The 57,671-nt window shown below is 37.7% G+C and carries 59 protein-coding genes (2 of these 59 cut by a window edge); 20 read left to right on the top strand and 39 right to left on the bottom strand.

The features are described from left to right. The 3 genes from KI343_RS00585 to KI343_RS00575 all read right to left on the bottom strand — a co-directional run. Window positions 1-421: the 5' portion of an SIMPL domain-containing protein gene (locus tag KI343_RS00585; RefSeq protein WP_212924486.1), read on the bottom strand. The gene continues 248 nt to the left of window position 1, outside the view; 421 of the gene's 669 nt are visible here — the first part of the coding sequence; its start codon is at window positions 419-421; its stop codon lies beyond the left edge, outside the window. A 64-nt stretch (window positions 422-485) separates the two neighbouring features. Further along, window positions 486-1,040, bottom strand: coding sequence for an SLOG family protein (locus KI343_RS00580; protein WP_212924485.1), 555 nt, complete (start codon window positions 1,038-1,040; stop codon window positions 486-488). Between the two features lie 132 nt (window positions 1,041-1,172). Beyond that, window positions 1,173-1,490 (bottom strand): CotD family spore coat protein, encoded by a 318-nt coding sequence (locus tag KI343_RS00575; protein ID WP_212924484.1) that lies wholly within the window; start codon window positions 1,488-1,490, stop codon window positions 1,173-1,175. Window positions 1,491-1,848: 358 nt separating this feature from the next. Between KI343_RS00575 and KI343_RS00570 the strand changes: the two genes are divergently transcribed. Then, window positions 1,849-2,049, top strand: a complete 201-nt coding sequence (locus KI343_RS00570) for a cold-shock protein (protein ID WP_212924483.1) — start codon at window positions 1,849-1,851, stop codon at window positions 2,047-2,049. A gap of 207 nt (window positions 2,050-2,256) precedes the next feature. Here the strand turns inward: KI343_RS00570 and KI343_RS00565 are convergent, their stop codons facing one another. After that, the gene (locus tag KI343_RS00565; RefSeq protein ID WP_212924482.1) at window positions 2,257-3,180 is read right to left on the bottom strand and encodes a manganese-dependent inorganic pyrophosphatase; all 924 of its coding nucleotides are present in this window, start codon (window positions 3,178-3,180) and stop codon (window positions 2,257-2,259) included. 176 nt (window positions 3,181-3,356) lie between these two features. Here KI343_RS00565 and KI343_RS00560 point away from each other — a divergent pair, with 176 nt between their 5' ends. Together KI343_RS00560 and KI343_RS00555 are read left to right on the top strand one after the other, a co-directional pair. Continuing rightward, entirely contained in the window at window positions 3,357-3,821 is a 465-nt protein-coding gene (locus KI343_RS00560) for a DinB family protein (RefSeq protein ID WP_212924481.1), read from the top strand. Beyond that, window positions 3,814-4,941: an NAD(P)/FAD-dependent oxidoreductase gene (locus KI343_RS00555; RefSeq protein ID WP_212924480.1), complete on the top strand. Its 1,128-nt coding sequence runs from the start codon at window positions 3,814-3,816 to the stop codon at window positions 4,939-4,941. The genes KI343_RS00560 and KI343_RS00555 overlap by 8 nt, the downstream gene beginning before the upstream one ends. Window positions 4,942-5,189: 248 nt before the next feature. On the opposite strand, the gene pdxA is transcribed toward KI343_RS00555, so the two are convergent. The 8 genes from pdxA to KI343_RS00515 form a co-directional block, all read right to left on the bottom strand. Further along, entirely contained in the window at window positions 5,190-6,200 is a 1,011-nt protein-coding gene (pdxA, locus tag KI343_RS00550; protein ID WP_212924479.1) for a 4-hydroxythreonine-4-phosphate dehydrogenase PdxA, read from the bottom strand. Beyond that, on the bottom strand, window positions 6,193-7,488 hold the full coding sequence (locus KI343_RS00545; protein WP_212924478.1) for a four-carbon acid sugar kinase family protein: 1,296 nt from the start codon (window positions 7,486-7,488) through the stop codon (window positions 6,193-6,195). Before KI343_RS00545 ends, pdxA begins: the two co-directional genes overlap by 8 nt. A 25-nt stretch (window positions 7,489-7,513) precedes the next feature. Further along, the gene (locus KI343_RS00540) at window positions 7,514-8,506 is read right to left on the bottom strand and encodes a 2-keto-3-deoxygluconate permease (protein ID WP_212924477.1); all 993 of its coding nucleotides are present in this window, start codon (window positions 8,504-8,506) and stop codon (window positions 7,514-7,516) included. Between the two features lie 245 nt (window positions 8,507-8,751). Then, the gene (locus KI343_RS00535) at window positions 8,752-10,524 is read right to left on the bottom strand and encodes a sigma-54-dependent Fis family transcriptional regulator (RefSeq protein ID WP_212924476.1); all 1,773 of its coding nucleotides are present in this window, start codon (window positions 10,522-10,524) and stop codon (window positions 8,752-8,754) included. A 95-nt stretch (window positions 10,525-10,619) separates the two neighbouring features. Further along, on the bottom strand, window positions 10,620-11,264 hold the full coding sequence (locus KI343_RS00530) for a YczE/YyaS/YitT family protein (RefSeq protein WP_212924475.1): 645 nt from the start codon (window positions 11,262-11,264) through the stop codon (window positions 10,620-10,622). Window positions 11,265-11,483: 219 nt separating this feature from the next. Next, window positions 11,484-12,206 carry an amino acid ABC transporter ATP-binding protein gene (locus KI343_RS00525; RefSeq protein ID WP_212924474.1) on the bottom strand — a complete coding sequence of 241 codons (723 nt, stop codon included), beginning with the start codon at window positions 12,204-12,206 and terminating at the stop codon, window positions 11,484-11,486. Next, window positions 12,206-12,856 carry an amino acid ABC transporter permease gene (locus KI343_RS00520; RefSeq protein WP_212924473.1) on the bottom strand — a complete coding sequence of 217 codons (651 nt, stop codon included), beginning with the start codon at window positions 12,854-12,856 and terminating at the stop codon, window positions 12,206-12,208. The genes KI343_RS00525 and KI343_RS00520 overlap by 1 nt, the downstream gene beginning before the upstream one ends. A 184-nt stretch (window positions 12,857-13,040) precedes the next feature. Then, on the bottom strand, window positions 13,041-13,847 hold the full coding sequence (locus tag KI343_RS00515) for a transporter substrate-binding domain-containing protein (protein WP_212924472.1): 807 nt from the start codon (window positions 13,845-13,847) through the stop codon (window positions 13,041-13,043). Window positions 13,848-14,153: 306 nt separating this feature from the next. Between KI343_RS00515 and KI343_RS00510 the strand changes: the two genes are divergently transcribed. Beyond that, window positions 14,154-14,495, top strand: a complete 342-nt coding sequence (locus KI343_RS00510; RefSeq protein ID WP_212924471.1) for a hypothetical protein — start codon at window positions 14,154-14,156, stop codon at window positions 14,493-14,495. A gap of 46 nt (window positions 14,496-14,541) precedes the next feature. On the opposite strand, the gene KI343_RS00505 is transcribed toward KI343_RS00510, so the two are convergent. Together KI343_RS00505 and KI343_RS00500 are read right to left on the bottom strand one after the other, a co-directional pair. Further along, the gene (locus tag KI343_RS00505; protein WP_212924470.1) at window positions 14,542-15,489 is read right to left on the bottom strand and encodes a bile acid:sodium symporter family protein; all 948 of its coding nucleotides are present in this window, start codon (window positions 15,487-15,489) and stop codon (window positions 14,542-14,544) included. Window positions 15,490-16,072: 583 nt separating this feature from the next. Further along, the gene (locus KI343_RS00500; protein ID WP_212924469.1) at window positions 16,073-16,819 is read right to left on the bottom strand and encodes a sulfite exporter TauE/SafE family protein; all 747 of its coding nucleotides are present in this window, start codon (window positions 16,817-16,819) and stop codon (window positions 16,073-16,075) included. Between the two features lie 366 nt (window positions 16,820-17,185). Between KI343_RS00500 and KI343_RS00495 the strand changes: the two genes are divergently transcribed. The 5 genes from KI343_RS00495 (at window position 17,186) to KI343_RS00475 (ending at window position 22,993) form a co-directional block, all read left to right on the top strand. Continuing rightward, window positions 17,186-18,913 (top strand): ABC transporter substrate-binding protein, encoded by a 1,728-nt coding sequence (locus KI343_RS00495; protein ID WP_212924468.1) that lies wholly within the window; start codon window positions 17,186-17,188, stop codon window positions 18,911-18,913. 198 nt (window positions 18,914-19,111) lie between these two features. Further along, a complete protein-coding gene (locus tag KI343_RS00490) occupies window positions 19,112-20,068 on the top strand; it encodes an ABC transporter permease (RefSeq protein WP_212924467.1) in 957 nt (318 codons plus the stop codon). Between the two features lie 15 nt (window positions 20,069-20,083). Continuing rightward, a complete protein-coding gene (opp4C, locus tag KI343_RS00485; protein WP_212924466.1) occupies window positions 20,084-21,013 on the top strand; it encodes an oligopeptide ABC transporter permease in 930 nt (309 codons plus the stop codon). A gap of 4 nt (window positions 21,014-21,017) precedes the next feature. Continuing rightward, a complete protein-coding gene (locus KI343_RS00480; protein WP_212924465.1) occupies window positions 21,018-22,007 on the top strand; it encodes an ABC transporter ATP-binding protein in 990 nt (329 codons plus the stop codon). Beyond that, entirely contained in the window at window positions 22,004-22,993 is a 990-nt protein-coding gene (locus KI343_RS00475) for an ABC transporter ATP-binding protein (RefSeq protein ID WP_212924464.1), read from the top strand. The genes KI343_RS00480 and KI343_RS00475 overlap by 4 nt, the downstream gene beginning before the upstream one ends. Before the next feature lie 48 nt (window positions 22,994-23,041). Here the strand turns inward: KI343_RS00475 and solA are convergent, their stop codons facing one another. The 20 genes from solA to KI343_RS00375 all read right to left on the bottom strand — a co-directional run bounded on the left by solA (window position 23,042) and on the right by KI343_RS00375 (window position 42,287). Further along, window positions 23,042-24,172 (bottom strand): N-methyl-L-tryptophan oxidase, encoded by a 1,131-nt coding sequence (gene solA, locus KI343_RS00470; protein WP_212924463.1) that lies wholly within the window; start codon window positions 24,170-24,172, stop codon window positions 23,042-23,044. Window positions 24,173-24,205: 33 nt separating this feature from the next. After that, on the bottom strand, window positions 24,206-24,679 hold the full coding sequence (locus KI343_RS00465) for an acyl-CoA thioesterase (protein WP_212924462.1): 474 nt from the start codon (window positions 24,677-24,679) through the stop codon (window positions 24,206-24,208). Window positions 24,680-24,714: 35 nt separating this feature from the next. Further along, window positions 24,715-26,451, bottom strand: a complete 1,737-nt coding sequence (locus KI343_RS00460; protein ID WP_212924461.1) for a class I adenylate-forming enzyme family protein — start codon at window positions 26,449-26,451, stop codon at window positions 24,715-24,717. 205 nt (window positions 26,452-26,656) lie between these two features. After that, entirely contained in the window at window positions 26,657-27,505 is an 849-nt protein-coding gene (locus tag KI343_RS00455; RefSeq protein WP_212924460.1) for a metallophosphoesterase, read from the bottom strand. A gap of 46 nt (window positions 27,506-27,551) precedes the next feature. Then, window positions 27,552-28,841, bottom strand: a complete 1,290-nt coding sequence (locus KI343_RS00450; RefSeq protein ID WP_212924459.1) for a globin-coupled sensor protein — start codon at window positions 28,839-28,841, stop codon at window positions 27,552-27,554. A gap of 609 nt (window positions 28,842-29,450) precedes the next feature. Then, window positions 29,451-30,392: a sugar-binding transcriptional regulator gene (locus tag KI343_RS00445; protein WP_212924458.1), complete on the bottom strand. Its 942-nt coding sequence runs from the start codon at window positions 30,390-30,392 to the stop codon at window positions 29,451-29,453. 18 nt (window positions 30,393-30,410) lie between these two features. Further along, entirely contained in the window at window positions 30,411-30,767 is a 357-nt protein-coding gene (locus tag KI343_RS00440; RefSeq protein WP_212924457.1) for a PTS glucitol/sorbitol transporter subunit IIA, read from the bottom strand. An 89-nt stretch (window positions 30,768-30,856) separates the two neighbouring features. Further along, window positions 30,857-31,897 (bottom strand): PTS glucitol/sorbitol transporter subunit IIB, encoded by a 1,041-nt coding sequence (gene srlE, locus KI343_RS00435; RefSeq protein WP_212924456.1) that lies wholly within the window; start codon window positions 31,895-31,897, stop codon window positions 30,857-30,859. Window positions 31,898-31,902: 5 nt separating this feature from the next. After that, on the bottom strand, window positions 31,903-32,439 hold the full coding sequence (gene srlA, locus KI343_RS00430) for a PTS glucitol/sorbitol transporter subunit IIC (RefSeq protein ID WP_212924455.1): 537 nt from the start codon (window positions 32,437-32,439) through the stop codon (window positions 31,903-31,905). A gap of 61 nt (window positions 32,440-32,500) precedes the next feature. Continuing rightward, complete coding sequence (locus KI343_RS00425) at window positions 32,501-32,953, bottom strand: transcriptional regulator GutM (RefSeq protein ID WP_212924454.1); 453 nt, start codon at window positions 32,951-32,953, stop codon at window positions 32,501-32,503. 30 nt (window positions 32,954-32,983) lie between these two features. Further along, on the bottom strand, window positions 32,984-34,243 hold the full coding sequence (locus tag KI343_RS00420) for an NAD(P)H-dependent oxidoreductase (RefSeq protein WP_212924453.1): 1,260 nt from the start codon (window positions 34,241-34,243) through the stop codon (window positions 32,984-32,986). A 376-nt stretch (window positions 34,244-34,619) separates the two neighbouring features. After that, window positions 34,620-35,450 carry a mechanosensitive ion channel family protein gene (locus KI343_RS00415; RefSeq protein WP_212924452.1) on the bottom strand — a complete coding sequence of 277 codons (831 nt, stop codon included), beginning with the start codon at window positions 35,448-35,450 and terminating at the stop codon, window positions 34,620-34,622. Window positions 35,451-35,661: 211 nt separating this feature from the next. Continuing rightward, window positions 35,662-36,204: a hypothetical protein gene (locus KI343_RS00410; protein WP_212924451.1), complete on the bottom strand. Its 543-nt coding sequence runs from the start codon at window positions 36,202-36,204 to the stop codon at window positions 35,662-35,664. A gap of 294 nt (window positions 36,205-36,498) precedes the next feature. Further along, window positions 36,499-36,930: a hypothetical protein gene (locus KI343_RS00405; RefSeq protein ID WP_212924450.1), complete on the bottom strand. Its 432-nt coding sequence runs from the start codon at window positions 36,928-36,930 to the stop codon at window positions 36,499-36,501. Between the two features lie 58 nt (window positions 36,931-36,988). Continuing rightward, on the bottom strand, window positions 36,989-38,185 hold the full coding sequence (locus tag KI343_RS00400) for a M20 metallopeptidase family protein (RefSeq protein WP_212924449.1): 1,197 nt from the start codon (window positions 38,183-38,185) through the stop codon (window positions 36,989-36,991). 205 nt (window positions 38,186-38,390) lie between these two features. After that, the gene (locus KI343_RS00395) at window positions 38,391-39,464 is read right to left on the bottom strand and encodes a C45 family autoproteolytic acyltransferase/hydrolase (RefSeq protein ID WP_212924448.1); all 1,074 of its coding nucleotides are present in this window, start codon (window positions 39,462-39,464) and stop codon (window positions 38,391-38,393) included. Between the two features lie 386 nt (window positions 39,465-39,850). Further along, window positions 39,851-40,624 (bottom strand): undecaprenyl pyrophosphate synthase, encoded by a 774-nt coding sequence (locus tag KI343_RS00390; RefSeq protein ID WP_212924447.1) that lies wholly within the window; start codon window positions 40,622-40,624, stop codon window positions 39,851-39,853. Between the two features lie 60 nt (window positions 40,625-40,684). Beyond that, window positions 40,685-41,515 carry a DUF817 domain-containing protein gene (locus KI343_RS00385; protein WP_212924446.1) on the bottom strand — a complete coding sequence of 277 codons (831 nt, stop codon included), beginning with the start codon at window positions 41,513-41,515 and terminating at the stop codon, window positions 40,685-40,687. A 66-nt stretch (window positions 41,516-41,581) separates the two neighbouring features. Beyond that, window positions 41,582-41,800 (bottom strand): helix-turn-helix domain-containing protein, encoded by a 219-nt coding sequence (locus KI343_RS00380; RefSeq protein ID WP_212924445.1) that lies wholly within the window; start codon window positions 41,798-41,800, stop codon window positions 41,582-41,584. 10 nt (window positions 41,801-41,810) lie between these two features. Further along, entirely contained in the window at window positions 41,811-42,287 is a 477-nt protein-coding gene (locus KI343_RS00375) for a DUF2975 domain-containing protein (protein WP_212924444.1), read from the bottom strand. 233 nt (window positions 42,288-42,520) lie between these two features. Here KI343_RS00375 and KI343_RS00370 point away from each other — a divergent pair, with 233 nt between their 5' ends. Both KI343_RS00370 and KI343_RS00365 read left to right on the top strand, forming a co-directional pair. Beyond that, window positions 42,521-43,798 (top strand): glycosyltransferase family 2 protein, encoded by a 1,278-nt coding sequence (locus KI343_RS00370; protein WP_212924443.1) that lies wholly within the window; start codon window positions 42,521-42,523, stop codon window positions 43,796-43,798. A 332-nt stretch (window positions 43,799-44,130) separates the two neighbouring features. Further along, window positions 44,131-45,015: a CgeB family protein gene (locus KI343_RS00365; RefSeq protein WP_212924442.1), complete on the top strand. Its 885-nt coding sequence runs from the start codon at window positions 44,131-44,133 to the stop codon at window positions 45,013-45,015. An 864-nt stretch (window positions 45,016-45,879) separates the two neighbouring features. On the opposite strand, the gene KI343_RS00360 is transcribed toward KI343_RS00365, so the two are convergent. The 3 genes from KI343_RS00360 to KI343_RS00350 form a co-directional block, all read right to left on the bottom strand. Beyond that, window positions 45,880-46,938, bottom strand: a complete 1,059-nt coding sequence (locus KI343_RS00360; RefSeq protein WP_212924441.1) for a polysaccharide pyruvyl transferase family protein — start codon at window positions 46,936-46,938, stop codon at window positions 45,880-45,882. A gap of 117 nt (window positions 46,939-47,055) precedes the next feature. After that, complete coding sequence (locus KI343_RS00355; protein WP_212924440.1) at window positions 47,056-47,265, bottom strand: hypothetical protein; 210 nt, start codon at window positions 47,263-47,265, stop codon at window positions 47,056-47,058. Between the two features lie 20 nt (window positions 47,266-47,285). Beyond that, window positions 47,286-47,801: a DUF2642 domain-containing protein gene (locus KI343_RS00350; protein WP_244856629.1), complete on the bottom strand. Its 516-nt coding sequence runs from the start codon at window positions 47,799-47,801 to the stop codon at window positions 47,286-47,288. A gap of 1,046 nt (window positions 47,802-48,847) precedes the next feature. On the opposite strand from KI343_RS00350, the gene KI343_RS00345 reads away from it, so the two are divergent. The 5 genes from KI343_RS00345 (at window position 48,848) to KI343_RS00325 (ending at window position 53,039) form a co-directional block, all read left to right on the top strand. Next, window positions 48,848-50,530 carry an alpha-helical endospore appendage domain-containing protein gene (locus tag KI343_RS00345; protein WP_212924439.1) on the top strand — a complete coding sequence of 561 codons (1,683 nt, stop codon included), beginning with the start codon at window positions 48,848-48,850 and terminating at the stop codon, window positions 50,528-50,530. Window positions 50,531-50,680: 150 nt separating this feature from the next. Further along, on the top strand, window positions 50,681-50,980 hold the full coding sequence (locus tag KI343_RS00340; RefSeq protein ID WP_212924438.1) for an alpha-helical endospore appendage domain-containing protein: 300 nt from the start codon (window positions 50,681-50,683) through the stop codon (window positions 50,978-50,980). Between the two features lie 53 nt (window positions 50,981-51,033). Next, a complete protein-coding gene (locus tag KI343_RS00335) occupies window positions 51,034-51,465 on the top strand; it encodes an alpha-helical endospore appendage domain-containing protein (RefSeq protein ID WP_212924437.1) in 432 nt (143 codons plus the stop codon). 15 nt (window positions 51,466-51,480) lie between these two features. After that, on the top strand, window positions 51,481-51,960 hold the full coding sequence (locus KI343_RS00330; RefSeq protein WP_212924436.1) for a hypothetical protein: 480 nt from the start codon (window positions 51,481-51,483) through the stop codon (window positions 51,958-51,960). A gap of 44 nt (window positions 51,961-52,004) precedes the next feature. Next, entirely contained in the window at window positions 52,005-53,039 is a 1,035-nt protein-coding gene (locus KI343_RS00325; RefSeq protein WP_244856628.1) for a glycosyltransferase, read from the top strand. Window positions 53,040-53,216: 177 nt separating this feature from the next. Here the strand turns inward: KI343_RS00325 and KI343_RS00320 are convergent, their stop codons facing one another. After that, the gene (locus tag KI343_RS00320) at window positions 53,217-54,308 is read right to left on the bottom strand and encodes a glycosyltransferase (protein WP_212924435.1); all 1,092 of its coding nucleotides are present in this window, start codon (window positions 54,306-54,308) and stop codon (window positions 53,217-53,219) included. A 199-nt stretch (window positions 54,309-54,507) separates the two neighbouring features. Here KI343_RS00320 and KI343_RS00315 point away from each other — a divergent pair, with 199 nt between their 5' ends. Both KI343_RS00315 and KI343_RS00310 read left to right on the top strand, forming a co-directional pair. Continuing rightward, complete coding sequence (locus KI343_RS00315) at window positions 54,508-54,945, top strand: hypothetical protein (RefSeq protein ID WP_212924434.1); 438 nt, start codon at window positions 54,508-54,510, stop codon at window positions 54,943-54,945. 408 nt (window positions 54,946-55,353) lie between these two features. After that, window positions 55,354-56,700 (top strand): MFS transporter, encoded by a 1,347-nt coding sequence (locus KI343_RS00310; protein WP_212924433.1) that lies wholly within the window; start codon window positions 55,354-55,356, stop codon window positions 56,698-56,700. A gap of 135 nt (window positions 56,701-56,835) precedes the next feature. On the opposite strand, the gene KI343_RS00305 is transcribed toward KI343_RS00310, so the two are convergent. After that, a complete protein-coding gene (locus KI343_RS00305; RefSeq protein ID WP_212924432.1) occupies window positions 56,836-57,033 on the bottom strand; it encodes a hypothetical protein in 198 nt (65 codons plus the stop codon). Between the two features lie 264 nt (window positions 57,034-57,297). Between KI343_RS00305 and KI343_RS00300 the strand changes: the two genes are divergently transcribed. Together KI343_RS00300 and ymzB are read left to right on the top strand one after the other, a co-directional pair. Next, the gene (locus KI343_RS00300; protein ID WP_212924431.1) at window positions 57,298-57,468 is read left to right on the top strand and encodes a YfhD family protein; all 171 of its coding nucleotides are present in this window, start codon (window positions 57,298-57,300) and stop codon (window positions 57,466-57,468) included. 112 nt (window positions 57,469-57,580) lie between these two features. Then, a protein-coding gene (ymzB, locus tag KI343_RS00295) for a protein YmzB (protein WP_212924430.1) crosses the window boundary here: on the top strand, window positions 57,581-57,671 show its 5' portion. 260 nt of this gene lie beyond the right edge of the window; only the first 91 of its 351 coding nucleotides appear in the window; the start codon lies at window positions 57,581-57,583; the stop codon falls past the right edge of the window.

Genomic DNA, 57,671 nt, shown 5'->3' with positions numbered 1-57,671 from the left:
ATTCAATGGATACGACCTCGTTCGCCCCATTTTCTGTGGCACGATCAATGATTTCACCAATTTCATTTATATTTTCTGTAACTACCGTTATTTCATTTCGCACTTCATAGCCCTGTAGTGTCTGACTGCCATCTTGGTAATTATAAATCGGTCTTGCTGAAAAACTTGTGGTTTCGATTTGCTCCCTTGGGACACCAATTTGCTGTAGAACATCCAAGACTTGATTCATTCTCCTCGCATTTTCATCTTGCGCCGTTTGTAAAGAGTCATCCATTGTCGAAACAACTAATTGGATACGACCAATGCTTGGAGAAACAATCACCGTACCAACGCCAGTTACTGTGATAACACCTTGTTGTTGGTTATTTTGCCGATCTGGCATTCTATGTCCATAATTAGGCGGTACATAGGTATAATACATCGCCGACACCCCTCCTCTCATACCATCCTATGTGGTATAAGGCTGTACCATTCTATAATTTTCATTAATCCCAGTAGTTTGGATCTTGCATCTGTATCTCCTCCACGATATCCTCTAAATCCTGCGGGGTAATTGTAAAAATAGGATAATCTTTGGATGTTCGCTTCGTTGCATCATAAAAATATTTTACACTTCCCGGATATTCGTCATCCACAAGGAGCAATGCTGCATCACTTTTATCAATCAGCCATAAATCCTTTGCCCGAAATTGGTAGGCTCCTTGATATTCTCCTTTATAAAGAGGTTTAAAAAAATCTGCCGTCATCATGAGTTCTTCATATTTTTCTTTGATGGGATCCGGCCAACGCTGATCTTGATTTTCAAATGGCGGGAATACACCTATTTGGACATCGTATTCGTCTTTTAAATCCATCAGCACATCTGCTGTCCATAATTCAATTCCCATTTGACCGGAAATAATGACCCATTCTAATCCCTCTTCAATAAAAGTACGTAATCGTTTTTCTATGGCTGCTTTAATAAAAACAATCCTTGGGTCATTTTCTTTAAAGATACCTAATTCCGTTGGCTTATAACCTGTTACATGTAATATTTTCACTGCTATTTCCTTTCCAATTAAATTAAAACATTCCTTTTTCCTTAACTACATTTATTCTAACGCAGGAATACTTCTTTTAAAAGCTCGTCCTAATTTATAAAAATAAGGTAGCCTTTCACTACCCTATTTTATTCACCATGGTCGTGGTCTACCGAATGGATGTACCCTGGGATGGTTCCCCATTCTCCACGGCATCTGTTCTGGTGGAACGATTGGCGGGAAACGGAATTGCGGGTGTGAACCCATAGGCTGTCTTCCCCAAAACGGTTGCATGCCATGTGGTCTGGGATGCTGATTTTTTATCGAAGGATGATGGATATAAGTCGTGTGTACAGGATGGATATGATGAACAACAGATTCAGACGACGTATGGACATACTGATGCTTTGTCGGATGAACAATGGTCTGTTCATTACGATGCGGCTGGTTAAATCGTCCTCTACCTTGCATACATTCTTCCCCCTTTTTTACTTCTATCTTTCAATGTATGCTATAAACGTACAGGCGGATAAGGCAAAAACCCAATTTACACGTGGACTTTTTTGATGTTATAAAGCTTGATCTATTGGTTATATTGAAGTACTTTCTGATAAAGTAAGTTGATGAACTACATAAAAAATCATCATAATAAAACTTTTTTCAAAAAAGGCTGGCATTTTATTTTGAATATGTGTTATACTATAATTAATTATTTAGATTCGGTAGAAATACAGGATGGGAAACAATAAAGATTGATCTTTCGTCTTGAAATTTATCTTTGAACTAAATAGTAATAAACAGTGCAACAACTGCACGTGGAGGTAAAAGAATGAACACAGGTTCTGTAAAATGGTTTAACGCTGAAAAAGGCTTCGGTTTCATCGAAGTAGAAGGTGGAGACGATGTATTCGTACATTTCTCTGCAATCCAAGGTGAAGGTTTCAAAACTTTAGAAGAAGGTCAAACAGTTACTTTCGATATCGAAGAAGGAAACCGCGGACCTCAAGCTGCTAACGTTGTAAAAGGCTAATAAGCAGATAGTAAAAAGAGCTGATCAATTTTGATTGGCTCTTTTTTTATTTGGTTGAAATAGTTATCACAGCGATCATCATTACCGAAAAGATACTCCTTACCTAATAACTTCTATATTTATTTGATATATATACAGAAACCCTCCTGCTCATAATGCAGAAGGATTTCCCTTTACAGTATAAAATAGAATAAACGGTTTCCCTTATTAAAACTGTTCTGTCAAAGCCGTAACAATTTGTTTTTTACGGGACACAACGCCTCTTAATAACGCACGGTCATTTTCGTCTAAAGTGACATTAAATGCCGTTTCTACCTTGCCACTTTCTGCACCGACTGCCAAAACTTCCGAATCGTTATTTAAAATGTCTGTAGCAACAAATAGGAATAAATCTAATCCTTTTTCTTTGACGTTTTCCGAAATTTCACGAACTAATTCATCTTGAAGTTGATAGATCTCATCCACATCAACCGCATTTACTTGCGCAATTTCAACTTTTGCATCGCCCATCGCAAATTCCTTGGCATCCATTGTGATCAACTCTTTAACCGTTTTATCACTAATATCCGCACCAGCTTTTAGCATATCTAAACCATATTGCTCCAGGTTTACTCCTGCTTTTTCAGCTAATTCACGCGCTGCTTTGATATCTTCTTCTGTACAAGTTGGTGATTTTAATAATAAAGAATCAGAAATAATAGCAGATAATAATAAGCCTGCGATATTTTTATCTAGTTCTATATTATTCTCTTTGTACATTTTGTTTAAAATGGTTGCTGTACAGCCAACTGGCTCTGCACGGAAATAAAGCGGCTCTTTTGTTTGGAAATTAGAGACACGATGATGGTCAATTACTTCGCGAATAACAGCATTCTCAATATTGTCTGCACTCTGCTGAAATTCATTATGATCTACTAAAATAACCTCAGTGCCATCTTCTACACCTTGAATAAGTGCCGGAGCTTCAACTCCAAATTGGTCTAAAGCAAATTGGGTTTCACCATTCACTTCGCCTAAACGTGCAGGACTTACTTCTTCTCCTAGTTTTGTTTTTAAATCAGCATAAGCTAACGCGGAACAAATTGTATCCGTATCAGGATTTTTATGTCCGAAAATGAGTTTTTTTGGCATCTTGTTATTTCCTCCCTCGACAAACTTTCCTATATAGATTATCATATTTCGTGCTCAATCCTCTAGTCCTAATCTTGTATCTTCCAAAAATACTTAGAAATATTTTCATTCCTCATCGAATTACTGTGAAAATAATCATTATTAGATTATAATAAATCTTATTGGAGGGATTTGAAATGACAAGAAAACAATTTAACTTAACACGTACTGCTTTACTAACTTTCGCTTCCGACTTGGACGATAACATTATTGATGTACAAGCAGATTATTTTAATAATACAATTCGCTGGCACCTAGGCCACACACTCGTAACAATGGAAAAATTTTTATTCCGCTATCCTAAGAAATCAGAAAATATACCTGCGAACTATGCCGACTTCTTTGGATCTGGAACAAGTCCAAAAGATTGGAAAGAGGAACCACCAAGCCTCGAGGAACTTCTGGAAGCATTAGAACTGCAGCAACAGCGGATTAACGAATTTAATGATTTATTCTGGAAATCTAATGTGCAATTTAAGGTTCCTTTTGGCAGCATCGAAACACACGGTGATTTGTTAATTATGCTTTCCTTCCACGAAGCAGAGCATCTTGGCAAAGTAAAAGCGATGCATCAGGTTGTAGCAAAGGATAAAAATGAATAAACCCTATATTATTATTGGCGGTGGTATATTAGGAGCTAGCACCGCCTTTTACCTTTCGAAACAAGGAGCACAGGTTATTCTGATTGATCGACAGGATGATGGCCAAGCAACCGATGCTGCCGCTGGGATTATTTGTCCTTGGATTTCCCAACGCCGCAATAAGAAGTGGTACCACCTCGCAAAAAACGGCGCTGCAATATATCCATCGCTTATTGCAGAATTAGAGAAGCTTGGCGAGAAAGATACCGGTTATAAACAAGTGGGCGCACTCAGCCTGCATACAGACCCTAAAAAATTAGATGGAATGGAAGAAAGAGCCCACAAACGTCGAGCAGAAGCTCCCGAAATCGGTGATATTATTCGTCTTGATGCAGAAGAAACGCATAACCGTTTTCCAATTTTACAAAAGGACTATCAAGCTGTTTTCATCAGCGGAGCGGCACGTGTAGACGGAAGAAAATTATTACATTCCCTAAAAAAAGCAGCGAAGGCAAACGGAGCTATCCTTTTATCTGGAGACGCAAAATTACGTATAAATGAAAATACAGTAACAGGTGTAGAACTTAATAATGAAAGCCTCGATGCAAAAAAAATTATTTTAGCAAATGGTGCTTGGATGAAGGAAACGGTAGAGCCTTTAGGCATTCCGTTAGATATTTCTTTTCAACGCGCACAAATTATGCACTTACAAATTCCATCTTTAAAAACAGCCCATTGGCCAGTAGTTATGCCACCTGGAACAAAATATTTACTCTCACAGGATGACAACCGCTTTGTCATTGGGTCAACCCATGAGGATGAATTGAATTTCGATTATCGCGTGACCGCTGCTGGTGTGCATGAAATTTTAGACCAAGGACTTGCGATTGCCCCAGATTTAGCAAAAGCAACCATCCTTGAAACCCGAGTCGGTTTCCGTCCGTATACCCCTGGGTTTTTACCTATTATCGGAGAACTTCCAACGCATGAAAATGTCCTGCTTGCGAATGGACTCGGGTCCTCAGGATTAACGATGGGACCGTTTCTTGGACAACAGCTTGCAAAGCTTGCAACCAAACAACCTCTTGACATCTCACTGGAAGATTACGCTGTAACTACAGCTCTTGTAGCTGATGTCTAAGATATATTTGTGAACTTCCCAAAATTGAGGTGAACGCAGTTGAAGGGATCTCATATTGTAATAATTATTATTTTAGTTGTGGCTTTAACAGCCTTTTTTACATGGTTATGGCTTCAAGGTTTTAACGGGAACCAAGAAAGCTTTTTTCATCCTAAAGGAATTACTAAGTAATAAATACTACGAAAAGCCACAAACGTTGTTGTTCGTGGCTTTTCGTACTAATCTTTTATACGTTTTCCCTTTAAATTTTACCTGTCAGACGTTTCTTTAGGCGCTAATTCAATTGCTTGTCTTAATGCTTCCAACATACTTCCTTCATCCACAATTCCTTTTCCTGCAATATCAAAGGCCGTGCCATGATCCACGCTTGTACGGATAATCGGTAGACCTACTGTAATATTTACCCCAGCTTCCAAACCAAGTACTTTTATCGGTCCATGACCCTGATCGTGATACATAGCTACAACAATATCAAAATCTCCGCGTTGCGCTCGGAAAAATAGTGTATCTGCCGGCAGAGGCCCTTCAACATCAATCCCTTGTTCTACCGCCTGCTGAACTGCCGGAATAATTTTTTCTTCCTCTTCACCGTATCCGAACAATCCATTTTCCCCCGCATGTGGGTTAATTCCACAAACCCCTATCTTCGGCTGTTTGATCCCTGAATCTTTCAACGTTTTATCTGCAAGTTTTATGACTTTCCATACACGTTCTGGCTGGATCATCTTAATAGCATCAATCAATCCTATATGGGTTGTAACATGAATTACTTTTAGTTTGGGTGATGACAACATCATGGAAAAATCTTCGGTATTGGTTAAATCTGCTAAAATCTCTGTATGACCAGGATACATGTGTCCACCTTTTTGCAATGCTTCTTTATTCAAAGGAGCGGTACAAATTGCTTGAATTTTACTTTCATTTGCTAGCTCAATAGCAACTCGCAAATATTGAAAAGCTGCATTACCGGCTACTGGCGACACCTGACCGACAACTAAATCTTCCGGAATAAGGTCTAAGTCAACACAAGTAATCTCTCCAAGGACAGTTTGTTTAAAATCATCCTCTTTACTAATTTTCGTAATGGATGTGTCAATGTTTAAATCCTTTGCTGCACGCTCTAATATTTTCGAATCTCCAATAACTATCGGATGCGCATTTTGATAAATTTCTGCTTCCTGTAAACTTTTTACAATAACTTCCGGACCAACACCTGCAGCATCTCCCATTGTTATACCTATAATCGGTTTGTTACTCATAAACTTCTTCCCCTTTCATTTCCATCATAGCATGATAGATAGAATCTTTTTTTCCAAATGCACCAGCTTTTGTTATGACAAGACTTTCATTTTCCCCAATAAGAGAAACTAAAGGGATACCCGGTTCCACCTGTTTGATAAGATGCAGCCCAATTGCTCCTAATTTTTGCGTAATTGCTTTTGCTGTGTCGCCTCCAGTTAAAACAAAACGGTCCAGTTTTGGAAATTGACTTTTTATATCAACAACTAATTCAGCTATTCTGGCAGATATTGTTTCACCTATTTCATTATTGGAAAGCCCTAGTTTCATACCTGTTTCCTTTACTTGACTACGAATATCCTCGTTAGATGGAACATACAAAACAATATCTTTTTCTTCTGCAAGAATTTTCATACATGCTTTTTGATAAGTTGCTTTATGCTCCTCCCAGTCCTTCTGGAACATGTATAGCGGATTTAATTCAATCCCCTCCACACCTGGTTGATGTAGTGCATAATTCACTTGAACCTGTGTTTTTTCTGATAAACTGCCACATACTGTCATGGCAAAATTCGAGTACTCATAAGAAACACTTTGCTTTTCTTTCTCGATACCTAACATTTCTGGGAGAACTTCAGCTAACCCCGCAGATCCAGCCCATATAATCTGGTTAGTTTCTTTAATGAATTTCTTTGCTGCATTTTTTAAATCTTTTTCCGTTTCTGCATCACAACAGATTATTCTAATATTCCTCGCATGTATAATTTCCAATTTTTCCTGGAATTTCTTATCACTTTCTAAATCTTCTTTTGTAATCAATCCAACCTTCTCATCTATCTGTTTTTCAATTAGGCTGGGAATATGCGATTCTGTCACAGGATGCTTGGGATCTTTTGCAATTTCTGTTTCTGAAATTAATTTCCCATGAACATAATGATAACCATCCCTTGTTATGCGGCCCATTTCAGGAAAAGCCGGGATAACAACAATAAACCTCGCTTCTAAAACGTTGCCCATCGCCTGTAATTCATGACCAATATGTCCCCTGAGTGTAGAATCCATCTTCTTATATACATGCATATAATTGAGATTTTTAATAAACTTTGCCGATTCCGTTGTTACAGAAATTGCCTTTTCTCTCGATAAAGCTCTTGAATTCGTATCAATGACCACACCTTCACTAAGAAACTTAATTTTCTTAGGAATTTGAAATAATACAGATGTATTAATTCCTTTTTCCGTTAATTGGATTCCACTATCATTCGCTCCGGTTAAGTCATCTGCGATTATCGCAATTTGTTTCATCATCTTACACCTTCTTTACTATATAAAATTACCCCTGATTTTCTACCATATAATCGTCAGGCACTTTAATACCTTTTTTCTCTAACCGTTTCACGAGAAAACCTACATAAAACGGTAATAGCACTGCAGTTGTCACAACCGCAGCAGCGACTTGAACAGTAGCTAATTCTACATTCGCAGCAAAAGCGGGGCTTGCAGCAGCAATCGCCGCCGGAGTAGCTACAGCGTTTCCTGCAGTAGATCCTTCCGCAGCTCCGACAACCGGATTCCATTTCATCGCTTTAAAAATGAAATATCCTGCGGTACCAGATACAAACACAGTTAACAACCCTAAAACTATTCCCCCTAGTCCGCCATCTATGATACTGGAAAAATCGATTCCCATCCCAAGTGCAAATGCAAAAAATGGAATAAGTACGTTACTACCTGAATTAAAGAAATCTCTTAATTCTTCATCTAAGTTCCCTAAAACCATACCGATAATAATTGGAAGTAAAACGGATAAGAAGGAAACAAACGAGAACATCCCTTCAACAAATCCCATTACACCAAAAATGGATAATGCTACCATAGTTAGAAATGGACCATCATTTAATGCTAGCAATGAATATGCTGCCCGATCCGTTTTATCTCCGTATTGGCCCACCAGTGCTACATATAGACCGCCGTTACTATTGGTCATTGCAGCTATAATTGCAATTGGCGCTAGACCTAACCACAATCCGTTTTCTCCCATCATCAAGAAAGCCAACAGACCAACCAAGGCACCAACAACCCATTTAGTAAATAATAGTGCCGCACCTTTCCCAAGACTCACACCTACATTTCTCACATTAATTTGTGCACCGGTGAATAATAAAAACAATGCAATTAAAGTACTTGAACCATCCACGAATAATGCCTGCGTAAAGTTCCCTATACGTAATAATTCTGGAGCAACCGTATTTATCGTTGCAGCTAACAACAATGGTACTACCATCATCCCTCCGGGTATACGTTCTATTGTTGCCTTAATCTTCATTTCTTCTCCCCCATATACTCATTTTGTTTATTTTTGAAACAAACCTTTATATAAAGCGTTTGCATTTATATATAATAATACTAAATGAATAAAAAAGCAACAACTTTTTATAAAATTATAGCTATAATTAACTACATCTTTATAAATCGTTTCATTTTTAAACAATAAATCGATTCCTCACAAAAAAACCATACAAGCATTCTCATTTTCTGTGTAGAAAAGAGTTTTGCGTTGCATGGTTCTCTTTAAGGATTTTCTTGATTACTATTTAATTTTCTCCACAATGTAGTACGATTCATTCCAAGTCGCTTTGCAGTACGTGTCTGATTCCCTCTCTCTTCCTCAAATACTTTTTGAATAAGGACCTGTTCCATTTCTGCTAACGTTAGATGTGAAGGAACATAAAAACCATTTTCCTTTTTCGTCTCTCTGCTGTGGGTTTCTTCTTCGCTCAACAGGTCATTAACGTGCTTCTTTTCAATATAATAACCAGTAGAACGGAGGCTTAATTCCCTTACTTTCTTCTTCAATTCAACGAAATTCCCTGGCCATTTCAATTTTTTTAGTACTTCAAGCGCTTCTGGACGTATTCCTAACGTCTCATTACCGAATTCTGTATGGAAATCCGATAAATAATAAAATATAAAGGCTTTTAAGTCCTCTTTCCGCTTACGTAGAGGTTGTGTGCTAAAAGAAACGGAGCTAATCTTTTCAATCAAAGAAAGAAGTACGCCTTGATTTTCCAACAATGAAGGAATATTTTTTTCTGATAAAAATATCATCTGTATCGTTTCTTCCGTTGCTTTAATTAGCTTAATTAATCTTTTTTGATCAACAGATACTATATTTTCAATATGTTCGAAGATAACCGTTCCCTTTTGATAATCGCTCAACTTTTCTTCGAGTACTTGAAGATCATTTGCTGTCATGATTTCACAATTAACAACAAATAAAGGATGATTTTGGCCAAATTTATGAAAATGAATTGATTTTGCTATTGTCATTTTCCCCGTACCAAATTCACCTGATATAAACAGCCTTTTATTTGTTGCTGCCAATATATTTATTTGTCTTCTTAAATTTTTTGCATAGGTACTATCGCCGAGGACTGGCTTATGGATGATTTTTGTAATCATACGCACTGCATCTGACTCATTATGCTTTTTGATTGAACAAAGTTGAATTCCAACAAGTTTTTCCTCCGTATCAGAAACAGGAAAAATTTTCAGTTCTATCTGTACGCTGTCCACGTTTATAACTTTCCACTTCATCGTATTTGACAATAAAACATGGTGAAGCGCCTCGTCGATTTCTTTTTTTCTAATTATATTTTTTAATAGGGCTTGCTCCTTTAGGGATAAATTATTGAAAAATAAATTGTTATCTCGATCGACGACCGCCATACTTATCGGAATCGATTGAAGAATACTGAGATATCGTTTCGTCTTATTAGATGTTTTTTGATACAAAGCGTACTTTCTTCTTGCTTCATCAAACGCATCAAAGATTGCTTCTTTCCCAGATGTAATTAAAAATCCTCGCAAACCGATTTTTTGGGCCTCTTCCACAGTAACTACATCTCCTATAACAATTTCATATCTTTCATTTTTTAGTTCTTTTAGTAATAACCGGACCTCATCGCGCTGGTTGATAGTAAACATTTTAATATTGTAATCAAGAATACCATTCAGTGTTCTAGCCCCACGGCAAATATTTTCAAAGCCGATAAAAGCAACTGGATTCCGCGCATCTTGTATTAATGTAAAAACACGTAGCATATCGTACCCTGTAATATCAATATGTACAACAGGAATAGAAACAATCTCCTCAATTAAACCCGCTGTCCCTCCGCGGCTGATAATTATATCATATCCTTGACTCTCCGCTTCTTCGGCAAGACGAATCGCTTCTTCTAAATTTGCCAACTTCGTATCTAACTGAAAGTCTTCCGGAACTTTTAATTGCTTCACCGCTTCAATCATTCCTGTATATGGCGCTATCAATAAAGCTTTTATCATTTTCACACCTACTTCTGCTGCATTCTTAAACAAATCTATTATGTCATAAGTAAACATGGATGTCACACAACATAATGGTTACTTCCACTTCTATGTTAAGATACAGATTCCTTTCTCTTCTTAAGTCTCTGCTTATACTCTACTTCCATTACAAAAGCTCCAAGTTTTAGATAAGTTGCTTGAAATATTGGACTCTGGATAAAGGTGAATACAAATGTAAAAATAAACACAGGTCCACCAATAATCAGCCCTAAAATCAGCACGGTGCATTCCGTAACAATCCGTACACGGCCAATGGGTGCCCCTAATTTATCAGCCAAGGAAAGCATAAACCCATCACGGGGACCAGAACCGACACCAGCAGCATTATACATTCCTCCACCGAAACCCATGATACAGATCCCTAATAATATAAAAACAATATCCAGCCATGTATTAGAGGCTGTAGGAAGAATTCCTGTCCAGTGGTAGAAATCCACAAATGCCCCGATTAGAATTGCATTAAAAAAAGTCCCAACTTTTATGTATCTGCGGTCTAGAATCAAACAAATGCAAATTAATAAAAAAGAAATAATAATATTCCATGTTCCCACCGTAAACCCGACTTTATCAAACATGGCTACATTTAAAACATCCCATGGATGAATGCCTAAATGCTGCATATTAATGGTTAGAGCAATACCGCCACTGAAAACCAATAATCCGAGCAAAAAAAGGAACCATCGAAATGAGTTGTTCAATACCAACACCCTTCTTTCTAAAAGATTTAAATGCGTTTAGGATAATCGATTATAGATAGTATACGATTTTTCAAGATAAATAAAAAGGTCACATTTGACCAATTATCAGTTAATTCCACCATAATACATTTAAATTAGCCCCGGTAATTCTTATAATCCTTTTTCCTAAAAACAGGTTTATGGATTTCTTTTCAATCCATAAACCTTTCGATTTGCAACTTACAATACTTTATTCAAAAAATTTTTCGTCCGTTCAGATGCTGGATTGGTAAAAATAACGTCTGGTGTATTTTCCTCCATTATAATCCCTTCATCCATAAATAACACCCTATCAGCAACCTCTCTTGCAAAACCCATTTCATGCGTAACTACTACCATGGTCATTCCTTCTTTTGCTAGTTGCTTCATAACCTCCAATACTTCTCCGACAAGTTCTGGATCAAGGGCCGAAGTCGGCTCATCGAAAAGCATTAACTTCGGTTCCATAGCAAGTGCCCGAGCTATTGCTACGCGCTGCTGCTGTCCCCCTGATAGTTGTGCAGGATATTGATCTGCTTTTTCCGCGAGGCCGACCTTAACTAGTAACGCTTCACCGCGCTTTCTCGCCTCCTCTGCAGAAATCTTGCGAACTTTTCGCGGAGCGAGCATGACATTTTGAATAACGGTTTTATGAGGAAATAAATTAAATTGCTGGAATACCATGCCTACTTCCGTTCGAATCATATTAATATCTGTTGCTCTATCCCTTAAATTATACCCATCCACAATGACGTCTCCGCTCGTAATATCCTCTAATAAATTAAGACATCGCAAAAAAGTACTTTTGCCTGACCCGCTTGGCCCGATAACGCAAACTACTTCTTTTTCTTTAACTTCACAATTAATTCCTTTTAAGACTTGATTATCACCAAATTTTTTGTGTAAATCCTGTACTGTAATCATTAATAATTCAACCTTCTTTCTATATAGCGAAGCAATAAGGACAGACTAAAATTAATTACTAAGTAAAATAAAGCTACCGTGGTATAAATCTCCACTGCATTAAAATGGTTCGATGCAATATATCTGCCTTGAAACATTAATTCCGGAACTAAAATAACGGATAATAGCGAAGTATCTTTAATACTGATGATAAATTGGTTTCCCAGTGGCGGGATCATCCGTTTAAATGCCTGAGGCCAAATAATATAACGCATTGTTTGATGTTTATTTAACCCTAAAGAACGACCAGCCTCCATTTGCCCCTTATCAATCGAATCAACAGATCCGCGGACAATTTCTGCAATATACGCTCCAGAATTTATCGCAATAACGACAATACCTGCAGGAACTGAATCCATATTGTATTGCGTAATAATTGGTAAGGCAAAGAAAATCCAAATTGCTTGTACAAGGACTGGTGTGCCTCGAATAACTTCAACATAGATAGATGAAATAACAAAAAAGAACTTATTCTTTGAAATCCTACCTAAACCAAAAATAGCTCCTAATATAAATCCAATTAATAAACCAATAACGGAGATTAATAACGTATAATACAAACCTTTACCTAATTGTGGTAAAAAATCAATCACCTGGGCAAAATCAAACATTCCCTCACCTCTCTAGTCAATAAAAAAAGGAGCCGTGCATTGATTGCCAGCCCCCTATTCTATATCTGCAAAATAAACTGTACCAATGATTTTTGGTTCGTTAATATCTCTGCGGAGCAATTTAATTATCCTATTTTGACAACCAAATAAATCATTTCTTCATTTTAAAACGCTTTCATTACGGTTACTCTGAAGCGCCAAACCATTTATCATAAATCTCATCATAGGTTCCATTTTCTTTCAACGTAGCCAACGCATCATTTACCGCAGCTACTAAGTCTTCGTTCCCTTTCGAAATCGCAATCCCATAATCTTCCGCTTGGTATAGATCGCCAACTACTTTTAATCCATCCCCAGTTGTAGCAATATAATATTCTACGTTTGGCAGGTCGTACATCACTGCATCTGCACTCCCATTTTCAACAGCCATATAAACTTGATCTAACTGTTCATACGTATCAATTTTCTTATCTTCTAAGTTTTCTTCAAGAAATTTTGCACTTGTAGAGCCTAATCGCGTTGCAATCGTTTTCCCTTCTAAGTCTTCTAAATTATTAATATCTTCATTATCTTCTCGCACAGCAATAGCAAGACCAGATTCATAATAAGGATCACTGAAGTCCACTGTCCCTTTTCTGTCTTCCGTAATACTTATTCCAGCCACAGCAATTTCAAACTGCCCTGTCTGCAATCCTGGAATAATACCATCAAAATTCGTTGTCTGAATCTCACCATCAACCTCAAATCCAGCTTCTTCGGCAATGGCAGTTATTAACTCGATGTCAAAACCAACTAACTCCCCATCCTCCATAAATTCAAATGGCACAAATGAGTTATCGCTTACAACGGTATACGAGTCCTTTAAATCATAACTGCCATCGTCTGCCCCTCCCTCATCTGCTGAAGCGTCATCCCCATTTCCGCACGCAGCTAAAATAAGTAGTGAAAAAACTGCGAGCATGAACATCCAATTTCTTTGTTTACTTAACATCCAACATCCCCCCTAATATTTGTTTTCTTTTATGTGGATAAACTTAAGTATACCAAAAATACTTATTTATTAAAAATTCATTATTAAATCATATTTCAGAAAAAACAAGCAAATTTGGTGATTTTAAGTCTTTACCCATTGTTTATATTCATTAAACATGGAAATCATCTTAAATTCTTTCTTTTTCGTACAGATATGTTTAGAATAAGGTTTTAAAAGCAAGAATAAGCTGCATCTGTTAAACTATTTCATAGATTTAAGTTGTTTGTTGTAGATAATCAAATATGTAGGAGGAAATGTATCAGCATGCAAGATAATATCTCTATTTTGGAATGGAAAGCTTTTGTTGAAAAAAAACGCAAGAATAAAATATTAATGAAATTAATCTGGAATGATATCGATAAATTGACATTACTTATTACACCAAATATGAAAGTTAACTCGTTTATAATTGATGAGAAAGAAGGATATCTCTTTTATGATATAGAAGGAAAACCCATTACTAAACCTGTCCCGTCCATTATTCCAAGCAGCGCATTAAAAGATGGACAAATTCGTCTAAAAGCTATATCAGATGGCGAAGTGACACTTTATGGAGAACGTTTATCTAAACAGGAAATAAATGAATTAAATCACTCTCTGAGTTAAAAAGTCTCTAGCAGATAGTTTTTTCTATCTCTAGAGACTTTTTAACTTAGGTATGATTCTTTTTTGCATCATATTTTGACCAGAATGTTGCAAGAATCGGCCCAGAAATATTATGCCATACACTGAAGAGCGCACTTGGGACAGCGGCAATTGGATTAGCTGCGAAAAAGGTCAATGCTAATGTGGAAGCTAGTCCAGAATTCTGCATACCAACCTCAATGGCAATGGACTTCTGATCTGGAAAGTTTAGCTTGCATACTCTCGCTAAAATAAAACCAAGGAACAAGCCTAAGAGATTATGCAGGATAACAACGCCAAAAATGAGCAGTCCTGAGGATGCTATGGCATCTGTATTTACTGCCACAACTGCTGTAGCAACCGCAACAATACCAATTACAGAAATAAGCGGTAACACTCCTATACTTTTTTCCACTTGTTTACGGAAGAACAAACGAATAACAAAACCTAAAATAATTGGGATAAGTACAACTTTTATAATTGAAATAAACATATCCGTAAACGAAACTGCCATCCACTGATTGGCAAACAATAGTGTTAGGGCCGGCGTTAAAATTGGCGCTAATAAAGTAGATACAGTTGTTGCTGATACCGATAAAGCTGTATTCCCTTTTGCTAAGTATGCCATTACGTTTGATGCTGTTCCGCCGGGACAACACCCAACTAAAATAACGCCAACTGCAATCTCTGGCGGTAATTGGAAAGCAACAGCTAGTCCATATGCTAAGAGCGGCATAATCGTATATTGGGCAATCACAGCAATGAAAACACTCTTGGGAGCTTTTAATACATCTTTAAAATCCTTCGGTGTGAGCGTTAGCCCCATTCCAAACATAATGATTCCCAATAAAATACTTACGTGTGGCGCAATCCAAGCAAATCCGCTTGGAAACAAGAAACTGATTACTCCAAATATAATCACCCAAAGGGCAAATGTGTTTCCTGCAAAACTACTGATTCTTTCTAACGTTTTCACTGCGAAGTCCTCCTAAAAGATACTTTTGCTAACGGCTTCTTATTAGTGTGTGTTCAAAAAGGAGGATAAAAAGGACCAAGAAGTTCGAGGCGGCGTAGCTTTGAGTACCGGACTTCCACAGAATGTGGTGGCTTCTATGTTGCCCACATGACGTGAGCGGTTTTAATAGAAGTTCCTTAACGGTGAATACGTGAGGAACGGAAAAGCAAGCCAAAGAGTTTCCTCAGGATGAGGTGATTTCTACGTTGCTCACACGACGTGGGCGGTTTTAGTAGAAGTTCCTTTTCCCGAAGTGTCATTTTCACCGGACTTTTTGAACATCCTCTATTAGCAAAAATTCCAACAATTTAATCTAATATTCTAAAGGATAGAAATGACTGGGAAGCCTAAGAATTTCTATACTTAAAAGAAAATAAAAGATGTTCTATATTATACCAAAAGTCAGATAATTAAGTCCATACTAAATTGAGATATTCTTATAGTTAGTATTAATTGCTTAATCAATTAGATTGTTTACATAAAAATTCTAAAGGGGCCCCTCCCCCACTGATTAAGAGAATGATAGCAAGTTTATCTTCTCTACTTAATCAAAAACAAGATTTAATCCCCCAATTGTGGCCATAATTAAGACCAAGACTGTAAATACTTTTTGCGGAACATATTTTAAAAGCCTTATTCCGATAAGGGCTCCAACTATAATAATCGGCACCATCATCATGTTTAGCGAGAAAGTTTCCAATGTAATTATATTGAGATGCAGATAAAAAGGAGCTTTAATCAGATTTACCGTTAAAAAGAACCAGGCACCTGTTCCAATAAATTCTCTCTTTGGCAATCCTTTTACCAGTAAATAAATTGTCATAATTGCTCCGGCGGCATTTCCTACCATCGATGTAAAGCCACCAAGGGCACCCATTAAGATTATGAATAGAAGCGAGTTTGGAAGCATTTTATTAAAATTATCCCCAAATTTTTGCCGAGTCAGGTTTAGTGCAATCATCACTAAAATAATCACACCAATCAACGGCTTTAGAATTTCATCACGAATATTTTGAAGCACAAAAAAACCTGCCACAATTCCAATGGAAACCCAAGGAATAAGGCTGATTAAATACTTCCATACGACGTTCCTTCTATAAAATGTGACTGCAAACAGATCGCCAATCAGAAGCATAGGCAACAAGAAACCGACTGATTCTCTTGCTGGAAAAACAAACATAATTAATGTTACGACAAGAATAATCATGTTTGGCAAACCAGATTTTGAAAGACCGATCAGCAATGCACATAATCCTATCGTCATCCAATCTATTAATTCAAGTTCAGGCATATTTCTTCTCCTCTAATATCTATTATTCAGCTTAAATTCTATTTAATTATCGAATAAATATATACCAATCCTAGCTTACCATACAACAGCTTCCCTACCGGATATAATTTGACTAGGTATCAGTAACCAGCTACACTTCCTAATGACATGCACCACCTATACTAGATGCTATTACCTTCGAATACTTTACCCATAATTAATCTAGCCGAAACAAATTAAATAACTTACCTATAACAGAAAATCTTAGTTCTATTCTATCAAAATAATCTAGCATAATTATTTTATCCTAAATCCCCTGTTGACTTATCGGAATTATGTGGTTAAATTATAATTATCATTAAATACTTTATACAGGGAGGAAATTCAATGAAAGCTAGGAAGTACTATTTTATTTTATTTACTGCGCTAATTTTATTTTTAACAGCATGTAACACAGAAATGGGTGGCGGTGAAGAAAGTGCAGCAGCAGGCTCTGATGGAGAAGATACTCAAAGCGTCGATGTTGTAGAGGACACTAAAATAGAAGCAAGTGATCCTGCCAGCTCTCCAGAGTTAGCGCTTAATCGTGGAAACACAGTTGTTGTAGGTTTACAGGAGCCAGGGGGCGTATTTACACCGCATTTTAATACAAGCGGCTATGATGGCAACGTTCAATCTGTTATGTTCCCTCCACTGGTTGATATCGATGAATCCGGCGAACCTTATCCTCGATTAGCAGAAAGTTGGGAAATATCTGATGACGGATTAACCTATACATACCATTTAAGAGAGAATCTAAAGTTTGATGATGGTTCAGATCTTACGGCGCATGATGTAGCATTCACCATCACGCTTCTTCATGATCCTTCTTATCCGGGCTCTACCGATATTACAGAGGCAAATGTGGTCGGAGGCTTGGATTATAAGGAAGGTGACGCTGAAGAAATTGATGGGATTACGGTAATCGATGATCAAACTATTGAAATTCAAGTGGAAGAGCCTAACGCAAGATCATTAACCATGCTTGGCGGGGAGGTGCTAAGTGAATCATATTATGGTGCAGATTATTCAAAAGGTAACCTAGACTATATTAATGATCTTCATTTAAAACCGCTTGGAGCTGGCCCATTCAAATTTGAAGCCTATAATCCAGGCGAAGAAATTCGATTTATTTCTAATGAGTTCTACTATAATGGAGAACCAGAAGTAGATACATTTATTTATCGAACTTCGGAAGGTGATTCGCAGCAATTCTTCCAAACTGGTGAATTAGACTATAGCGCGTTTCCTGCAGACCAAGACAATTTTGAGTTATTACAATCTCTAGGTTATGCGAATATCGACCTTTATACATCATCAAATTATAGTTACGTAGCATTTAATCACGAATCTGAGATTTTCCAGGACCCGAATGTTCGTATTGCCTTCAATCTCGGTCTAGATCGCCAAGCTTATATTGATGCACGATTCCAAGGGTTTGCTGAATTAGCAAATGTCCCAGTTGCTCCTGTTTCTTGGGCATACACAGACGAAATTGAACCTTTCCCGTATGACCCAGAAGAAGCAAAACGTTTGCTTGAAGAAGCTGGCTGGAAAGAAGGCTCCGATGGTATTCGCGAAAAAGATGGTGAAAAATTAAGAGTTTACTTCTTTACAACAGATGGCAGCGGCGGAAATGATATTTTCGTTACATTAGCTCAAGAAAATTACCGTGAAATCGGCATTGATTTGCAAATTGAACAAATGGACTTCAACGCTTTATTATCTCGTGTTGATAACGGGGACCATGATCTTGTATCCTTTTCAACAACGATGCAGCCAGACCCCCATATCGGCGTAGAAGCCTTTCATTCGAAGCATACAAGCAATACATTTAGAGGGTATGAAAATCCAGAAGTTGATGAATTGATCGATGCTGCGGTGGCAGTGAGTGATATTAACGAACGCGCAGAAGCGTATCATGAATTATACGCCAAACTGCAAGAAGATCCACCAATGATTTTACTTAATTACAATAAAGTATTAGCAGGTACTAATGCACGGGTAGAAGGATTTGAACCAAACGGCATTCGCGGAATTTCTCCAAGTTTGGAAAACCTGCGCATCGTGGAGTAACCGTATCTGAGTAAAGCAACAATATAAATGGATACCAAATCCAAGTTCGAATTTCAGTATGCAGTTGATTCCTGTCTGATCTTAGATAGGAATCAACTGCCTTTTCGAACAAATAGGTTTTCTATATTACATATCATTTTTTAAACCTTGATGGGATATTATCCCAAAGACTTTGTTACATAGAAAGAAGGTATCGAAATGAACAACTATTTTGTAAAACGGTTTTTATATCTGATTCCAACACTCATTGGTGCATCCATCCTTATTTTCTTTTTATATTCGTTGATTCCAGGTAATTTTATTGATACTGATCCAAACTTAACAGCTGAAAGAAAAGCAGAACTATACGCATTATACGGGTTTGATCAACCAACGATTATTCGGTACTTTATTTGGATGGGGAATTTATTTCAAGGGGATCTAGGCTACTCCCTTCAATTTCAGCGACCCGTTACAGAAGTTCTAAATAATTATATTTGGAGTTCATTTATCGTTGCTTTTGCATCCCTATTTTTAACCTGGGGAATTGCAATGGTCATCGGCGTTATTTCTGCGACAAAGCAATATTCCTTTTTCGATTCCTTTATTACCATCCTTGTTTTCGGTGCCATGGCAATCCCCTCCTTCTTCCTTGGTCTGATTGCGATTAAATTCTTCGCGGTAGACTTAGGATGGTTTCCTGCTGGTGGTATGACTACCTCAGGGGCTGATTATACAGGTTGGGCTTATGTAAAAGATATTGCAGAACATATGGTCCTACCTGTTATTGTCTTAACCATGCTGGGGATTGGCGGTCTGACAAGGTATTTTCGTACAAATATGCTTGAAGTTGTCAAACAAGATTTTGTTCGTACTGCAAGGGCCAAGGGATTAAAGGAAAAGGTTGTTATTTATAAACATGCGTTAAGAAATGCCCTTCTTCCCGCTATTACCCTATTTGCTTTTGAGCTTCCAGCGCTATTCAGCGGAGCAATCATTACAGAGCAAATTTTCAACTGGCCCGGAATTGGCGCCATCTATATGCAGGCCTTCTCTGTAAGGGATTATCCTTTATTAATGGGCTTCACCATGTTTATCGCAGTATTAACCGTTATTAGCAACTTAATCGCAGATATACTATACGGAGTTGCTGATCCTCGCGTCAGAGTTAAATAATAGAGGGGGAGCATCATGTCTTATTCAAATAATGAAGTGATTCAAACTGATCATATAACAAAAACTGTCCAAAGATCTTCTTTATGGAAAGAAGTTATGAAGCGCTTTTTTAAAAGAAAAATGGCCATTGCCGGACTGATTATTCTATTACTTGTGTTTTTATTTAGTTTTATTGGTCCATTCTTCTCTCCTTATATGACTGCCGGCACAAACCCGCAGGAAATTCATCAAGCTCCCAGCCTATCTCATTGGCTCGGCACTGATCATCTAGGAAGGGATGTACTTACCAGATTGATGCTTGCTGGCAGAATTTCATTGACTGTCGGAATCGGCGCCATGCTGTTAGCTGTAACAATTGGCGGGATTCTGGGGATTCTTGCAGGGTATTACGGTGGCCTTATTGACCAAATTGTGATGCGGATTGCTGATATTTTAATGACTCTGCCCGGTCTGCCGCTTCTTTTTATCATGGCAGCAATTATGTCAGAATGGCAAGTACCAGCAGAGCAAAGATTATATATCGTTATGATTATGCTAAGTCTTGTAAACTGGCCAAGTCTTGCCCGTTTAATTCGCAGTCAGGTACTTAGTTTAAGAGAAAGAGAGTTTATGGTTGCAACAGAAGTATTAGGACTGCGCGACAAACGAAAGGTATTAAATCACCTGCTTCCAAACGTTGTTCCTTTATTGATTGTTACAGCTACATTAAGTGTTGGAGGAGCAATCTTAAGCGAATCCGTATTAAGCTTCTTTGGATTAGGTGTTGTTCCACCAACAGCTTCATGGGGGAATATGATTAATACAGCAAACACATTAATTGATTTTACCAATAGACCATGGCTTTGGATTCCACCTGGGGTGGCAATATTTGTTACAGTTATTGCTGTAAATCTATTAGGGGATGGATTACGCGATTCCATTGATCCAAACATGAAAGGAAGGTAACTACATGACACAACAAAAACCGCTTTTATCTGTAAATCATTTAAAAACATACTTTCAATCCGATGACGGACTGGTAAAAGCCGTGGATGGAATCAACTTTGACGTTTATCAAGGGGAAACCGTTTGTATTGTTGGAGAATCTGGATGCGGAAAAAGTGTAACAGCGATGTCGATTATGGGGTTACTTCCAGATTCCTCCACAATACAAGGGAGCATAAACTTAGACGGAGAAGAACTAACAAAGCTGTCAAAAGGAAATATGCGCAGAATCCGCGGAAATAAACTATCTATGATTTTTCAGGAACCAATGACCTCCTTAAATCCTGTTATGACCATAGGAGAGCAAATAACAGAAGTCCTGCTAGAACATCAGGTTATCTCCAAAAAGCAAGCAATCAAAAAATCACTCGAGCTAATTAAATTGGTTGGCATTGGCCGTGGGGAGCAGATTATAAAATCGTATCCACATCAATTAAGCGGTGGAATGCTCCAAAGAGTAATGATCGCTATTGCACTTGCCTGTGATCCGAAAATGCTTATTGCAGATGAACCAACAACAGCATTGGATGTAACTATTCAGGCACAGGTATTAAATTTATTACAAGATTTAAAAGAAGAAACCAATATGTCCATGCTTCTAATCACACATGATCTTGGAGTTGTAGCTGAAGTGGCGGACAGAGTGGTTGTGATGTATGCCGGCAAAGTAGTCGAGCAAGGTACGGTAGAAGAAATATTTACAGACCCGAAACACCCTTATACGAGAGGACTATTGCAAGCCAAGCCTGTCCTTGGTTCCCGTAAAAAAAGACTCTATACTATTCCTGGTCAGGTTCCAAAGCTGGTTGATCTAAAGCCTTCCTGCTACTTTGCGGACCGCTGTGAACATTGCATGGAAATTTGCACACAACAAACACCAGAACTAAAATGCAATGACAACAGTGAACATAAAGTTGCCTGCTGGCTTTATGAAAAAGAGGTGGTACATCAATGACACAGGAAGCCATTATCCAAGTCAATCAGCTTGAGAAAAAGTATAAAGCAAAAGAAAAAATGTTCCGTAAAAACACAGAATATATTAAAGCCGTAGATAACGTCAGCTTCCATATTGAACAAGGTGAAACATTTGGTCTGGTTGGAGAGTCCGGCAGCGGTAAAAGTACGATTGGCAAGTCGATTTTGCGCTTGCAAAGTATATCTAATGGAGAGATTATCTACAATGGGAAAAATGTTTTTCAATTAGATAAAAAAGAAATGCGTCATCTACGTACAAAAATGCAATTTGTTTTTCAAGATCCATTCAGTTCTCTAAATCCTCGATTAAGGATTGGTGATGCGCTTGCAGAGCCTTTATTAGACCATGGGTTAGCAACCAAAAAAAATGTAAAAGAAAAAGTAATGGAAACAATGGAGGTGTGCGGACTCCCAACGTACCATATTAATAAGTTTCCGCACGAGTTCAGCGGGGGGCAGCGCCAGCGAATTGGGATTGCTCGTGCTATGATTATGGATCCGGAATTTATTGTTGCCGATGAACCTGTTTCTGCTTTAGATGTATCCATTCAAGCACAGATTATTAATCTGTTTCAGGAATTACAAGAGGAAAGGAATTTATCCTATCTATTTATCTCACATGATTTGAGTGTAGTGGAACATTTATGTTCACGTATTGGTGTGCTGTATCTCGGGACCATGATGGAATTGGCCAGCAGAGACCAATTATACGAAAATCCGCTGCATCCCTATACAAAGGCTTTACTATCAGCGGTTCCCATCCCTGATCCTACAAAGCGGCGGGAACGAATTCTGTTGAAGGGTGATTTGCCAAACCCTGCTTCTCCCCCTTCTGGATGCAAATTCCATACACGCTGCCCATTCGCTATGGATATTTGTCGAAGAGTAACACCAGAATTTAAGGAAAGAGAACCAGGACATTTCGTTGCTTGCCATTTAGTAGATAAGGATGAAACAAATACTTAAATAGAAAAGGTGTATCCACTCAAATCATATGGATACACCTTTTCTATATTAATGGTCAAATCGATCTAAACGAAAGCTCTCTAAACTCACAGCGGGCTCTCTACCTGTTAATATTTTTGCTAAACTTTCTCCAATCCCGCTGCTGAATTTAAATCCGTGTCCTGAAAAGCCGCAAGCAACAAGTACATTGGCATATCCTGGTAAATAATCAATGATAAAATCTTCATCTGGCGTATTTGTATATGTACATACTCTGCCTTCTTTTAGCTGAATATCCTTAGAGAAATACTTATGCGCAAAAGCAAGCGTTTCCTCCTCATCTTCCGGATACGTTCCAAACGGCTCCAGCTTTTCGGGCTCCTCCAGTGGATGACCCTGGTCATGCCTGCCAATTTTTATGCCCGCTTCCTCCACGCTCGGAAAACCATAATAGGTGCTTTCCCCGTCGTCATATCCCCACCCAGGGAACATTCCTTCTTCATAATGCGTTTTTTCTGTCTTAAACCAAGAGAAAGTTTTACGAGTTGGGCTTAACGGCAACGTTCTTTGAAGCAGCTTAGCCACTTGATTGGTACCCTTTCCGGCTGTAATAAGTAATTTCTTTCCTTTTATCTCATTATCGTTCACTTTTACAGTCACTTCATCCGCAGTTGTTTCAATTGCATGTACTCTGGTATTTGTATATAAATCTGCACCGTTCTTCTCTGCCAATGTTCGATATGCCCGGATAGCATTTTCACTGAATAATACTCCTGAGTTTTTTTCGAAATAACCGATAAACTCAGATTCTAATTGGAATCCCGGCCAGCGTGTGTTAATTTCTTCCGCTGTCATCTCTTCTAAAGAAAGATTATGTTCCTGCGCCGATTTTTGAACGGTATCTAAAAATGCACTGTCTTTTGGCCCGAAGTTCAAGACACCTGTCTTTAAAAAGATTCGTTTCTCGCTTTTCCCCTCGAGCTCTTCCCATAACTCTTGGGAATGTAATGCTAATGGAACATAATTACCGCCTTCCCCATAAGCATGTCGTATCAGCCTCGTTTCTCCATGATGCGAGCCTTCTTCATGAGGAGGATCATAGGCATCAATAAGAGCTACCTTCTGACCTGCTTCTGTTAAATAATAACCAGCTGCCATGCCCATGGAGCCTGCTCCAATAATAATGACATCATACATCATTCTTTTCTCCCCCCTTGTTTCATCTGACCGCTTCTATTCCACGATGTTTTTTATTTGATCGTAAATCTCAGGGTGTGTCTTATGAAGTTTGACAGGTTTCCACGCTTCATTGACCCACATATGCGTTGTTTTTCCTGTTGTCAATAATTCACCATAAGGTTCATCTACCGTAGCGCTTGTTAATCCCTGTGACTTCCAATCTTCTTCTGTAATTCTTCGTGCTTCGTATTCAAAAACTAATCGAATTGGTGAGAATTGCTCAAGACGTGTAAATAAGACAACCAAATCATCAAACGTTGCCGAACGTTTGTAGGAAGCATTTACGTCTAGTACCGGTAAAAGCAGGCCTTGTTCTTCCATGGCATGATAAGACAATTCAAAATGCCTCATCCACTCTGTTCGAGCCACCTCAAACCAAGTAATATAGTTGCCATGATGGACAACTCCCATTTGATCTGTATCTTTGTATTGTACACGCATCAGATGCTGGTGCCACGCTTGTGTCATTCCAAGCTCCTCCTCTTTCTTTGTTATTAAATTTGTTATGATCGTTTCAGCTTCTCATTCGCAATATCCTGCAAGCGGAATTTTTGTATTTTCCCCGTACTTGTTAATGGCCAATCTGAAGCTTTCATTGTCCACACATATCTCGGAATTTTAAAGCGTGCTAATTTATCTGCACACCAATTAGCAATTTCTTTTCTCGATATGGATTCCCCTTCATGGACTTCGATAAAGGCTGCACCAATCTCTGTTGTCATTGTATCGGGAACGCCAATGACACTTACTTGAGCAACTGCTGGATGCTCGGAAATAGCTGTTTCTACTTCTCTTGGAGCAACCAGTTCTCCAGAAACCTTAAACATTTCTTTACTGCGTCCCAGAAGCTGAACATACCCGCGTTCATCCACTCTGCCTACATCTCCCGTACGCAGCCAGCCATCCTTATCAATCGCTGCTGCTGTCTCTTCTGGCTTCTTATAGTACCCTCTTGTTACGGAAGGTCCGCGAACAGCTAATTCACCGATAGTCCCTGCTTCTAAAGTTCGTCCATTTTCCGGGTCAACTGTTTTGTATTCTGTAGCATGCCCCTGGAACTCTGGTAACCCGCAGCTGCCAACTAATTTAGGACGTCCAACCCTTGTAGCAATCACTTCCAAATCATCGCCAATCTCTGTCGTCACCCCTGATGAACTGACCTCTGTTTGTCCATAACCAGTAATAATTTCCGTCAAACCAAGTGTATCCATTGCTTTCTTCCACACCGGTACTGGCGCCGGCGCGGCTCCACACCACATAGCAAATAAGGAAGACAAATCAAATTCAGATACCCGCGGATGATTCAATAAGGGAACAAGTGTGGAAGGTACACACAAATAATCATTTGCACGATATTTCTCCATTAATTCTAACGACTTTAATGGAGATGCTCCAAGCGCAGAAACGAACGAACCACCAACATAGGACATGGCAAGTATCGCTTCTACAATCGCAAAACAATGGTAGAATGGCAATGGAGCAAAAGTTACCCGCCCCTTTTCAATGGCACGGCTATAGCAGGTGCTAAATGCACAGCGAAGCAACATATCATGTGTGAGCATCACACCCTTAGGTCTTCCTGTGGAGCCAGAAGTATACATAATAATAGCAACTTCATCCGGATAAAGCGACTTTTCCCAGCATAACTTCCATTCCTCATCTGGAACTTCCTCTCCCGCACACAGGAAATCTTCCCATTTTATAAAAGAGTCTGGAATTTCTGTTTCTCCTTTTGTTTCTATGTATATTATTTTCTCTAATTGGGCAGTTTCCCGAAATTCCTCTGATTGCCATAATTCCGCTACTGTTTTCGCATGCTGTTTATCCCTTACTGTTTCATGTACAACAAGGAGATTGGTATCCGATTGCTTCAATATATATTTTAATTCTTCTTTGGAAAGCATGGAGTTCATTGGAATAAACACCGCACCTATCATGGAGGATGCAATCATAAGGGATGGATAGCTTGCATCATTATCCATTAATACAGCGATATGGTCTCTTCTTTTCACTCCGCTACGTATCAATGCTTTTGCCATTTTCACAGCACTATCCCATACATCCTGATATGTATATATTTCTCCATGAATATACATAAAATCCTGATTCCCAAATGCTTCTACGCTTTTTTGAAAATGAAGAGCAATGGTATCACGATTCCATACTGGGTATGCTTCTGTTAATTCTTTTCTTCTTTCATCTATACTTTTAGAAATCTTCGTCTGTTTAAGTTTAACCATGAAAAAATCCTCCCTAAACTATCATCATACTAGTTAACGCGTTTCTATTAAATTATAACACTAAGAATTCTGTATATTAACTGGAAGGATATATTTCCTTAAAGAAAACTTGGCAATCATGCGCTTATCATTTCCTTTTAATTTTTTTAAAGCGCAAATAAGCAATGCCCTGCTCTTATTTAAACAGGCATTGCTTATTTGTAGTCTAATTACTGGAACGAATGGTGATCAAGCTTATCTGGCTTTGGTTCAGAAATCGTACAGGCATTGCAGTAGTCCCCAAGCCGCTATCAATATATAAATAACGTTCGTCGCCTAATGGATATATCCCTTTTTGTAATTCTGGGAACAAACCATCATCTGGAGCAATAAGTGCGCCTATAAATGGCAGTCTAATTTGACCGCCATGCGTATGGCCGCTCAATACTAAATCCGCATCTACATCCGGATATTTCTGTACAACTAATGGAGCGTGCGAAAGCAAAATAGTGTATGCTTCTGTATCTTTATCAGAGAAGGCAGAAGACATATCTTCATGGCCAGTTGACACATCATCAATACCAACTATATTATAACGTTGACCATTTTTTTCGAATTGCGTATTTTCATTACTTAGAATGGTAACCCCTCTGTCTTCTAATCCAGCTAAAAATGCTTCTTTCTTTGGATTTTCTTGTTCGTGGTTACCAGTGACATAATACGTATCAGGATTGACTTGAACTAATTCTTCCACAAGATGAAAAGCATCCTCTAAATCATTCGTTTTACGATCAATTAAATCACCTGTCAGAACAATCATATCCGTATCCAGTTCCTTCACTTTTTGAATTACTTTTTCGTTTTCTGAACCAAAAACGCGGCTATGTACATCCGTTATTTGCACAATATTTAGCTCTGTACCTTCCTCCAGCTTTGCACTTTGGAAAATCTCTCTATTTATTTTGAATGTACTCGTATCAAAATAAATTTTAATAACCAATGATAGAATGATTAGCAGGATGATAAAAATAATCCATCTCCTTATGGTGCTTTTGGATTTTCTTTTTCTTTTCATCTATATTCAAACCTCTTTACTTGTATATTTCATCAATAATATCAAATTATTGCATTTCATTAAACTTCAATGCATAGTTTTCAATCTCGCCCATTGAAGTTTCAATTTCATGAATACTTTGCTGGTTCTCTTCTAAAGATTGCTGGATATGCGTACTGTTCTCAGAAATTCGATTCATCGATTCGGAAACTTGACTTAAAATAGCTTCTGTTTTTGCTGTTTGTTCACGAACTGCTTTTACTTCTTCCTTCGTTTCGTTAATGGCTTCCCGGCTATTCGCAACTTGTTCATTTGTTTCCAGGATTAAGTCGCTCACCTCCGCTACTGCTTCAGCTGACTGCACCGCTAACTTGCGCACTTCTTCGGCTACGACTGCAAATCCTTTCCCTTGTTCCCCCACTCTCGCTGCTTCAATCGATGCATTCAGCGCCAATAAATTGGTTTGCCCAGCGATGGATTCTACAATAGAAATAACAGATTTAATTTTCTCCGCACTGCTCGTCAACTGTTCTAACCTTTCTACAACAAGCACCATTTGGTTATCTAAATTCGTCATACCTGTATTGGTTGTCTTTGTCTGTTCCATTCCAAGCTGCGCAGATTCACTCGTTGATGCTGCAATCTCCTCCCCTTGTTTGGAAATTTGGTTAATTCGATTTGCTTGATTTACCATTTTCATAACAGATTGGTTCGTCTCCGTTAATACATAACTTAATCTTTCCGCCGTCTCTCTCATCGAGCTGATTAAATTTTGATTTTTTTCATCCATGATAGCTCTTTTCTCTTCAATATCTTTTTCATAAGCTTCTATCACAATCTGCTGTTCAAAGTTTAACAGTTTATTTGTTACCTGAACAGCATTCAAAAAATTCTCCTTATCCTGATATGTATCTGCCAATAATTTGGATATTTGAAAGAATATCTCTTGAAACGAGGCGATATACCATTTCGGCTTGAGGCCTATATGTACATGCACTTTAGCAATTTTACTCCGTTTATTAATGAAATCTTGATTTAACTCCCCTGAAAATATCTCAACGATATGTCTCATTAAAGTTTGTTTTAAACGCTCAAGAGAGCTATACGTTTCAATAATCCCCATTAACTCAGGTACGCGATACAAATTATCATAGAATGCATCAATAATTGTTTCAATATTTTCTCTGACCAATGGTTGCAGTAGTTTTGCAACCGCTAAATCCTGCTCGGTTATTTTTGATATTTGCAGTTGTAATGCTACATCTGTTTGCTGTAATCCTTCTAAAACTGCCTTCATTTCTTTGCTTTTTTCCAGTAAATTATCCTCTGTTACCTCTTTGCGAAAAATATTCTTCATCCAAACCACTCCCGGTTCTTATTTAGCAAATTAGCTATTTTACATGTGTCTAATCTTTTAAAGGTTCCATGTTGAACCGAAACAGTAATTTAACGTCTAATAGTAGTTATATAAAGACTCAAACAGATAGGTCTTATCACCTATTTCTAGCATCAATTACCGTTTCGTCCTATCATTTTCCTTACATTTGATTAACTCCCCACCTCTTTATCGGCTATTATTATACAGGATATAAGTACAAATATGCTTAACAATATCTAAAAATATGGCATTTCTAGCATCAAAGTAAGCCGAAAGACCGACATTTCCCATCTGATTATTCTCCGGTTTGTGGATAGAATAACAGTAAAATAGATACCTCAGCTAGAGCGAACTAGTTCGAAAGTCTATTACAACATAAAAATAGTGACTCCCCACTTTGAAAGGGAAGTCACTATTTCAGATTAAAATTTTTCGTTTTATTAATCTCGTTTAACCGTCTTCTAACGGTTTTTCAGCATACATTTTTTTCTGGATAAACTTCTTTCCAATCTCACGTCCAAAATAAAATATTATAATTGTTGCGCTAAATCTTAAAATAGTTAATCCAGTAAAAACCGTTCTAGTGAACTAATCATTAAGTAAGCGTTTCGCCGTAACTTCATCCGTTATTAATACATGAACCAGTTCTCCACGGAGAGCGGCTTTGATTGCTCTTACTTTCTCTTCCCCTGCAGCAACTGCAATTACCAATGGAATCTCTTTCAGCTTATTAATATCAGCAGAAATTGTTTTTTTATTCCATTCATTTTCTATCAATTTTCCTTCATCATTGATAAAGTTATAACAAATATCTCCGGCAATTTCTTCCTCATTTAGATCATCTACAATACTGTAGTCTTTATAAGATTTAACCATCGTTGAATGCTCTGGAGATCCTCCAATACCGACCAGAGCTATATCCGCTTTCATCCCTAGCTCAAAAATCTTCCTAATGGAAACCTGATTCATCATTATATCTCTTGCTTCTTCGGAGTCCATTAAGACAGGAGCATGTAAAAAATGATATTTTGCTTGTAACTTCTCAGCCAACTTAGCAATAATTGAATTTGAATGTATATCTACCTTTTCATCTCCCATTCCTCCGACTAAAGGAACAAAACATGTATCCGGAAAAAATTGAGTGGATGACATTGTATTAGCTACCTCATTTAGAGTTGTACCAGAAGTCACTCCTATTACTTGATGATTTCTAATCATTCTTAAAAGATATTCACTTGCCTTTGCTGCTAATGGACTTTTCGAGTTTTTACTATCGGGACTTTCAACACAAACCACTTCTCTTAATCCATATTTCTTTTCCAATTTTCTTTCAATAGTTGTAAAGGAACGGAGATCATTATCATGAATAATAATCTCTACAATTCCTTCTTTTCTAGCTCTAGTTAGATATTTAGAAATCAAAGAACGGCTGACCCCAATTTTTTTTGCAATTTCTGACTGTTTCACACCTTCTTCATAGTACATGTTTGCAATTTTCACTAACAATCTTCTATCATCAAGATATGACATTTCTAACACCCTATCGAATTATTGAAATTTTATTATACTTCCTTCCTTTACTTTCGGATAAACAGAAGGAGATACAAAAATTGCTCCAGGAAGTACCTCATCTGTCGGTTCTGAAAAATAAATGGAAATATGCCCTAATTCTTTCAGATTATCATTTGCAGCTGATCCCACTGCTTGAATACTGTATTCCTGTTCATCAATTACTAACTTTCCATTTTGTTGAATAGGTTCTGCCGCCTCTTTCGTTTTTGCATCGTGTATTAGGGAAACCTCCTTTAATTCCTCAGGAGCTCCCAGACCAAATAAAATAACTACCTTCTCTTCTTCAAATGCTAAAGCCATCGGTCCAATTTCTTTTACAATTGTTTCGTACATAATAATTTTCCCCTTTCTTTTCTATTTTATTTATTATTTTCTTTTACTCATTGTGATTGGATAAGGTGTCTAAAAATGTCTGACTTAGATTATGAGTACATACCAAAGCTCGCAAAGTAAGCGATCACAACAGCTAACACACCTGTAATTAACCGACTATACAGAACCGCCGGAACACCGTACTGTACCGTTTCCGGCTTCGCTTCTCCTAACGATAAACCAACTGGTACAAAGTCAGCACCAACTTGTCCGTTTATCGCAAACAACGCAGGTAAAGCAAATTCAGGTGGAATATGTCCTAAACCTATTTGAGTTCCAATTAGCACCCCGATTACTTGTGCAATAACAGCGCCCGGACCTAAAACAGGTGATAAAAATGGCAAGGTACAGACAAGTACAATTATAATCAATCCCCAAAGCGAGCTTGCTAATGGAGATAGTGTATTTGCAATGACATCTCCAATTCCCGTGTAAGTAATAATACCAATTAACATGCTTACAAACGCCATAAATGGTAGAATATTTTTAATTAGCATATCAATGGAATCTCTTCCCGCTTGATAGAATGTTCCAGTTATTTTACCGATTCCTTTTGAAAAACGCATTAGGAAATTATCCTTTTGTTCCAAACTTTCTTTATGCTCTTCTTTTACCTTTTGATACTCTTTTTGAAATTCTTCTTTATTCACTGTATTAACTTGCGCTTCACCTTTTTCTTCTTCATTATTACCTTGTTGATTTTGACTTGACTTTTTAGTTACATCAGCTAATTCAACTTCTTTTGGTGAAACACCTGAAACAAAAATGTCTGCCGTTATATGTTTAGCTAATGGACCTGACGGCGATGCATCCATTATATCAATAGTCGGTATTCCTTTCATTGGATATACTCCAATCCGGGCTGTACCTCCACAATCGATTATAACACACATCATTTCGTCTTCGGGAACGGAATTCTTAAACCCATCTACTGCTTCTGCCCCGCTTAATTCTGCAATCTTTTTAGCTACTGGGTGAATCCCCCCGCCAGTAACTGAAACTACTTTTGTTTTCTTTCCTTTAGGTTCTAAACTCAATCCTTTACCCCAACCGCCAGGGCCTTTATTTACAAAAATAGATTTATAAGACACGTTCGTCACCCCTTCAATGTAGAGCTTTCCATTCTTTTTCTTAGATATTTCGAAATCTGCTCTGTAATTATTCCACGAATTAATATAATTACAATTCCGACTAAGAAATATCGTACAGCCAGCTCTGACATGGAATACCCTGCTTGAGCTATGCCATTCGCAATACCAAGATAAACAAATAATTCACCGGCGTTCGCATATGGAAACAACGATGTAACCGGATGCAAAAACGAAACTAAAGAATCGTAAAAAGCTGGTTTATGCTCTTCTTTTACAAATCTCCCAAAAGTATATGCCATTGGGTTCGTTAGTAATAAAATTGATAAAATTGGCATTAATGTATATCTGAGGATTGTATACTTTGATGCAAACTGGATTCCCTTGGTAACTCGCTCATCACCAATGAATTTAATCATGGCATAAGTGAATGTAAGTAAAACTACTAAAGTAGGAACAATTGAAGTAAATAACCCCATGAACTGTTCTCCACCAGCATCAAATAAACCAATAAAATGCTCTCCAAACCATTCAATCCATTCCATGAAAACACCCCTTTATTTAAAACTTCATTTTTGGTTTTAACTTTAAATTACCATTCTTTATTCAGGAAGGAATTCTTTGTACTTTTACAGCAGTAGAAGCATTCTTTTTTGCTACAGTTAACAAAGCATTCTCCGCTGCTGTCATTAAGGCAACATTCATTGCAGGAATTTTACTCTTCTTTATTTTATTTCCATCATATTCTTCATGTAATTGAGCTAAAATATCTCCCGCGTGCATTCCTTTGTAAGTATCCAGTTCTCTAAAGCTTGACAGTATACTCACCCCTCGCATTACTTGACACTCTTTAACAATATAATCTTTATCTACAATCATCATTACGATTGAGCCAGATTTTAACGCTCTTCTAGACTGTCCTGAGAATAAATAATAGTCCTTGTTTCCTCTATATTTATTAATTAGATTTTCAGTTGATTTACGATAGTTTTTAATTTGAATAAATGTTAATCCATAGTTTGCAACAAGAATGAGACATGCAATAATGACTAAATTCATCCGAATTCCTCCCTGAATTACAATACAAAATTATTTACCAGAAAACATATGATCTTGTAAGGATCTTAATTTCCAAACAGTAGTTGAAGGATCAAGTTCAATCTCATCTAAAGTCAAGAATTGACCTTCTTTAATGTCTTTCTTCGCGACAACATTTCCACTAATTAAGCCAATTGGGATATGTCCGTTTTCTTCCATATCTTTATGTGTTTCTAATACACCCCTAACAGAATAACCGCCGATACCATCTAATTTTTCCCCTGCCTTAATATCTCTTTTAGCAACTGTTACCGTTTCTGAGATTGGAGCTCCCAGAGGATGAATAGAAGTATCATGCTGCAAAACTGCTTTTGCAATTGTAACAGGTGTTTCTAGACTTGCTAAATGATACGGGCGGTATAATGTATAGTGATTTCCATGGCTCTTATCTACCTTCAGTAAATAACGCAACTCTTCATCAACGGGCTCTAAGTCACTTTTTACAATAACGAAAACTCCTGGTGCTAAACCATTTACGTAGTCTACTATTCCTAAGTTATCTAAAACTCCGCCATTCTCTTTTAAGTCCAATTTTTTAGCGACATTGTCTAAATTGGCATCCACACCGTGCATTCCCACTTTATCTGGAACTAAGCCGATTGCATTACTTAACAAGTTCATTTCTGCCATTGTTTTTGTTCCGTCTTGGAATGCAGCAAGCATATGAGCACTCATATTTTTAGATTTTGCTTCAGCAGCTGCTGTATCCGGATTAGCTGTAGGTTTCAATGCATTATTTTTACCTTTACCTGCAACTACAACTTCCATTCCCATTGTCTTTGCAAATTCATATAATTCCACGATTGCTGCAGGCTCGTCTCCAGCTGAACCTGAATAAACAAGACCAGCAGAGTTAAATAATGAATTCATATACGATCCGATTGTAATATCAACTTCTACGTTCAATAGAACTAAATGCTTTCTTGAATTTAATGCTTCTAAAGAAATATTTGCTCCAACTTCAGGTACCCCAGTTGCATCTACTACTACCTCTACATTTGGAGATTGGATTACTTCTCTATAATCAGAAGATACTACTGTATTAACCATTAACTTTTCCTCAGACTTATAAAAATCCACAGCTTTTTGTGCCCTACCCTTATCAATATCAGATACTCCGCCAACTACCATTCCTGGAATTCGAGATATTTGAGAGATAAGACCAAATCCCATTTGACCTGCTCCAACAACACCTACTTTAATAGGATTGTTTTCTTTTTGTCTTACTTGTAGCTCTTGATAAATTGACATGGTAATTCCTCCTTAGATTTTTTAAGCGCATACATTACATATATAAAGATGAACCATCATTTAGTAACATATGTTAACAGTTATCAACTATGAGCAAAATAATTAACATATGTTACATTTAGTATCATATGTGATAATACGCTTTCATTATATGCTGTTATATTTTTATTGTCAACTAGTAATTTCATGTTTTTTATATCCCTAGAGCTTTTATATTAATGATGATATTTATATGCTGCTACAAGCTGGATTTCCCAGCAGCTCCCGGAGAAAAATAATAAAAGGGTTATCGAATTTAAGACCGATAACCCTTTTCAAATGTTGAAATCTTATTCAATTTTCCATTCACACGGCTAATATGGTTTACTTGTTCAAATTAACCGTCTTGTAGCGGCTTTTCAGCATACATTTCTTCAGATTCATTTTTTGCATCAAATGCTCTTTTAATGGCTTTACGTAATTCACGTTCTACCGCCCATTGCTCCATTGTTTCTGTTTTAGCAATAACTCGTAATGTTATTTCCGATGTGCCATATGTCTCTACTCCGAGCACGTCTGGCCCTTCCACAATTTTAGGATTTTTTTCTTTTAAATCATCACATACTGTTTGAATAATACCGACTGCTTCGTCGATATCATCACTATATGGAATGGCGATGTCTACTAAAGCTCGCATGTTGCCGCGAGAATGGTTACTTAGCGATCCGACTTCTCTATTTGGCACGTAGTTTAGAGTACCATCGAAGCTGCGAATATGCATCGTACGTAAACCAACTTCTTCTACAATACCATCATATCCAGCTGCAGTTATATAATCGCCGACATCAACTTGCTTCTCTAACAGCAGAAAAAATCCTGTAACGACATCACTGACTAATCCTTGCGCACCAAAGCCGATAGCCAATCCTACTACACCAGCTCCGGCGATTAAACCAGCAGCATTAATATTAAAAATTCCCAATACAACAACTAGCAAAATAAAAAATAAAATATAAGAAAACGTGCTAATTGCTAGGGATTGCAAGGTTTTTGTTCTGCCAACAGACATTTTCTTCTTCACTTGCGCTTTGGAAAAAGCATTTCGAATCAGCTTTCTTCCAATTGCTCGTGCAATAAAAAATACAATTAGTGTTGCAATGAGTTTTAATAAAACAAATCCAGTATCTACTAGAATTTGCTCCCAATTTATATTTTCTATCCAATCCATTCGTCCATCTCCTTTACTGCTCTCGATGATTGACGATTATAACAAAAGGCTAATCTAATGTAAAATAAGAAGGAATTACAGCGAATCTTGTCTATGGCACTTGATAGCTTTAATTAGATTGCTCAAAGTGCCTTAGACACCTTGATCTTATAAAGTTCGCTCACCTAAAAACTAAATATCTCTATGTAATATTTTTTCTTCTTTTGTTACTTTATCCTCTTTTAATTATACTAATTACTTTAGGTTTTTCATCCGTTACGATTACTTCTGAGCCAACCCAAATATCTATTAAGCTTTTCTTTCCTTTTGTATGCACGAGAATAATTACATTAACAATTAAATACGCTAGATAAGGATACAGAATGAACAACAAGTAATTGAAATCTATGTTGTGTGACAAAAAATAAAAATACAGAAAGAACGCTACCCCAAAAATCCCTGTTCGGATAAACCATCTAGTGAATAATCGTATTCTATTTATACCCTTCACTTTTAGTTGATAGGCTTTATAGCCTCGTGTTTGTTGAGATATTTTCATAAGGGTAAACATATAAATAATTGTACCTACCAATAAAATGATATCTCCAATCCGTAATAAAATTGTGTTTGCCGTGTCCGTATAAGTTAATACCCACGGTAAAAAAAGGAGCATAGAAACAGCCACAAACACCATAGGTAGATAAATTAAACAAGCACAAGTCACGGTTGTTAAAACCATATCCGTAATAAAAGCTGATAACCGTTTTTTAACCAAAGTTTTCGCCTCCAATTTATATACTAGTATTTGAACCTAGAGGCAAGCATTTTTGTCCTCTACTTCATCGCATATGAACCAGCTTGAAATGCTTGTTAAATCATCTAGCATGCAATTTTACTATATTTACGCGCGATTTAATAGTATTGATATTGGGTTACCTTTTCGTTGTGCGCCTACATTGTATCCATTAATGCTAATAGACACCTGCCACTCTACCTTAAAAGCATACAACAAAGCGCTATAAATCCGAACCATCTCGGTTTTATAGCGCTTTTTACATTCATATTATGATTAAAAATCTGTCTGTTCTTTCAATCTTACCGATATACCATGCTTATCTTTTATTATCTTCCAATTCGGTGATAAGATTTCTTTAACCTCACGCAGTACCGCTTCATCTGCTTGAAGACTTTGAATACCTGTTTCTGTTTTTTTATAATCTTTACCTGCTTCTTTTTGAAATTTTAATTTCAATAAATTTTCCAGTCCCCGAACTGTAACGAATTTAACAGTATAGCCATCCTTAAGAGCCTGCTCAAAAGCTGTAAAGTCCTTTTCTGCAAGTGTAATCAACTGCTCGAGGTCAAATTTATCATGAATCTGTTTCAAAGAAGATACGTTCTCTTCTTTTACTTTTTCAATTATTTCTTCATCGGTTATCCCGTTCGCACGTAGTGTTTCTATCATATATGCTTCCATTAATGAAATTTTTGGTCGGCTCATTATAGAGTTCCTTCCTAAACGTAGTCTTTTATCATACTGTCCCAATCCTTAACCTAACTCATTTAAGCAAATAATGCTTAATAATAGACGCAAAAGCTTTTTCGATATTTACTAACGCTCGTTCATCAATGTCAAATCGTGGATGATGATGCGGATAATGCGTTGCTTCATCATCATTTTGGGAACCGACCCGGAAGTAGGTTCCCGGTTTAGCTTCTAAAAAGTAAGAGAAATCCTCCGCTCCCATTGTCGGCAAAAATTCTACGACATTCTCTTCTTCAAAAGCTTCTTTAAATAAATCTCTAGCTAAATCTGTTTCTTTTTTATGGTTAAATAACGCAGGATATCCTCTTAAATAATCAAGTTCATAGGTAGCGTGAAATGCGCTGGTGATCCCATCCAAAATCGAGCGGATTTCTGTCTCTACTTTATCGCGAACTTCGGGATCAAAAGTACGGACAGTTCCTTCAATGCGTGCAGTATCTGGAATAACATTAAATGCATTTCCTGCTTGAAAGACGCCAATCGTCACAACTGCAGACTTTAGCGGGTCGATTTGACGGCTGACAATCTTTTGCAGTGCTTCTACAACACTTGTTCCTATCACCAGGGAGTCCGTTGTTTGATGCGGTCTTGCTCCATGACCGCCATGTCCTTTAATATCAATAGCGAATTTATCTACTGCAGCCATCTGATAGCCTTCTCCTACGCCAACTTTTCCAACTGGGATATCTGAAGCAAGATGCGCTCCGAAAACATAATCCACATCATCTAAAATGCCTTCTTCTATCATAAATTTTGCCCCGCCTGGTGGTGTTTCCTCAGCTGGCTGGAAGACGAAGACAATACTTCCCTTTAAATTTTCTTTATACTCACTGACTACTTTCGCAACACCTAGCAGGGCTGCTGTATGCCCATCATGCCCGCAAGCATGCATTATTCCTGGTTTTGTAGACTTATAGGGGGTTTCTTTCTCATCAAGTATCGGCAATGCATCAAAATCAGCCCGCAATGCAATTTTCTTTCCAGGCTCCTTGCCCTCTAACACACTAATCAATCCATGACCGCCGATATTTTTTTGAACCTCTAGACCAAAGCTTTTTAATTTTTCTTCTATATACGCTGCCGTATGTACCTCTTGAAAAGACAATTCGGGATGCTGGTGCATGTGTCTTCTCCAGCCTCTCACTTCCTCAAATGACTGATCAAATTTTGCAAAAATGGACTCCATTGTTTTTTCTTTTAAGTTACTCATCTTCCCATCCCCCATTTTCTATCTGTTTATTTTCACTTCATAAATAATCTGATTACTGAATTTTTATATTAGTTTAAACGCATTATTCCGAGTTGTCAACTAGGTTTAGAGAGATTATATGCAAAAAAGAAAAAGCTGCGCCTAAAATGGATGTAAGACGCAGCTTTTTCTTTTACTTTATATTTGGTTCTGTGTAGATTTAAATTTATTTTTTCGTCCTAAACCAATCTGCTTTCTCCATATGTACAAACGGTATTTCCGTATCAATTGTTCCGGTTACTTTTGACGCAGAAAAATCATCGCCGTTTAACCATGAAGCAAAGTCAAATTTCACAGGCTGCTGATCTCCGCCTAAAGCAAGCCATGCTTCTAACTTTTGCGGAAAATATGCAGCAGTATGTATTGTTCCAGCCCATTGTCCGTATAATTTGGAAAACACACCATTTTCGGTTCCGTTTAGCAGTTGAAAAGCTTCATCCCCGTTTAATGGAGAGGTTAATTGATCTTTTTCCATAATTTCTAAACGTCGCTTCGAATCTTTCAGATAATGGCGATTTTCTTCTTTCATTATTTGAAAATGGTTCGTACAAGCTGCTCCATTTCTCACCTCGATATTTCTCGGTGAAGCTTCGACAATGGTTGCTTCAGCCTGATTCTTATCCTTTAATACATAACTGAATGATCCTCGATGCGGAAGACGCTTCAATAAAGAAACAGCCTCCTCTATATTTGCGCATGTTTCTAAAATAAGTCTCCCAATCATATTACAGACAAATCCATCTTTCGGGCGCTTACGATGCATAAACGTATACCCCATTGCTAAACCTTTTTCGTTCATTCCGTCACATCTTCCCGTTACTTTCTGTGTAACGCCGATGATGGCATGCCCCGTATCGGTTGGCTGGTACACGGAATAAAAACCATCATATGTTTTGGGATGATAATCGTAATTTCGGATTAGATAATCCGTTCCCGTTAAAATTGAACAACCAGACCGATTCAATTTAACACGGTATCCGCCAAATTCTAGCAGTACACGCTCCATCGGCCATTCAAGCGCTTCACCAATACCAATTAATTCCTCCCAAATCGCTGGAGCTATTTCGTTAAAGACCTGTTTTGTTTCTTCCTTATCAATAGAAAAAAGAGGTTTTCTAACTTTCCATTGATTTTCTCGATTTTTTAATAAGATGTGATCCTTTACCAGCATCCCTTGATGGTAGCCATATTCATAATGGGTTCCTCGAAATTGAATAACATTTGCACTGACTTTTTTCATAAGACGACCACTCCTCCATGCTCGAAAACCTCTAAAATCCCTTATAAGGAATCTCCGTGGTTATACTGTTAGCATATGATTATTAGTAAAAAATAATATAAATTCGCTTCCTATCTTATAATAACAAATTAAAACCTGGTTAAGAAAGAACCGGGAGAAGGGAGATATAATATTTTTAGTTTTCACAAAACAAAAACGCCTTTTAGTGCTTCAACAAAACGAAAACGAAGAGCTTGCTTTTGAGAAACAGCACCTCTAAAGCAAGCTCTTTGTTTTATACTATATAAACAACATTATGGGAGTTTTTGTATAAGGGGATACTATTCCTAGTAGAGGTAGAAAGAAGATTATATCTGTTTTTGCTGCCTCTTTTTCCATTCACCATATCAGATCCCGCCATACCTTCTCCTTCTTTGTCGGAATTCTTCAAGTGCATAAAGAAATTCCTTCTCGGAGAAATCCGGCCATAGCACGTCGGTAAACCAAAACTCGGTGTAGGCCGACTGCCAAAGCAGGAAATTGCTTAAGCGTTTTTCTCCGCCGGTTCGAATAAGTAAGTCAGGGTCTGGGATACCGGCTGTATACAGGTACCGTGAAAACCGCTGTTCATCCACATCATCTAGTGACAATCCCGCATCGTTTATATCCGTAAGCATTTCTTTCATGGCATTCAAAATTTCATGCCTGCTTCCATAGTTGATCGCAAAATTCAGCTGCAAACCGTCATTATCCTGAGTATGATCGATTGCATACTGTATTGCTTCACGCGTAGTTGCTGGCAGATTTTCCATATCACCGATTGTCTCTATACGTACATTATTGGAGATAAGGTCAGGCAGATACATATGAAGAAACCCCTTAGGAAGCCTCAAAATAAATTCTATCTCAGGCTTTGGCCGTTTCCAGTTTTCCGTGGAGAACGTATAAAGCGTCAGCACTTTCACCTTGCATTTTACTGCCGCTTTGACAATTTTGACGACAGAGGATACCCCTTCTTTATGCCCGGCAACTCGGGGCATGCCTCGCTTTTTGGCCCACCTTCCGTTTCCGTCCATAATTATGGCTACATGGTCAGGTGTATTATCTTCCGTATACCTTTCCGTATTATGAATCGATGCTTTCGATTGCTTATTATTGAAAAAAGGAATTTTCTTTAACATTGTCTCTCCCCTCAAACTGTTCTTGTTCATTCACCAATTATCCTTCTGCTGTTAAATAGCCTAGTAGTCATTCTCTTGATATCGCCCCTTCACCTGCTTCAAGGTCGCCACAATCAGAAAGCTGACAATCACTAGCAAGACCCATGAACTCACCTTCCCTAAATGAACAAGACTCCATGCATCAGCTTGGTTCGGATATTCCCATGCTCCAAAGAACGTGGCGATGTTTTCTGCTATCCATATGAAAAATCCAATCAGCAGAAACGATAGAGCAATTGGCATATGATAACGGGTCCCACCAACCTCGTATGTAACCGATGATCGTAAAAAGACAATGAAAACAAGCCCCGCTAAGACCCAACGAATATCAATCCAATAGTGATGGGTGAAAAAATTTAAATAAATCGCAGCCGCCAGGGGTACTACCACCAAAAACGGGGGCCAGTTTACCAGATTAACGTTTAATCTTCTCCACGCCTGGCACAGATAACTCGCTACACTTGCATACATGAACCCGCTATACAAAGGTACTCCAAAGATTTTAAAAATACCTTCCTCTGGATACGACCAGGATCCCATTTGCACTTTGAAGATTTCAAGAGCCAATCCTATAAGATGGAATAATGTAATAACCTTAAGCTCATCCTTTGTTTCAAGTCCTGAACGGAGCATCACCCACTGCATTAAAAGAAAGATGATGAGCAGCCAGTCATAGCGCGGCAAGAAAGGAAGCGGTATGACCTGCGTAATTGCCAAAGAGGCAAAAATAACGACCGGAAACAGACAGGATAAGGACTGCTCCCAACCAAAGCGGACAAGTTGTTTGAATGCTCTAGAGCTTTGTGCTCTAAAAGTTTTTCTCTGTGAATTAGTTTGAATGGTTACATTCATGGGCGATCTCCCTTTTTAGAATTTAATACATTAGACGAATGGATACGAGTTTTTTATCTATCAAAGTCATTCCTTTTCTTCCTCACTTTTGTATTCTAAAATATCCCCTGGTTGACAATCCAAGGCCTTACAAATTGCATCTAAAGTAGTTACTCGGATTGCTTTTGCTTTTCCGTTTTTTAATATAGAAAGGTTAGCCATTGTTATTCCAACTCTCTCTGATAATTCTGTAACGCTCATTTTTCTTTTTGCCAACATCACATCAATATTAATTATAATAGCCATGTTTTTCACCTCAGACCGTTAAATCATTTTCAGATTTGATATCAATTGCTTCTTTTAATAGTTTTTGAAGAACCGCAGCGAATACAGCGATAATCAGGGAAGCAAATATCGGGAGCATTCCGATGAGAATCAGGCCAGGCGCATCGTCTATCTCTGCGATGACATAAACAAATGGCAGAATCACCACATACAATCCGCTAATTGTTAATGCGCAAAATTTAATATTCTTTAAAGCCTTCACAGACCATTCCGAAAAGGCCCGGTTGTTGTCAATAAAGCTTAAAAGTTTAAACGCCTGATACAAGGCAATGAAATATGGTATTAACGTTGCATACATACCTACTAAAATAGGGTACAGAATATGACCATAATTCGGGTTTGCTGGATTGTCAGCTAACCAAATCGCCCCAAAAATCCCCAAGGCAAGTACTGGTAATCCAAGTAAAAAAACAGCTATCTTTAGAAACAGTGTGGAAACTTGTTTCATTAAAAACACCTCACTTCATTATTTTCAAAATTTATTTTAACACCAAATTTATCGTTTTACAATAAATATTTGTTCTTTTTGCATCTGTTTTTATTGAAATGCATTGTATAAAGTTTTTTGCTTTTCTGTTTCTGGATAACTTTATGGGATCTTTATTGCTTGTTCAAATGGGATAAATATAGGAGCAACACATATACATAAGAATGAAAAACGGAAAAGAACGGGGGATTTTTTTGAAAGATATAACTGTAATTCTGGCCCATTATTCTAATCTAGCAGCAATCCGTAAAGCTTTAGCGTCTTTAAAAAATATTGACTCTAGATTAGATTCTATTATTATTCTCCATGAACAGGCGATGTCTTTAAATACGATTCAGAATGATAGTAATGTTAAGCAAATTCAATCTATTCCCTTGCAAGAGAATGACCTTGGGAAAACATTGAATAATTTGATTCATAAAATCCACAGTTCTTATGTATTGTTTCTGCAGCATACGGATTACCTTTCCCCTGCTGTTCAACCTGAATCCCTGCATCTTTCCCAAACAGATCCCTTTTTAAAGACCCTCTACCGTAACCGAAATATTGCTGTCGAACACCCACTGTTGGTGTCTACTGCTTTTCTTAAAAGGCAACAATTTTTAACAAACTTCCAGTTGCCGTTTAAGGAGGCTCTTTTTCCAGCCTGGCTTTTCGATAAACCAAGTCCAGAGAAGTCATACAGAGACAATTTTGTCCTACAGTCAAGAAAGAACAGTTCTGCTAATAACATGGAAAAGCAAAAATTTATGCAGAAGTACCAGTTAAATAAAAATAAAACAGCAAATCCAAGTCTATCCGTCTTGATTTCTAATTATAATATGGAAAAATATGTGGAAACCGCAGTAGCTTCCTGCCTGCTGCAAAATGAACAGCCGGAACAGGTACTAATCATGGATGACGGTTCTACAGATAACTCCTACCATCGGCTCCAGCAATGGAATGATGGAAAGCTCGTAAAAGTGTTTTCCAAGAAAAATGAGGGCAAAGCAATTGCTTTTAACCATTTATTGCCCCATGTAACGTCGGAATTCATATTGGAGCTTGATGCGGATGATTGGCTGGACCCGGATGCCATTTTTGTTATTAAAAGCCATTTGGCAAATCTCTCGGAAGAAGTAGCCGTTTTATATGGCAACCTTCGAAAATGGAAACAATCAGCAGAAGATGTGCTCTTTAAAGGGGTAAAGAAGGGGAAAATTATCAACGGAAGAACGGACTTGCTCTCCTATCACTTTCCGCTCGGGCCAAGAATCTACCGAACTTTAAATTTAAAAAGAATCGGAGGTTTTCCAGTAATTTCATATAAAGATGGAAGGCTTTACGAAGATGTCAGTGTCTTAAACGAATTAATCAAGAAAGATCGATTCCAATACCGTGATTTCACAGTATATAATGTGCGGGAACATAAGGAAAGCATCACCCAAACGAATCTCCCCAACTGGAATGAATATCTTAAATCACTGAAATAAAAGAAAGAGAAACGGATATCTGCAGGCTTTTTAAGTTTTCTATATCCCATGGTATTTCTTTAATCCAAGAAATTTTTTTTAAAATATCTTTTAACAAAGCCAGCTACTTAAAATATATGAATTCTGCAGTTCATATCAATCATTATTTTTTCTTTAAGTTATTTGCCCTTCAATTTTAAGTATTTTTTCATACAATATAATAACAATTTTATCTAGAAGAAATTAACTATAAATAATAAATAGTAAATTTTTCTTATCTCATCAAAAATGTATAGGAACAAAAATAAACCCATTAAAAAATTTATTCTATTCAGAAAGAAGGAACCTATATTATGAAACCAAATGAGAAGATTATTTTGTGTTATGGTAAAACGAGTTTTACTCCTGGGCGTTATTTAGAGGATGGATTAAAATCAATCGGCGTAAAGGTCGATGTATACGAAAAAGAAATTGATTTTAGTAAAATTAATATTTCTGAATATTTAGCGGTTTTATTTGTAGAAAGCCCATCAAAGCCACCTGTTATTGTTAAAAATATAAATTTAGTTAAAATACCTAAAATTCTTTGGATACATCATGGGGAAAATCGACTACACACCAATTTAAAATTGGAGAGTTTTTACAAACCTGATTTGATTTTGATGGCACATTCACTCCATTTATCTGATAAATTTTCTGCTCCCGTAAAATTTTTTCCTTTTGCTATGGCTAATGATATTTTTAACTGCTCAGTAGATTTAAAGAAAAGAAAATATGATGTTTCCTTTGTAGGAGGAAAAAATCCCAGATACTATCAAGAAAGAAAAAAAGCTTTACACATTATTAAAAGGCAGTTAGCAAGTAAATATAACTTGTCCCTTGATTCTAATGTTTATTTAAATCAATTGGCTGAACACTATGGTAATTCTAAAATTGTGATTAACCACACTGCAGACCATATTAAAAGCTTGAATATGAGGATCTTTGAAGGAATGGGATGCGGTTCTTTAGTACTTACTGATTATGTCGCTGGTCAAGAACAGTTATTTGTCGATAAGCAACATTATGTAATCTATAAAGATCATAAAGAATTAGTTGAATTAATTGACTATTATTTGAAGCATCTTGATGAAGCACAAAAAATCGCTAGTAATGGTTATCGCTATCTTTTAGGGAATCATACGTATGCTCATAGGGCGCGAGAACTTATCGAAATTATTAAGAAAATGTCAAAATAATAAAAGGATAATTTTTTCACCCAGCTACCAGATTATAATTAAAATTAATTTCATAATTACTTCTCTAAAAAACTGAAAACATTCGGTATTTTAATGTTCTGTTATTAAAACTACTTTACAGGCTATTTTCAATTTATTAAATGACAAGAAGTAAATAGACTCGTGTTTGGTTTCCCGCTTCTCCCTTCACCCTATTTTCATACACTTTGCCTCTTGAAAAGGAAAACAGCTTTTCTTGCATGCGTAATTAAACCAAGAATGCTTTCCTTACCGACAGGAGTTAAGTCGACCCAACCTTTAAGACCATATTTGGTACCTTTTGGACACATGCTCACACAAGCATGTGTTCCTATCTTGCTAGATACCGATTCGATTTTCTTCAAGATTTAATGCATTATAAACTAACCTCTGCGGAGTAATTATGATGGCCGAGAATTCAAGATGGATAATACCTTCTATGAGGAGTGCAAATTTAATTTCTCCTCAAAAAGGAATGCTATCATGCGTTTTATAGGATGTGAATAAAGTAAATACAATTATCTCAAACCATAAAAAAACAGATGAAACCGCGCCCAGAATGGTTTAAATAGTTATAACACCTAAACTCGCTAAACCGTGGGGGGTTCATCTGTATACTATTATCCAACAAATGAATTTATTTTCACGCGCATCTTTTCGTTAATTAGGAAATTGAGAACGACTGTCCTTGGTAATCGAATGTTTGACGAATGAGCATTTGATGTGTTTATTAGAACAACAAGAGGAAAAAATAATTATACCGTTATGGTGTCTCAAGACGATACCTTCTATTTAATGGTTTAAGATTCTTGAGAGCCAAGGGCTTAATTTAAGAAATTAACTTAATTATATATACAGGTTATTAAGAAATGGTGTTACTATTAAAGGGTGATAAACCTTTTGTACCCTTTCATATTTATTAATAATGGCCTCACTGTTTCGCTCAATTAATCTTACCTTTTTTAATACTTCATTCTCTAAATCGGACGAATTAGTGGATAAAACGTAATTCTCAAGATTCAAAGATTGAGAAAGATCAAAAGCCTTAAAACGATACCCTAGAGCAATATATGGAACATTAGCAGCTAATGATAATAAGTTGGGATGAAGCTTAAAGTTTATAGTCAAAGTGCATGTTGATAAAAGTGAAATAAGTTCTTGTTCTGTATATAATGTTGTATCAAGAGTAACGTTTTTTCCATCATTAATCTTATTAAACAATCTTTTACAGGCAGGTATGTCTCCTTTCCATACGGTATAAATTAAAATTTTATACCCCCGATTTTTAAGTCTCTCACATATATTAATAAGTTTCTTCTCTAATATCGGTTCATTTCCATACAAATTATTTTTTGCCGTTCCCCAATTAATCCCGATTATTTTTTCCTTTTTCTCTTTCTCTATATTAATATCTGATTTTAATAACACACCTGGATCTCCAATTATTTGAATATCCTTTTCATTTACACCTAATAATTCGAGAGCTTTTTTAGTTAATGGTCCTCTAACTCCCCCAAAAGAAGCACCCGAAAAGACTTCTCTTAATAATAGCGCATCTTCATAACTGAAAATTTCATTTAAGGCAGGGGATTCCCCCTCCATCATCATATTCAATTTTTGTTCTTTAATCCTATCAATTCCACTTCCCCAAATGATAACTTTTTTGTTCATCGTAAGAGCTTTGTGAAGTATTCCAACATAATATGGAGTTAATAATGAACCTCCACCTAAAACAACTAAGTCATATTCTTCTATATTATTAATATCTACGCTTGGAAAAGAAGGAATAATAGTCATTTCACTTTCTTTAAGGTGTTTCTTACTAAGATTTTCAAATATATTCCATAATAAATCATCACCTAAGTTTTTGAATCCAATCCAACCAATATAAAGTACTTTCTTCATAACACAGTTTCTCCCTTTTAAGCTTTATTCCGACATAAACAGGATACCCTGGTTATCAAACCAGGGTACTTTTATCCCTCTATTCTCCCAAATTGGTAAGCTCATCTGGTTTTTATTCTATGCTGCTGCAGGGAAACGAATGAAATTGATCGAATTTAAAGGAATAATTAATCTGATATCAATTCCATAGCTTGAAATACTAATAATAAAAATCAAACCTCCGATTACCAGTGAAAGCGTACCTTCAATCAAATTGTTATCGGTAGCGATTTCAACTCCCGCTCCGATTCGAATAGGAAGTTGATCAATAAGTCTATCTTGAAACATCTAAACTCCTCCTTTACATTTTATTGACCAACAAATTCAATTTTGTCAAGTGCAACAAGTACTTGTGAACCAGTTTCTTCGATTATCACAATATAGTCCTCAAGAACACCGAGTAGAGTTCCGGATATTGTGTCAAAAGGAGTAGTAACTTGCACTGGCTTATTTACTAAACCTTGCAAGATTTCTCTCATTTTTGTTGGGTTACCAGGATTCCCCGGTGTCCCTCCTCCACCGTTGCCGATACCCAAATCCAGATTAAAATCTGCGGCAAGTCTAAGCAGTCCAAGTAAATCAAGTGAAAAACTATTACTTAGCGAGCTATCAAGATTTAAGTTGCTGGGGTTAAGGATATTTGCGATATTAGCGGTGTTAGCATCATTAGTGGTAGTGTTATTAGTGGTATTAGTGTTGTTAGCATCATTCGTGTTATTCGTATTGTTTGTGTCGTTTGTGCCGAGAGCGTTGTTAACTGCGTTTTGGGACAAGAGATTTAGCAACCTTATTAATTTTTTTTGTCGTTCTGTTAAATTAACCAAGCTTATTCATTCCTTTCCATGATGTTTTTGGGACGCCTGTCTTATTAATAAGGAAACCCGCCATAATAGGGAATTTTCTTTTCCTTACAGACAGCTCACATCCCCTTACTATGCATTTCTTTAAAACACTTCTTTACGTTGTTCTTTAAATACGTCCATACCAATAAATTACGAGGAGAAAGGGGATGCAGGAACCATTCATTGGATATTTCCGCTTATTATCGATTAGTAGTGATTTCACATACTGACTGGCGTTATTGAATTTTGTATTACTTTTATATTTGCATTGACCCCCTGCATTTATCACAATGTTTGTCCTAGTATAAAGCTGCATTTACTATCACAGTGTTACTTTTGTGGCATTTCTCAATTCGAAGTCAGTATTCATAAAGGTTTTTCCCCTTTAAATTAAGCTACTTATAGGAAAAGACTTTATCAGAACAACGTCCCTATGACTTTCCAGTTAACCCTCCTTTCTTTTAGTTATTAAATAATTTATGTTATTTTAATCCGTAAGATTGTACACATTAACTAGAATAGTGTTTTTCCAAGAATAAAGGGCTGGGAAAATACCAAGAAAACCTAATTAATAGCGAATTCCCACTTGTCGCTCTTTTCTACTTCAAAAAGTTGAGATGAGAAATATCCCCTTCCTATTTGACGGTTACTGAATCAAACAAGCCAATAAGACTGCTTATCTACTATTAAAAGAGTTGCATTTATTCTCATTTAAAAATCTAAGCTTGCCAATTCCAAGTCTTCTTCTTTAGCTTAGGGCACTCATGAGTTGGCACTAAAATTGGCGCTTGGAGCTGGACGTAGATATTTTTTCTATAAATAGTTCCCCACACGCAAACAATTTTATAATTTCCTAACCAATTAAAAATTTCTACCCATTTTTGTTGAATACAGAAATCATAGTAAAACGTCCATACCGGTTCCCTAATAAAGAATATATTGAATAGCATACAGTATTAGTGGATTTTTAATCTTACAAATAATGTTTTTGTTTTCGTATATTTATTTTAAAAGAAAGGAGAATCACAATGTCCCAACCAAATCTCCCAAACTTCACGCCCAATATATCTTTAACAAGAGATGATGCAATCAATCTGCTATTAGCCTCCATCGCGATGGAAGAATTAGGGCTTTCTCATATACTCAATGCGGAGGGTGAAAAGATCCAGTATGCATTAGGAACCATCCCGGGACTCACTACACCAGCAACACTCCCAGAAATACTTGAAGTAAACGAAGCCGTTCAGGATATGCTGGCTGCCGCTATGAAAAAAGAATTATTGCTAGATAATAAGTTGAAACAAGTAACTAGTATTATTCCTGATGGAGGAACTGGAACTACGGGACCTACTGGGCCTACAGGACCTACCGGCGCTACTGGTGCTACGGGACCTATTGGGCCTACTGGCGTTGCGGGGCCTGCTGGCGCTACTGGGCCTACGGGACCTACCGGCGCTGACGGACTTCCTGGACCGACTGGTGCTACTGGACCTATTGGGCCTACCGGCGCTGACGGACTTCCTGGACCGACTGGTGCTACCGGACCTATCGGGCCTACCGGCGTTGCGGGGCCTGCTGGCGCTACTGGGCCTACGGGACCTACCGGCGCTGACGGACCTATCGGGCCTACCGGCGTTGCGGGGCCGGCTGGTGCTACGGGACCTACCGGCGCTGACGGACTTCCTGGATCGACTGGTGCTACCGGACCTACGGGACCTACTGGCGCTGACGGACTTCCTGGACCGACTGGTGCTACCGGACCTACAGGACCTAACGGCGCTGACGGACTTCCTGGACCGACTGGTGCTACTGGACCTATTGGGCCTACCGGCGTTGCGGGACCGACTGGTGCTACCGGACCTACTGGCGCTGACGGACTTCCTGGACCGACTGGTGCTACTGGACCTATCGGGCCTACCGGCGTTGCGGGGCCGGCTGGCGCTACGGGGCCTACCGGACCTAACGGCGCTGACGGACTTCCTGGATCGACTGGTGCTACTGGACCTATTGGGCCTACCGGCGTTGCGGGGCCGGCTGGCGCTACTGGTGCTACTGGTGCTACGGGACCTACCGGGCCTACCGGCGCTGACGGACTTCCTGGATCGACTGGTGCTACTGGACCTATCGGGCCTACCGGCGTTGCAGGACCGGCTGGCGCTACAGGGCCTACCGGCGTTGCGGGGCCTGCTGGTGCTACCGGACCTACGGGGCCAACTGGACCAAATGTGGCCGGGAACGGCTTCTCTGCATTGAGACCAGCATTGACTGTATCAAGTTCTCAACAAATAGCTGGGCCCTGGACCACAACAGCGCCTTATTATAGTAATCCTAACTTTAATCCAACTACCGGTATTTTCACAGCAACTGTAACCGGCCGTTATGCCATCACGGCAACACTAAATTATCAAACAACCGCCGCGTTGACAGCCAGTCTGGGAGCAGGCGTAAACCCATCACTCTCTATTCAGCGTATTACACCGGCACCTACAAATTTAATTTCCGGATTATTTCCTGTTCTGAACGTTAACGTTGCCTTACTTCTTACTCTAAGAGCAGTCTTAGGTAACGGAACGGTAACCTTATCAGGGGAAGTCGAATTAAATGCAGGTGACCAGATTGGGTTATTCTATGTAGCAAATGGGTTAACAATCGGATTAAACCTCGGTGGCGGCGGAACAGGTATTGTCTGGTCTGTTCACCAAATTTTATAATTTCTTTAGGCTGGAGTGTTTTTGTACACCTCCAGCTTTTTTCTTCTTTATTATTAGACAGTCACCCAATTATGGAACGGCATAACGAGGTTAGCCATACGATAATGGTACGGCAGTAGTTATATGTCTACCAAATAAGGGGGAAGCGATTTGTCACAATCAAATATCCCAAATATCACACCAGAAATCACTATCAATCGAGCGGATGTCATTAATTTATTATTAGCTTCGATTGCTTTTGAAGACCTTGGTTTGGCTCATATCATTAACGCAGAAGGAGAAAAAATCCAATATACATTAGGTACTTTGATAGATTCTCCTGAAACGTTTCCAGAATTAAATGACTTACTTGATATAAATGAAAGTGTCCAATCTACGTTGGAAATGATAATAAAAAAAGAAATAATACTGCATACAAAACTTAAAAATATAACGGAAATAATTGATTAAAAGATAAAATACTTTCATTTAGACTTACTTGCAAAATACTGGGAGGAAATATTATGTCAATGCCAAATATCCCAAATATCACTCCTGTTATCTCACTAAAACATTGTGAAACAATAGATTTACTATTGTCTTCCATTGCTTTAGAAGAAATAGGATTGTCTCATATTTTAAATGCAGAAGGAGAAAAGCTTCAGGCGTTCCTAAAAAATCCACACCACTGCTTAAATGATTATCTTAAAATGAACGACAGCATCAATAAAACGTTACGGACAATTGTTAAATCACAGATGCTCCTTCAATTTAAACTGGAAGATGTCGCTGCTTTAGATGAGTCATGCGAACGTAATTGTAAGTGTAATGATAAAAAGTCAAAATCCAAAGAGCGGGGGTGCAGTAATAATTTCTATGAAGAAATGGGTTACCATTCTTCATCAGATTGTCATTGTAAAAAATGCCGCGAACACAAACCATGCTCCGATGAATAAAGGGGGAAGGAGAAAATGATGTGCAGTGATTCAGCCATAGAAGAGAAATTACATGTATGCGAATTGAATTATAACGCTTTCACACACATTTTCTTGTCTTTCCTCACAGATTATTATTATTTGTTCTATGAAAACAGGAGGAAAATATCCGATTCAGAAAAAGAAAAATTTGAAAGAAAGCTGCTTTTTTCCCTCTCCTTACTTGAAAAAATACATTACCATTTTTTTCAACAAACAGACTCGTTTGAAAATATTTCTTATTATGCCAGTACTATTGATGCACCTGATGATTCCCAAGAATACATGAAAAATAAAATCCGGAAGCAGATTCTTGACCTTAAAGTACAACTCCAACAGCACCCATTTTCTTTCGAATCACATAAAAGACGATGTCTAGATACTTTATATCTGCTGTCAAGCTATTATCCCAAAGTTACCATTATTAGGGATACTCCGCCCCTTCGTCCTTGGCTATCTATCCCGCCAAATAAGTAAAGCATTTTTATAAAATCAACTTCCCAGACCAGGAGGAAAATGAAGTGAAAACAATACCAATGATTACACTATGTATGATTGTCAAAAATGAAGGAGCCTTCCTTGAAAAATGTTTATCCAGCGTACAGGATTTTGCAGAAGAAATTATTATAGTCGATACAGGTTCTACTGATAACACCATCGACATTGCAAAGAAATTCCATTCAAAAATTTTTCATTATCCATGGGATCAACATTTTGCAAATGCAAGAAATGAAGGGTTAGCTAAAGCAACGGGAGAATGGATATTATGGCTGGATGCAGATGAATGTTTAGATATACAGAATCCGGAATTCTACAAGGAAATATTAAAAAACAAGCAAGCTAATTTGCTGTTTCTGCCAATAACCAATTTTATAGGGGAACACTTAGATGCTCTAAATCACGACTCCTATACCCACCACCAGCCCCGCTTATTCCGCAACCACCAAGGTATTCAATTTATTAACCGGATTCACGAAACATTAGATGGAGAGCCCGAGAAGCTGACAACAGATATAATCGATATGCCTATCCTTCATTACGGTTATATTGATGAAATAACAAAAGCCAAAAATAAATCCATCCGCAATAAAAAGATACTGAAATTGGAAGCAAAAAAGGAAATGCACAGTCCTTGGGTTGAATATCATCTGGCCAGCGAGCACTATCGCCTTAAAGAATATAAACTGGCGCTTGAATATGTCAATCAATCTATTTTTAATTTTTTACTGATTGGGAAAAAACCTCCTTCCGTTCATTATAAGCTGAAATACGACATATTAATTCAGACCAACAGCATGAATCAGGCACTGCCAGGTATCGAGAAAGCGCTGCTTCTTTATCCGGATTACGTTGATTTACATTTTTATAAAGGATTGATTCTCCTTCACCAATCGGATTACCAAAACGCAAAAACATGCTTTGAAAAATGCCTGGAGCTCGGCGAACATCACCCTGACTATTTAATTCTTAAAGGTGTCGGAAGTTTCCGAGCTATGCACTATAAAAATATCTGTTCAGAGAAATTAAAAGCAACAGACGATGGAGAGAGAAGTTGAAACATGTTATATAGGCTGGTTGCATCAGCCGTCTATCCGCATCTATGCTAGCTTTATACTTATGAGCACTGTGCTAAAAACCTATTAAATTGGAAAAAGGATTCCAATAATCCTTTTTCCCGTTTTTATAACTGTCTATTTCAAATTCATTTTCCCCTCCTTTTTTCACAAATTATCTCAGCTGTTATTTTCTTTATATTCTTTAAAGAATCTTTCATTGTATTGCACCTGGCTATCATATGGTCGGTAGAATTTTGCTTTTTGATGATGTTCTGCAGCTAAATCTTTCTCTCCTATCTGCCAATAACAAACACAGAGCTGCAAGTGCGGGTACCAGGTTGCATAGCTGCGTTGTTGAAATCCCTGGTGGTCTCCGAGTTCAATTTCTGCTGCCAGCCGATACCAAATAATTGCTTTTCGAAATAGATTCTTCTCCTTATATAAATCCCCTATTCGACAGGAAACTTCAGGCCGTGGAACATCATAGGCAATGGACAGCGCAAGTGCCTCAATCTCTTTTTCCGCATCCCCTAACATTCGGTAACATTCTGCCATATTTATACACGCACGAATCTCATCTTCCACCCAACCTTTTCTTGTTGCTAAAAACTCATGGTAATAACTAACCGCTTTCTGATAAGAACGGTGATCTTTTAATTCATTTGCATAATAAAATAAATCTCTTGAACTGAATTCTTCTCCTTTTTCCAATCTTTTTTCATAAATTTTCAAATTCCAATCATTCGCTGTAACGGTACCGGATTTATCGGCCTTACGATGTGTCACAGCAATATCTGATGAAATAATATTCCCATATACCTCTAAATACTCATGAACAGGACCTATCCACTTAAAGTTACGATCACGTTTTACCAAGCGATTTCTTCGATAGCTAAAGGTTGGATGACCAAATTCATCGAAGGCAATATGATACAGCATGGAAACAGCATCAACCGAATCATCCAGCTCTTCTTTCAGCTTTTTAAACTTTTTCTGGTCTTCCTCTTTTAAAACGTCATCCGCATCCAGCCACAATATATACGGTAAGGTTGCTTGCTCAAAAGCAAAGTTTCGTGCAGCTGAAAAGTCATCTATCCATTTGAAATCAAGGACTTTATCCGTATACTCACGTGCGATTTGCTTCGTTTTATCTGTTGATCCTGTATCGACAATGATGATTTCATCAGAGAGTGCATTTACACTATCCAAACATTGCCGCAGCACCTCCTCTTCATTTTTAACAATCATACAAAGACTTATCTTTACCATATCTACACCACCAATAAACAAGATATAGTAATATATGATGCGAAAAAGCAATTGGAAACATTGAACCTCTCATGACGTAAATCATAAGTGTACTCAGCCAGATTACGGAATGCTGCAGGACATCCATCTTTTTTGAATAGTTGCACACACGGAAAGAAAAGGCGAATAGACTGGGTGTAGGATGAAAGGAGGTTTACGGATGTCTTTTCACAATCCATATTCGCCTGGTTGGCATCCTTATCGTCAAAACCAGGGCGATAATATCCAACAAGATGAATATCAAAGTCCATTTAGCAGCAACCAAGCGCAGAATACAGGTACAGAACCGCACATTCAAGGTGCCAATTATGGTTCAGGTACGTCACCAGGATATACACTCCCTGCCCAGTCTACAACCAGCCAACGGTCAGGAAGCAGTCCATACAAAACCTATCCGGCATACCCTGCCAGCTCTTATCATGGTGCATCTTCAGATATGCAATACATGATGCACATGATGGTTAATCTCAGGAAACAAATGGATCAGCTTAATCAATTAATTGCACAGAATAATCAGTTGCTGCAATCATTGCAAAGCCAAGAAGATACGAAATGCGTTCAAGGAAGCGGCGGCGGAGCAGTGATTGTACGAATGTAATAAAATCGGTTGAATTTCTTAAAAGTTTAACTACCGGCGGCCGCTTCAATTGATTATTCAATATAGAGGAATTTTAATCCAACCTCCCAGGAAAAGAATCCATTTTCGAACAAAGCTTTTTTCAAAATAGATTCTTTTCTTTTTTATTCTTTATTTCAATGATATCGCCAGTCCTTCAGGAAGTCTGCATATCTCTCCGCCCCTTCCCTCTACTGATACAAATCCAAGGTTTTATTTCCTCTCAAAAGCCGGACAGCAGATACATCCCGTTGCTAAGAAGAAACCCTCCTTGCATATAGTTTATTCCTATAGCAAACGATACATTTTTACAATTACCTTATAACCTCTTTTTCATGATAACATTCTGTTTAATCATTACATTACGAAAAAGAGAGGGAGTTTTTTAACATGCGGACGGTTCAAACAACACAGGTTTTAGGGAACAGTAAATTCAATAAATTTCATCTGCTTATTTTTCTTTGGTGCTTTTTCGCCATTGCTTTTGATGGGTTTGACGTTGCTATTTACGGAATTGGTCTGCCATTAATGATGGAAGACTTTGGAATCAGCCGAGTTGAGGCTGGAGCAATAAGCAGCTATACCCTTGTCAGTACTATGGTTGGCACTTTTCTACTGGGTTCGATTTCGGATCTTATCGGGCGAAAGAAGGCGATAGCTATTTGCTTAGCTCTATTTAGTATTTTTACCTTCTTAGCTGGCTTTACGCAAAACGCTACACTATTTATGGTTATGCGTGTAATCGCTGCTTTAGGGCTGGGCGGAATAATGCCGATTCTGGTAGCTATGATGGGAGAGTATTCCCCTGTGAAGAAGCGGGCATTAACGATTGCTACGATGTATTGCGGCTATTCTATTGGGGCGATTATCGCTTCATTAATCGGAATGTTTTTAATGGAGATGCTTGGCTGGAGATTGTTATATTGGATTAGCATTATTCCCCTTTTGGCTTTGCCATGGTTCCTAAAACAATTTCCAGAATCTGTTTCCTATTATCTATTACGGAAAAAAGGCGATAAAATTGCAGAAATCCTTAATAAAGTGGATCCTGACGGTAACTATCAAGGCACAGATAACTTTGAATATGACACGTTTACAGAAGGCACTAAAGAATCACCCATTAAAAAGGTCTTTTCAAATAAAAGAACCAGCAGTACATTGGCATTTTGGATTGCCGTCACTTGCTCCATGCTGGTTATTTCAGGATTAACAACCTGGCTCCCGCAAATAATGGTTGACTCAGGACACGGCCTTACATCCAGCTTATCCTTTAACCTCATGCTGGCAGTCGGCCAAATTTCCGGATCCATATTCGGCGGCATATTGGTCGGCCGACTGGGGCATCGTTTTGTATTAATTGCTATGTTTTTTACCGGAGCTCTATGTTTTGTTTTATTAAGTGTCACAACAAATTCTCTGTTATTATATTTTATCATTACATTAACGGGGGCTTGTACAGTTGGAACACAAAATTTAGTCAACCCGTATATTTCCGAATTTTATCCAAGGGAAATTCGTACGACCGGATTAAGTATAGCTGTCGGTGTTGGAAGAATTGGAGGAATTATGGCACCAGTAGCCATTGCCTTGTTACTGACATCTAATTTAGACCCGCAGCATGCATTTATGGCCTTTGCAATACCGAGCCTTCTTGGCGCTATTTCCTTTATCACCGTTCGAGAAAAACATGCTAGCTTTGACCAGGTGGTGTCAGTGAAGAAACCGAAAATAGCATAACCACTATATTATATTTTATTCAGATGCGTTCTTTGAATACATGCTTACCTTTTAAATATGTATTTTGTCAAAAGTCTATGAAGACCCTAAGCACTGCGCTTAAGGTCTTTCCTTCTCTTCTACACTCTTTTTTTCCTATTCATACTTCCTTTCACTTTGGGAAGCATCCTTCGTTTTCGTCTTTTTCTTCTCATCCCGCGCTTCTATTTTTAAATCTTCCATCGGGATATCATCTACAAATTTTTGTTCCTTCTGTTCATCCAGCTTCGTTCTTCTCTCTATATGCCCATTTGGATTTTCGTCCTTTACAGAACGCTTACTTTCATTACCCATTCATATTTCACCTCGCTGTCTCTTTTTACTTCTTTTCCTTCCTATTCGTATTTCTAAACATGTATCATATAAAAAATTCTTCTCGGTATAAAAGTACGAGTAATAAATATGAATAAGTATAGCAAATCTGTCAAAAATACAGATGTGTACATCATTACACACATTTTTTTGTGGTCTGTGGTAACCACGGTTGCCGCCACTTAAAGAGCTTGAATTTTAATCTGCCTTGTCCAAACAACTTGTTTAAGCAGAGGAGTGATTCAGATGGGTAGAGATGAGCATAAGAAGAGAAAAAATAATTATTTATCACAAACTCCTAAAAATCAGATATCAGATGGGATAGATGTCGAATTTTCAGATGAGTTTGCTGATGCGGATGATAGGGTAGCTCAAGCAAGAAGTCGAGCTGCCGATAAACGAGCACGCAAAAAATAAGCAGTACGAAGCGATTCAATTTAACCATTGAATCGCTTCGTCATGTTGACTTACCTTTATTTATTCGCATATTTCCATGGTATTAGGAAAAATTATACTTAGGAGGAGTTCTATGGAGCCTGGTTTTTTATCAATTGAGGAGTTTAATGCATTGATTCAACAATGGAGCGGAAGAACGATTAAGATTACAAAACATGAAATGG

The sequence above is a fragment of the Oceanobacillus sp. J11TS1 genome (assembly GCF_018333215.1).
Taxonomy (GTDB): Bacteria; Bacillota; Bacilli; order Bacillales; family Amphibacillaceae; genus Oceanobacillus.
The sequence above is the reverse complement of the archived record's forward strand: the minus strand, read 5'-3'. Positions and strand labels throughout refer to the sequence as shown.

Bases quoted from the DNA above. Each gene is read 5' to 3' on its own strand.
- KI343_RS00575 (WP_212924484.1), bottom strand. From the start codon at position 1,490: ATGCAAGGTAGAGGACGATTTAACCAGCCGCATCGTAATGAACAGACC.
- KI343_RS00570 (WP_212924483.1), top strand. From the start codon at position 1,849: ATGAACACAGGTTCTGTAAAATGGTTTAACGCTGAAAAAGGCTTCGGT.
- KI343_RS00565 (WP_212924482.1), bottom strand. From the start codon at position 3,180: ATGCCAAAAAAACTCATTTTCGGACATAAAAATCCTGATACGGATACA.
- KI343_RS00560 (WP_212924481.1), top strand. From the start codon at position 3,357: ATGACAAGAAAACAATTTAACTTAACACGTACTGCTTTACTAACTTTC.
- KI343_RS00555 (WP_212924480.1), top strand. From the start codon at position 3,814: ATGAATAAACCCTATATTATTATTGGCGGTGGTATATTAGGAGCTAGC.
- pdxA (WP_212924479.1), bottom strand. From the start codon at position 6,200: ATGAGTAACAAACCGATTATAGGTATAACAATGGGAGATGCTGCAGGT.
- KI343_RS00545 (WP_212924478.1), bottom strand. From the start codon at position 7,488: ATGATGAAACAAATTGCGATAATCGCAGATGACTTAACCGGAGCGAAT.
- KI343_RS00540 (WP_212924477.1), bottom strand. From the start codon at position 8,506: ATGAAGATTAAGGCAACAATAGAACGTATACCCGGAGGGATGATGGTA.
- KI343_RS00535 (WP_212924476.1), bottom strand. From the start codon at position 10,524: ATGATAAAAGCTTTATTGATAGCGCCATATACAGGAATGATTGAAGCG.
- KI343_RS00525 (WP_212924474.1), bottom strand. From the start codon at position 12,206: ATGATTACAGTACAGGATTTACACAAAAAATTTGGTGATAATCAAGTC.
- KI343_RS00520 (WP_212924473.1), bottom strand. From the start codon at position 12,856: ATGTTTGATTTTGCCCAGGTGATTGATTTTTTACCACAATTAGGTAAA.
- KI343_RS00515 (WP_212924472.1), bottom strand. From the start codon at position 13,847: ATGTTAAGTAAACAAAGAAATTGGATGTTCATGCTCGCAGTTTTTTCA.
- KI343_RS00510 (WP_212924471.1), top strand. From the start codon at position 14,154: ATGCAAGATAATATCTCTATTTTGGAATGGAAAGCTTTTGTTGAAAAA.
- KI343_RS00500 (WP_212924469.1), bottom strand. From the start codon at position 16,819: ATGCCTGAACTTGAATTAATAGATTGGATGACGATAGGATTATGTGCA.
- KI343_RS00495 (WP_212924468.1), top strand. From the start codon at position 17,186: ATGAAAGCTAGGAAGTACTATTTTATTTTATTTACTGCGCTAATTTTA.
- KI343_RS00490 (WP_212924467.1), top strand. From the start codon at position 19,112: ATGAACAACTATTTTGTAAAACGGTTTTTATATCTGATTCCAACACTC.
- opp4C (WP_212924466.1), top strand. From the start codon at position 20,084: ATGTCTTATTCAAATAATGAAGTGATTCAAACTGATCATATAACAAAA.
- KI343_RS00480 (WP_212924465.1), top strand. From the start codon at position 21,018: ATGACACAACAAAAACCGCTTTTATCTGTAAATCATTTAAAAACATAC.
- KI343_RS00475 (WP_212924464.1), top strand. From the start codon at position 22,004: ATGACACAGGAAGCCATTATCCAAGTCAATCAGCTTGAGAAAAAGTAT.
- solA (WP_212924463.1), bottom strand. From the start codon at position 24,172: ATGATGTATGATGTCATTATTATTGGAGCAGGCTCCATGGGCATGGCA.
- KI343_RS00465 (WP_212924462.1), bottom strand. From the start codon at position 24,679: ATGACACAAGCGTGGCACCAGCATCTGATGCGTGTACAATACAAAGAT.
- KI343_RS00460 (WP_212924461.1), bottom strand. From the start codon at position 26,451: ATGGTTAAACTTAAACAGACGAAGATTTCTAAAAGTATAGATGAAAGA.
- KI343_RS00455 (WP_212924460.1), bottom strand. From the start codon at position 27,505: ATGAAAAGAAAAAGAAAATCCAAAAGCACCATAAGGAGATGGATTATT.
- KI343_RS00450 (WP_212924459.1), bottom strand. From the start codon at position 28,841: ATGAAGAATATTTTTCGCAAAGAGGTAACAGAGGATAATTTACTGGAA.
- KI343_RS00445 (WP_212924458.1), bottom strand. From the start codon at position 30,392: ATGTCATATCTTGATGATAGAAGATTGTTAGTGAAAATTGCAAACATG.
- KI343_RS00440 (WP_212924457.1), bottom strand. From the start codon at position 30,767: ATGTACGAAACAATTGTAAAAGAAATTGGACCGATGGCTTTAGCATTT.
- srlA (WP_212924455.1), bottom strand. From the start codon at position 32,439: ATGGAATGGATTGAATGGTTTGGAGAGCATTTTATTGGTTTATTTGAT.
- KI343_RS00425 (WP_212924454.1), bottom strand. From the start codon at position 32,953: ATGAATTTAGTCATTATTGCATGTCTCATTCTTGTTGCAAACTATGGA.
- KI343_RS00420 (WP_212924453.1), bottom strand. From the start codon at position 34,243: ATGTCAATTTATCAAGAGCTACAAGTAAGACAAAAAGAAAACAATCCT.
- KI343_RS00415 (WP_212924452.1), bottom strand. From the start codon at position 35,450: ATGGATTGGATAGAAAATATAAATTGGGAGCAAATTCTAGTAGATACT.
- KI343_RS00405 (WP_212924450.1), bottom strand. From the start codon at position 36,930: ATGAGCCGACCAAAAATTTCATTAATGGAAGCATATATGATAGAAACA.
- KI343_RS00400 (WP_212924449.1), bottom strand. From the start codon at position 38,185: ATGAGTAACTTAAAAGAAAAAACAATGGAGTCCATTTTTGCAAAATTT.
- KI343_RS00395 (WP_212924448.1), bottom strand. From the start codon at position 39,464: ATGAAAAAAGTCAGTGCAAATGTTATTCAATTTCGAGGAACCCATTAT.
- KI343_RS00390 (WP_212924447.1), bottom strand. From the start codon at position 40,624: ATGTTAAAGAAAATTCCTTTTTTCAATAATAAGCAATCGAAAGCATCG.
- KI343_RS00385 (WP_212924446.1), bottom strand. From the start codon at position 41,515: ATGAATGTAACCATTCAAACTAATTCACAGAGAAAAACTTTTAGAGCA.
- KI343_RS00380 (WP_212924445.1), bottom strand. From the start codon at position 41,800: ATGGCTATTATAATTAATATTGATGTGATGTTGGCAAAAAGAAAAATG.
- KI343_RS00375 (WP_212924444.1), bottom strand. From the start codon at position 42,287: ATGAAACAAGTTTCCACACTGTTTCTAAAGATAGCTGTTTTTTTACTT.
- KI343_RS00365 (WP_212924442.1), top strand. From the start codon at position 44,131: ATGAAACCAAATGAGAAGATTATTTTGTGTTATGGTAAAACGAGTTTT.
- KI343_RS00360 (WP_212924441.1), bottom strand. From the start codon at position 46,938: ATGAAGAAAGTACTTTATATTGGTTGGATTGGATTCAAAAACTTAGGT.
- KI343_RS00355 (WP_212924440.1), bottom strand. From the start codon at position 47,265: ATGTTTCAAGATAGACTTATTGATCAACTTCCTATTCGAATCGGAGCG.
- KI343_RS00345 (WP_212924439.1), top strand. From the start codon at position 48,848: ATGTCCCAACCAAATCTCCCAAACTTCACGCCCAATATATCTTTAACA.
- KI343_RS00335 (WP_212924437.1), top strand. From the start codon at position 51,034: ATGTCAATGCCAAATATCCCAAATATCACTCCTGTTATCTCACTAAAA.
- KI343_RS00330 (WP_212924436.1), top strand. From the start codon at position 51,481: ATGATGTGCAGTGATTCAGCCATAGAAGAGAAATTACATGTATGCGAA.
- KI343_RS00320 (WP_212924435.1), bottom strand. From the start codon at position 54,308: ATGGTAAAGATAAGTCTTTGTATGATTGTTAAAAATGAAGAGGAGGTG.
- KI343_RS00315 (WP_212924434.1), top strand. From the start codon at position 54,508: ATGTCTTTTCACAATCCATATTCGCCTGGTTGGCATCCTTATCGTCAA.
- KI343_RS00310 (WP_212924433.1), top strand. From the start codon at position 55,354: ATGCGGACGGTTCAAACAACACAGGTTTTAGGGAACAGTAAATTCAAT.
- KI343_RS00305 (WP_212924432.1), bottom strand. From the start codon at position 57,033: ATGGGTAATGAAAGTAAGCGTTCTGTAAAGGACGAAAATCCAAATGGG.
- KI343_RS00300 (WP_212924431.1), top strand. From the start codon at position 57,298: ATGGGTAGAGATGAGCATAAGAAGAGAAAAAATAATTATTTATCACAA.